51 protein-coding genes (1 of these 51 running past the window's edge) are annotated in these 57,671 nt (G+C 68.6%); 26 read left to right on the forward strand and 25 right to left on the reverse strand.

Annotated elements, in window-relative coordinates; all coding sequences use genetic code 11:
- The first annotated feature begins 110 nt into the window (after positions 1-110).
- The 8 genes from ACWDRB_RS41200 (at position 111) to ACWDRB_RS41235 (ending at position 11,801) form a co-directional block, all read left to right on the forward strand.
- Positions 111-902, forward strand: coding sequence for an ABC transporter permease (locus tag ACWDRB_RS41200; RefSeq protein ID WP_449903259.1), 792 nt, complete (start codon positions 111-113; stop codon positions 900-902).
- Positions 899-1,690 carry an ABC transporter permease gene (locus ACWDRB_RS41205; RefSeq protein WP_449903261.1) on the forward strand — a complete coding sequence of 264 codons (792 nt, stop codon included), beginning with the start codon at positions 899-901 and terminating at the stop codon, positions 1,688-1,690. The genes ACWDRB_RS41200 and ACWDRB_RS41205 overlap by 4 nt, the downstream gene beginning before the upstream one ends.
- The gene (locus tag ACWDRB_RS41210; protein WP_449903263.1) at positions 1,687-2,676 is read left to right on the forward strand and encodes an ABC transporter ATP-binding protein; all 990 of its coding nucleotides are present in this window, start codon (positions 1,687-1,689) and stop codon (positions 2,674-2,676) included. Before ACWDRB_RS41205 ends, ACWDRB_RS41210 begins: the two co-directional genes overlap by 4 nt.
- 16 nt (positions 2,677-2,692) lie before the next feature.
- Complete coding sequence (locus ACWDRB_RS41215; RefSeq protein WP_449903265.1) at positions 2,693-3,745, forward strand: polyamine ABC transporter substrate-binding protein; 1,053 nt, start codon at positions 2,693-2,695, stop codon at positions 3,743-3,745.
- On the forward strand, positions 3,742-4,815 hold the full coding sequence (locus ACWDRB_RS41220) for an adenosine deaminase family protein (RefSeq protein WP_449903267.1): 1,074 nt from the start codon (positions 3,742-3,744) through the stop codon (positions 4,813-4,815). The genes ACWDRB_RS41215 and ACWDRB_RS41220 overlap by 4 nt, the downstream gene beginning before the upstream one ends.
- 434 nt (positions 4,816-5,249) lie before the next feature.
- On the forward strand, positions 5,250-6,209 hold the full coding sequence (locus tag ACWDRB_RS41225; RefSeq protein ID WP_449903269.1) for a hypothetical protein: 960 nt from the start codon (positions 5,250-5,252) through the stop codon (positions 6,207-6,209).
- A 67-nt stretch (positions 6,210-6,276) separates the two neighbouring features.
- On the forward strand, positions 6,277-11,460 hold the full coding sequence (locus ACWDRB_RS41230; protein WP_449903271.1) for a DNRLRE domain-containing protein: 5,184 nt from the start codon (positions 6,277-6,279) through the stop codon (positions 11,458-11,460).
- Between the two features lie 188 nt (positions 11,461-11,648).
- Positions 11,649-11,801 (forward strand): hypothetical protein, encoded by a 153-nt coding sequence (locus ACWDRB_RS41235; protein WP_449903273.1) that lies wholly within the window; start codon positions 11,649-11,651, stop codon positions 11,799-11,801.
- A 53-nt stretch (positions 11,802-11,854) separates the two neighbouring features.
- Here ACWDRB_RS41235 and ACWDRB_RS41240 read toward each other — a convergent pair whose 3' ends face one another.
- Positions 11,855-12,751: an ABC transporter ATP-binding protein gene (locus ACWDRB_RS41240; protein ID WP_449903275.1), complete on the reverse strand. Its 897-nt coding sequence runs from the start codon at positions 12,749-12,751 to the stop codon at positions 11,855-11,857.
- A 270-nt stretch (positions 12,752-13,021) separates the two neighbouring features.
- Here ACWDRB_RS41240 and ACWDRB_RS41245 point away from each other — a divergent pair, with 270 nt between their 5' ends.
- Positions 13,022-13,540, forward strand: coding sequence for a hypothetical protein (locus ACWDRB_RS41245; protein WP_449903277.1), 519 nt, complete (start codon positions 13,022-13,024; stop codon positions 13,538-13,540).
- Positions 13,537-14,139 carry a response regulator transcription factor gene (locus ACWDRB_RS41250; protein ID WP_449903279.1) on the forward strand — a complete coding sequence of 201 codons (603 nt, stop codon included), beginning with the start codon at positions 13,537-13,539 and terminating at the stop codon, positions 14,137-14,139. The genes ACWDRB_RS41245 and ACWDRB_RS41250 overlap by 4 nt, the downstream gene beginning before the upstream one ends.
- Positions 14,140-14,581: 442 nt before the next feature.
- On the opposite strand, the gene ubiA is transcribed toward ACWDRB_RS41250, so the two are convergent.
- Positions 14,582-15,454, reverse strand: a complete 873-nt coding sequence (gene ubiA, locus ACWDRB_RS41255) for a 4-hydroxybenzoate octaprenyltransferase (protein WP_449903469.1) — start codon at positions 15,452-15,454, stop codon at positions 14,582-14,584.
- Between the two features lie 60 nt (positions 15,455-15,514).
- On the opposite strand from ubiA, the gene ACWDRB_RS41260 reads away from it, so the two are divergent.
- The 3 genes from ACWDRB_RS41260 (at position 15,515) to ACWDRB_RS41270 (ending at position 19,290) form a co-directional block, all read left to right on the forward strand.
- Positions 15,515-16,363: an oxygenase MpaB family protein gene (locus ACWDRB_RS41260; RefSeq protein ID WP_449903281.1), complete on the forward strand. Its 849-nt coding sequence runs from the start codon at positions 15,515-15,517 to the stop codon at positions 16,361-16,363.
- A gap of 811 nt (positions 16,364-17,174) precedes the next feature.
- On the forward strand, positions 17,175-18,089 hold the full coding sequence (locus tag ACWDRB_RS41265; protein WP_449903284.1) for an aKG-HExxH-type peptide beta-hydroxylase: 915 nt from the start codon (positions 17,175-17,177) through the stop codon (positions 18,087-18,089).
- Positions 18,079-19,290 (forward strand): MFS transporter, encoded by a 1,212-nt coding sequence (locus ACWDRB_RS41270; RefSeq protein WP_449903471.1) that lies wholly within the window; start codon positions 18,079-18,081, stop codon positions 19,288-19,290. Before ACWDRB_RS41265 ends, ACWDRB_RS41270 begins: the two co-directional genes overlap by 11 nt.
- 134 nt (positions 19,291-19,424) lie before the next feature.
- Here the strand turns inward: ACWDRB_RS41270 and ACWDRB_RS41275 are convergent, their stop codons facing one another.
- The 7 genes from ACWDRB_RS41275 to ACWDRB_RS41305 are packed head-to-tail and all read right to left on the reverse strand — an operon-like array spanning position 19,425 to position 26,912.
- Positions 19,425-21,233 carry a glycoside hydrolase family 15 protein gene (locus ACWDRB_RS41275; RefSeq protein ID WP_449903286.1) on the reverse strand — a complete coding sequence of 603 codons (1,809 nt, stop codon included), beginning with the start codon at positions 21,231-21,233 and terminating at the stop codon, positions 19,425-19,427.
- Positions 21,230-21,742, reverse strand: a complete 513-nt coding sequence (locus ACWDRB_RS41280; RefSeq protein ID WP_449903288.1) for a hypothetical protein — start codon at positions 21,740-21,742, stop codon at positions 21,230-21,232. The genes ACWDRB_RS41275 and ACWDRB_RS41280 overlap by 4 nt, the downstream gene beginning before the upstream one ends.
- Positions 21,739-23,106 (reverse strand): molybdopterin-dependent oxidoreductase, encoded by a 1,368-nt coding sequence (locus tag ACWDRB_RS41285; RefSeq protein ID WP_449903290.1) that lies wholly within the window; start codon positions 23,104-23,106, stop codon positions 21,739-21,741. The genes ACWDRB_RS41280 and ACWDRB_RS41285 overlap by 4 nt, the downstream gene beginning before the upstream one ends.
- An 18-nt stretch (positions 23,107-23,124) precedes the next feature.
- On the reverse strand, positions 23,125-24,591 hold the full coding sequence (locus ACWDRB_RS41290; protein ID WP_449903293.1) for a glycosyltransferase 87 family protein: 1,467 nt from the start codon (positions 24,589-24,591) through the stop codon (positions 23,125-23,127).
- Positions 24,588-25,601, reverse strand: a complete 1,014-nt coding sequence (locus tag ACWDRB_RS41295; protein WP_449903296.1) for an NAD-dependent epimerase/dehydratase family protein — start codon at positions 25,599-25,601, stop codon at positions 24,588-24,590. The genes ACWDRB_RS41290 and ACWDRB_RS41295 overlap by 4 nt, the downstream gene beginning before the upstream one ends.
- Positions 25,601-26,251: a TIGR04282 family arsenosugar biosynthesis glycosyltransferase gene (locus ACWDRB_RS41300; protein WP_449903299.1), complete on the reverse strand. Its 651-nt coding sequence runs from the start codon at positions 26,249-26,251 to the stop codon at positions 25,601-25,603. The genes ACWDRB_RS41295 and ACWDRB_RS41300 overlap by 1 nt, the downstream gene beginning before the upstream one ends.
- Position 26,252: 1 nt before the next feature.
- Entirely contained in the window at positions 26,253-26,912 is a 660-nt protein-coding gene (locus tag ACWDRB_RS41305; RefSeq protein ID WP_449903302.1) for a glycosyltransferase family 2 protein, read from the reverse strand.
- Between the two features lie 426 nt (positions 26,913-27,338).
- Between ACWDRB_RS41305 and ACWDRB_RS41310 the strand changes: the two genes are divergently transcribed.
- The gene (locus ACWDRB_RS41310; RefSeq protein ID WP_449903305.1) at positions 27,339-27,881 is read left to right on the forward strand and encodes a methyltransferase domain-containing protein; all 543 of its coding nucleotides are present in this window, start codon (positions 27,339-27,341) and stop codon (positions 27,879-27,881) included.
- A 551-nt stretch (positions 27,882-28,432) separates the two neighbouring features.
- Positions 28,433-28,903 carry a signal peptidase II gene (locus ACWDRB_RS41315; RefSeq protein ID WP_449903307.1) on the forward strand — a complete coding sequence of 157 codons (471 nt, stop codon included), beginning with the start codon at positions 28,433-28,435 and terminating at the stop codon, positions 28,901-28,903.
- 24 nt (positions 28,904-28,927) lie between these two features.
- Here the strand turns inward: ACWDRB_RS41315 and ACWDRB_RS41320 are convergent, their stop codons facing one another.
- The 3 genes from ACWDRB_RS41320 to ACWDRB_RS41330 form a co-directional block, all read right to left on the reverse strand.
- Positions 28,928-29,212 carry a tyrosine-type recombinase/integrase gene (locus ACWDRB_RS41320; RefSeq protein ID WP_449903473.1) on the reverse strand — a complete coding sequence of 95 codons (285 nt, stop codon included), beginning with the start codon at positions 29,210-29,212 and terminating at the stop codon, positions 28,928-28,930.
- Complete coding sequence (locus tag ACWDRB_RS41325) at positions 29,209-29,862, reverse strand: hypothetical protein (protein ID WP_449903310.1); 654 nt, start codon at positions 29,860-29,862, stop codon at positions 29,209-29,211. The genes ACWDRB_RS41320 and ACWDRB_RS41325 overlap by 4 nt, the downstream gene beginning before the upstream one ends.
- 397 nt (positions 29,863-30,259) lie before the next feature.
- Entirely contained in the window at positions 30,260-31,390 is a 1,131-nt protein-coding gene (locus ACWDRB_RS41330; protein ID WP_449903312.1) for a mandelate racemase/muconate lactonizing enzyme family protein, read from the reverse strand.
- 122 nt (positions 31,391-31,512) lie between these two features.
- Here ACWDRB_RS41330 and ACWDRB_RS41335 point away from each other — a divergent pair, with 122 nt between their 5' ends.
- The 7 genes from ACWDRB_RS41335 (at position 31,513) to ACWDRB_RS41365 (ending at position 39,776) form a co-directional block, all read left to right on the forward strand.
- Positions 31,513-32,529 carry a LacI family DNA-binding transcriptional regulator gene (locus ACWDRB_RS41335; protein ID WP_449903315.1) on the forward strand — a complete coding sequence of 339 codons (1,017 nt, stop codon included), beginning with the start codon at positions 31,513-31,515 and terminating at the stop codon, positions 32,527-32,529.
- A 210-nt stretch (positions 32,530-32,739) separates the two neighbouring features.
- On the forward strand, positions 32,740-34,296 hold the full coding sequence (locus tag ACWDRB_RS41340) for a hypothetical protein (RefSeq protein WP_449903318.1): 1,557 nt from the start codon (positions 32,740-32,742) through the stop codon (positions 34,294-34,296).
- Complete coding sequence (locus tag ACWDRB_RS41345) at positions 34,293-35,576, forward strand: ABC transporter substrate-binding protein (RefSeq protein ID WP_449903321.1); 1,284 nt, start codon at positions 34,293-34,295, stop codon at positions 35,574-35,576. Before ACWDRB_RS41340 ends, ACWDRB_RS41345 begins: the two co-directional genes overlap by 4 nt.
- A gap of 240 nt (positions 35,577-35,816) precedes the next feature.
- Positions 35,817-36,785 carry a carbohydrate ABC transporter permease gene (locus ACWDRB_RS41350; RefSeq protein ID WP_449903323.1) on the forward strand — a complete coding sequence of 323 codons (969 nt, stop codon included), beginning with the start codon at positions 35,817-35,819 and terminating at the stop codon, positions 36,783-36,785.
- Positions 36,786-36,816: 31 nt separating this feature from the next.
- Positions 36,817-37,638 carry a carbohydrate ABC transporter permease gene (locus tag ACWDRB_RS41355; RefSeq protein WP_449903326.1) on the forward strand — a complete coding sequence of 274 codons (822 nt, stop codon included), beginning with the start codon at positions 36,817-36,819 and terminating at the stop codon, positions 37,636-37,638.
- On the forward strand, positions 37,635-38,312 hold the full coding sequence (locus tag ACWDRB_RS41360) for a PIG-L deacetylase family protein (RefSeq protein ID WP_449903328.1): 678 nt from the start codon (positions 37,635-37,637) through the stop codon (positions 38,310-38,312). The genes ACWDRB_RS41355 and ACWDRB_RS41360 overlap by 4 nt, the downstream gene beginning before the upstream one ends.
- Positions 38,313-38,462: 150 nt before the next feature.
- Positions 38,463-39,776, forward strand: a complete 1,314-nt coding sequence (locus tag ACWDRB_RS41365) for a serine/threonine-protein kinase (RefSeq protein WP_449903330.1) — start codon at positions 38,463-38,465, stop codon at positions 39,774-39,776.
- 28 nt (positions 39,777-39,804) lie between these two features.
- Here ACWDRB_RS41365 and ACWDRB_RS41370 read toward each other — a convergent pair whose 3' ends face one another.
- The gene (locus ACWDRB_RS41370; RefSeq protein WP_449903332.1) at positions 39,805-40,140 is read right to left on the reverse strand and encodes a hypothetical protein; all 336 of its coding nucleotides are present in this window, start codon (positions 40,138-40,140) and stop codon (positions 39,805-39,807) included.
- Positions 40,137-40,475 (reverse strand): hypothetical protein, encoded by a 339-nt coding sequence (locus ACWDRB_RS41375; protein WP_449903335.1) that lies wholly within the window; start codon positions 40,473-40,475, stop codon positions 40,137-40,139. Before ACWDRB_RS41375 ends, ACWDRB_RS41370 begins: the two co-directional genes overlap by 4 nt.
- 177 nt (positions 40,476-40,652) lie before the next feature.
- Between ACWDRB_RS41375 and ACWDRB_RS41380 the strand changes: the two genes are divergently transcribed.
- From ACWDRB_RS41380 to ACWDRB_RS41390, 3 genes are read left to right on the forward strand one after another with little or no spacing between them, the layout of a single operon-like run.
- Positions 40,653-41,351: an NAD-dependent epimerase/dehydratase family protein gene (locus tag ACWDRB_RS41380; protein ID WP_449903336.1), complete on the forward strand. Its 699-nt coding sequence runs from the start codon at positions 40,653-40,655 to the stop codon at positions 41,349-41,351.
- Positions 41,348-41,863 (forward strand): GNAT family N-acetyltransferase, encoded by a 516-nt coding sequence (locus tag ACWDRB_RS41385; RefSeq protein ID WP_449903338.1) that lies wholly within the window; start codon positions 41,348-41,350, stop codon positions 41,861-41,863. Before ACWDRB_RS41380 ends, ACWDRB_RS41385 begins: the two co-directional genes overlap by 4 nt.
- A complete protein-coding gene (locus ACWDRB_RS41390; RefSeq protein ID WP_449903340.1) occupies positions 41,860-43,902 on the forward strand; it encodes an alpha-N-acetylglucosaminidase in 2,043 nt (680 codons plus the stop codon). Before ACWDRB_RS41385 ends, ACWDRB_RS41390 begins: the two co-directional genes overlap by 4 nt.
- Positions 43,903-44,699: 797 nt before the next feature.
- Here ACWDRB_RS41390 and ACWDRB_RS41395 read toward each other — a convergent pair.
- From ACWDRB_RS41395 to ACWDRB_RS41440, 10 genes are all read right to left on the reverse strand, one after another.
- Positions 44,700-45,875, reverse strand: a complete 1,176-nt coding sequence (locus tag ACWDRB_RS41395; protein WP_449903342.1) for an aminotransferase class V-fold PLP-dependent enzyme — start codon at positions 45,873-45,875, stop codon at positions 44,700-44,702.
- Positions 45,872-46,717, reverse strand: a complete 846-nt coding sequence (locus ACWDRB_RS41400; RefSeq protein ID WP_449903344.1) for an acetylxylan esterase — start codon at positions 46,715-46,717, stop codon at positions 45,872-45,874. The genes ACWDRB_RS41395 and ACWDRB_RS41400 overlap by 4 nt, the downstream gene beginning before the upstream one ends.
- A 4-nt stretch (positions 46,718-46,721) precedes the next feature.
- A complete protein-coding gene (locus tag ACWDRB_RS41405) occupies positions 46,722-47,660 on the reverse strand; it encodes an acetylxylan esterase (protein WP_449903346.1) in 939 nt (312 codons plus the stop codon).
- 27 nt (positions 47,661-47,687) lie between these two features.
- Positions 47,688-48,779, reverse strand: coding sequence for an ABC transporter ATP-binding protein (locus ACWDRB_RS41410; RefSeq protein ID WP_449903348.1), 1,092 nt, complete (start codon positions 48,777-48,779; stop codon positions 47,688-47,690).
- 3 nt (positions 48,780-48,782) lie between these two features.
- Positions 48,783-49,676 (reverse strand): carbohydrate ABC transporter permease, encoded by an 894-nt coding sequence (locus ACWDRB_RS41415; protein ID WP_449903350.1) that lies wholly within the window; start codon positions 49,674-49,676, stop codon positions 48,783-48,785.
- Entirely contained in the window at positions 49,673-50,578 is a 906-nt protein-coding gene (locus ACWDRB_RS41420) for a carbohydrate ABC transporter permease (RefSeq protein WP_449903353.1), read from the reverse strand. Before ACWDRB_RS41420 ends, ACWDRB_RS41415 begins: the two co-directional genes overlap by 4 nt.
- Positions 50,579-50,580: 2 nt before the next feature.
- On the reverse strand, positions 50,581-51,909 hold the full coding sequence (locus ACWDRB_RS41425; RefSeq protein WP_449903355.1) for an extracellular solute-binding protein: 1,329 nt from the start codon (positions 51,907-51,909) through the stop codon (positions 50,581-50,583).
- Between the two features lie 10 nt (positions 51,910-51,919).
- Positions 51,920-53,224, reverse strand: a complete 1,305-nt coding sequence (locus ACWDRB_RS41430) for a hypothetical protein (protein ID WP_449903357.1) — start codon at positions 53,222-53,224, stop codon at positions 51,920-51,922.
- Between the two features lie 749 nt (positions 53,225-53,973).
- Positions 53,974-54,663 carry an alpha/beta fold hydrolase gene (locus ACWDRB_RS41435; protein ID WP_449903359.1) on the reverse strand — a complete coding sequence of 230 codons (690 nt, stop codon included), beginning with the start codon at positions 54,661-54,663 and terminating at the stop codon, positions 53,974-53,976.
- Between the two features lie 219 nt (positions 54,664-54,882).
- Positions 54,883-55,506: a LysE family translocator gene (locus tag ACWDRB_RS41440; protein WP_449903361.1), complete on the reverse strand. Its 624-nt coding sequence runs from the start codon at positions 55,504-55,506 to the stop codon at positions 54,883-54,885.
- Positions 55,507-55,616: 110 nt separating this feature from the next.
- Here ACWDRB_RS41440 and ACWDRB_RS41445 point away from each other — a divergent pair, with 110 nt between their 5' ends.
- The gene (locus ACWDRB_RS41445; protein ID WP_449903363.1) at positions 55,617-56,591 is read left to right on the forward strand and encodes a LysR family transcriptional regulator; all 975 of its coding nucleotides are present in this window, start codon (positions 55,617-55,619) and stop codon (positions 56,589-56,591) included.
- Positions 56,592-56,697: 106 nt separating this feature from the next.
- On the opposite strand, the gene ACWDRB_RS41450 is transcribed toward ACWDRB_RS41445, so the two are convergent.
- Positions 56,698-57,671, reverse strand: the 3' portion of a protein-coding gene (locus ACWDRB_RS41450; RefSeq protein WP_449903365.1) for an RNA polymerase subunit sigma-70. The gene runs 22 nt beyond the window's last position; the window shows 974 of its 996 coding nt (coding positions 23-996); its start codon lies off the right edge, out of view — the gene reads right to left on this strand; its stop codon occupies positions 56,698-56,700.

Raw genomic sequence — 57,671 nt, forward strand, 5'->3', positions numbered from 1 at the left:
CTCATAATCTATGGTCAGGCTCATGCAACCGGTTCCGTAACCGGTTCCACCCAAAGCGTACGCCACGGAGAAAGGACGCCGACATCTCCCCCAAATCGGCCCTTCTGCTGGTGCCTGGTCTCGTCCTTCTCGTCGCGGGGTTCCTCATCCCCTCCGCGGCGATGCTCTTCGCGCCCCCGGACGTGCCGACCAGCGAGATCTTCACGCGTCTGGGCAGGATGCTGACGGATCCGTACGACCTGGAGGTGATCGGGCGCACGGTCGGGCTGGCCCTGGCTGTCACGATCATCTGCGTCGTCCTCGGCTTCCCCATCGCCTACTGGCTCGCCCGCTCGCCGTCACGCTGGAGCGGGGTCTTCCTGGCAGTGGCGATCTTCCCATTGATGCTGAGCAACGTGGTAAGGACGTTCGGCTGGCTGGTGATCCTCGGCTCCAAGGGGGCGCTCGGCCGGCTGCTCGTCCAGCTCGGCATCGTCGACGTGGCGCCGCAGCTGCTCTACACCAAGCTGGCGATCGTCCTCGGCCTCACCCAGCTGTTCCTGCCGCTGGCGATCATCTCCTGCTACTCGGCCGTCGCGCAGGTCGATCCCGGCCTGGACGACGCCTCGCGCGGGCTCGGCGCGAGCCGGATCCGGACGATGTGGAACGTCGTCATCCCGCTGACCATGCCGGGCATCGTGGTGGCCGCCACCCTGGTCTTCGCCGGGTCCGTCACCGCGTACACCACGCCCTACCTGCTCGGCGGGTCCAGCCAGCGGATGCTGTCCACGCAGCTGTTCAACTACGCGAGCACCACGGTCGACTGGGCCTCCGCCTCGGCGACGGCGCTCATCATGACGGTCCTGGTCTTCCTGGTCTCCGGGCTGTCCTCGCTGATCGGGCGGAAGGGGGCCACCTCATGAAGCGGCCGATCACGGCGGCGCTCGCGGTCATCGGCTACGTCATCATGATCGTGCCGATCATCTTCGTGGTCGCCACGGCCTTCACCGCCGGAAGCACCCTGAGGTTCCCGCCCGACGGGATCTCGCTGCGCTGGTTCGACGAGGCGCTCGGCTACGAGCCGTTCATCGAGGCCGCGGTCTCCAGCCTGGAGCTCGCCGTGCTCGCCACCGCGCTCGCGCTGGTGCTCGGCGTGCCCGTCACGCTCGCCGTCCACCGTGGCAAGCTGCCCGGCAAGGGCCTGGTCGAGGGGTTGTTCCTGTCGCCGCTCATCGTCCCGGAGCTGGTCGTCGGCCTCGCGCTGTTCCAGCAGCTGATGGTCGGCCTGGACCTGGACAACTTCAGCACCCTGCTGGTCGGGCACACGGCGCTGATGCTGCCGTATGCGGTGCGCGTGACCGGCGCCTCGCTCGCGCTGGCCGACCCCGCGCTGGAGGAGGCCGCCCGGGGTCTCGGCGCCTCGCCGCTGCGCGCGTTCTTCAACGTGACGCTGCCCGTCCTGCGTCCGGGCATCTTCTCCGCCGGGCTGCTCAGCATGGTGACGTCGTTCAACAACGTGCCGCTGTCGCTGCTGCTGCAGGGCCGCGACTTCCGGACGCTGCCGGTGACGATGCTCGACTACGTGCAGCAGTCGTACGACCCGATGGTGGCCGCCGCCTCCACCCTCATCCTGGCCGCCACCGTGGTCATCGCGGTGATCGCCGAGCGCACGGTCGGATTCGCCAAGATCTTCGGAGGGATCAACCAATGACCGCCGCCGCCGAGCTGATCAAAGTCACCCAGAGGTTCGGCTCCTTCACCGCCGTCGACGAGATCGACCTCGCCGTGCCGGCGGGGAGGCTGACGACGCTGCTGGGCCCGAGCGGCTGCGGCAAGACCACCACGCTCAGGATGATCGCGGGCTACTCCGCCCCGACGTCGGGGACGATCCGCATCGACGGGGTCGACAGCACGCGCACGCCGCCGGAGAAGCGCGATCTCGGGATGGTCTTCCAGTCGTACGCGCTGTTCCCGCACATGACGGTGGCCGACAACGTCGGGTACGGGCTCAGGCTGCGCAAGGTGCCGGCCGCGGAGAGACGTACGCGGGTCATGGAGACGCTCGACCTCGTCGGGCTCGCGCACCTGGCCGACCGCAAGCCGAAGAAGCTCTCCGGCGGGCAGCAGCAGCGGGTGGCACTGGCCAGGGCGATCGCGATCAGGCCCAAGCTCCTGCTGCTCGACGAGCCGCTGTCCAACCTCGACGCCCGCCTGCGCGTCCAGATGCGGGCCGAGATCAGGCGCATCCAGGCGGAGACGAAGCTGACCGTCATCCTCGTCACCCACGACCAGGACGAGGCGCTGGAGATGTCCGACGAGATGGTCATCATGAACGAGGGCCGGATCGTGCAGCAGGGCACTCCCCAGCAGGTCTTCCCCCGTCCCGCCGACCGTTTCGTGGCCGAGTTCCTCGGCTACGAGAACTTCCTCACCGCGGCCGACGGCACGCCGTTGACCATCCGGCCCGAGCATCTGCGCATCGCGGAGAAGGGCGCCGGCCTTGGTCACAGCCTCGACGGCACGGTGGTCGACGTGGCCTTCCGCGGCGTCGACCTCCTGGTCTCGCTCGACGTGGTCGACCCGTCGGGCGCGACCGTCAGGCTGCTCGCCGACGTACGCAGCGGCGCTGCCCTGACGCCCGGATCGGCCGTCACGGTGATCGCGCCCGAAGACCATCTGGTTCCACTCCCCCGCTGAAAGAAGGAACGACCCCATGCCCACGCGCCGCGCCGTACTGGCCGCTGCTCTGACGGTGCTCGCCGCAGCCGGATGTTCCGGCTCCGGCTCCGCCGAGAAGCAGGCCGATCAGAACACCATCGTCGTCAGCACCTTCCCCTTCGGGGTGAAGGAGTTCGAGCAGGCGGTCGTCGCTCCGTTCAGCAAGCAGACCGGGATCAAGGTCGAGCTGGACACCGGGTCCAACTCCGACCGGCTGTCGAAGCTGAAGCTCGCCAAGGGTGAGCCGGAGGCGGACGTGGTGCTGATCTCCGACTACTTCGCCGCGCTCGGGCAGAAGGACGGCCTCTTCCAGAAGGTCGACGTGCCCAACATGAAGCAGCTCGCGCCGTTCGCGACCGAGGGCTCCTACGAGGGGCCGGCCTACACGCACCAGCTCAACGGGATCATCTACAACACCGGCAAGCTCAGCCAGAAGCAGGCCGCCGACTGGGAGCTGTTCGCGAACGCGGCGAACAAGGGAAAGGTCGCGCTTCCCGATATTTCGGTGACCGCCGGACAACTCATGATTTCGGGGGTGGGTGAGTCGTACGGCAAGGGCCCCTACGACATCGACACCTCGCTGAAGACCCTGTCCGGCTGGGCGCCGAACGTCCTGCAGTTCTACACCTCCTCGACCGAGGTCACGAACCTGCTGACCCAGGGCGAGATCGTCGCCGCCGACGCGCTGAGCGGCTTCGCCACCAAGCTCGTCACCTCGGGCGAGCCGATCGCCTGGACGGCGCCCGCCAAGGGTCGCTACATGGCCACCAACCGGGCGATGATCCCCAAGGGCGCGCGCAACGCGCAGGGCGCGGCGAAGTTCATCGACTACATGCTGTCGGCCGAGGCGCAGAGCGCCATGGCGAAGGCCGCCGGTGACCTGCCCACGAACCCGAAGGCCGAGGTCCCGGCCGACATCGCCAAGGTGACGGGCGAGGCGGCGAAGGACCCGGTGGCCGCCGGGTTCAAGACCCTCGACCCCGCCCAGCTCGTCGACACCCGCACCACCTGGGTCGACCGCTTCACCCGCGAGGTGGCCGGCAAGTGAACCTTGACCTGATGCCCAAGGTCGATCTGCACTGCCACCTCATCGGCACCGTACGCGCCTCGACCTTCGCCGCGCTGGCCCGGCGGGAGGGGCTCGACCTGCCCGACACGCCCGAGCGGATCTACGCGGACGTGAACTCGCTGCCGCCGGACCCTGCGCTCTACCTGGACACCCGGATCCCGGTCCCGCAGGGCAGGAGCGCGGACGAGCCCGAGGTCTCCTACTCGCTGTTCCAGGTGTCCTCGTGGGTTCTGCAGGTCCTGCGCGACGCCGACGATCTCACCAGGATCACCTACGAGGCGTTCGAGGACGCCCACCAGACCAGCGCGACCAGGCATCTCGAGGTCTCCTTCGACGCGCTGACCGAGCATCAGGAGAAGCTCGGCTACGCCACGGTGGTCGAGGCGTACGCCGAGGGCATCAGGATGGCCGAACGCGACTTCGGCATGTCGGGCCGGCTCATCGCGGCCGTCGACCGGAGCAGGTCGGGAGACGAGGCGCTCTCCTGGGTGCGCACGGTCGTGGACAACCCGCACGACTACGTGGCGGGGATCGGGCTGGACAACCTGGAGACCGCCGGGCCGCCGGAGCGGTTCGAGGCCGCCTTCCGGCTCGCCGGTGCGGCCGGGCTGCGCCGTACCGCGCACTCCTCCGAGCACGCGCCCGTCGCCGTCAACACGGTCACCTGCCTCGACGTGCTCGGCTGCGACCGGATCGACCACGGCTACTTCGTGCTCCAGGACGACGAGGTCGTCGCCAGGGTGCGGGACGAGCAGATCCCGTTCACCGTCATCTCGACCACGTCGCGGCGCTCGTGGCGGCCGTGGCGGCGGGCGTCGATCGCGGCGATGCTGGAGGCCGGGCTCAACGTCATCCCCGCTTCCGACGACCCGGGGATGTTCCCGACGTCGCTGGCGAACGAGTATCGGATCCTCTCCGAGCAGCTCGCCGTACCGGATGAGCGGTTGCGGGCGATGGCGCTGGCCGGGGTGGAGGCGTGCTGGCTGCCGGAGCCCGAGAAGGACGCCCTGCGCAGGCGCTTCGAGAGCGAGCTCGCGAACGTGGAGTGATCGGGACAGGCGGCTTCACGCGGACCGTGTCCCGCTTCAGTGCTTACTTCGGTGCTCACTTCGGTGACGCCAGGGGCTGCGCCCGGTCCGTCGAGCCCGGCCGCCAGGGCGACCCGAGCATCGGTCCTCTCTTCGACACCGTCGAGGCCCGCATGCGCCAGTACCTCCGCCGGCACGTCGAACCGCTCGTTCCCGAGGAGCGGGTGGAATCGACCGTCGACCTGCTCCGCGTCTTCGCCAACGGGATCGTCGCGTCCGCGGTCGAACACCGCGACCGAGGGACTTTGAACGGACCTTCCGTACCAGGTCGAGAGGCGAAATCTGTAAGACGGGAAACGTTTACCGATCATCAATCCAAGATCACCCGATTGGACGCCGACAATCCTTACGTTTGCGGCGTTTGTGCATCCCCCTCCGCATGTGGAAGGACATTCATGCGCATTTCCGCTCGGGCGATGATCGCCGCGTTAGCCACCGCCCTGGCAATCAGCGGCGCGAGCGTGGCCGGCACCCCGGCCTTCGCGAACGACGACCCCACGCTGGCGGCCCTCACCAAGGTCGTCCCCGAGATCGTCGAGGAGGCCAAGACCGTCCCGCCGACCGTGATCCCCGAAGGCGACGTCCAGCGTCCCTTCGCCGCCGCCACCGACGCCGACCACACGCTGTCGGCGTCGGTCAGCGAGAACGAGATCGGCATCGGCATGCCGGAGGCCGACGGCGCCGGCAGCCAGCCGCTGCCTGGCCTGGTCACCTACGCCGCCAAGCAGCCCAGCGTCACCTTCGCCCACCAGCGCACCGGTCAGATCGCCCGCGCGATGACCGTCATCCACGGTGCTTCCGCGCCGACCGAGTACCGCTTCCCGATCTCCGCTCCTGAGGGCTCCATGCTGGAGGTCGAGGAGGACGACGGCACGGTCCTGATCTACAACAACGACTTCTACCTCGCCGAGATCGACCTGCCCTGGGCCAAGGACGCCAACGGCAACCCGGTGCCGACCTCGTACCGGGTGGAGGGCATGACGCTCATCCAGACGGTCGAGCACGCGGGCGCCGCCTACCCCGTGGTCGCCGACCCCGCGCTCAAGCTGCAGTGCGAGTGGTGGAAGGCGATGTGCCGGGTGATCTTCTCGAAGAAGCTCACGAGCCAGATCCACAGCTCCTGGCTGTACGCCGGGGCGGCCGGCGCGGTCAAGGTGGCCGACGCGGCCTGCGACAAGTCCAAGAACAGCAAGATCAAGCTGGCCTGCAAGGTGATGTTCGCGGCGGGCATCGCCCAGTACATCTACAAGATCCGGGAAGCCGCCAACAAGAAGCAGTGCTTCGCGCTGCGGATGCAGTGGCCGGGCCCGATCGTCTGGGGCGAGGTCCGCAAGAAGAGCTGCCAGAGCAAGTAAATCCCCCTGTGACGACCTGACGCCCCCGTCAAGCCGGCGGGGGCGTCGCTCTACCTCGGAGCTCCCCATGTCTGCCCTCCTGCCGCGGGCCCTCGCCGGTGGTCTCGCCTTCTTACTTCTTCCGCTGGCTGTGCCCCCCTCGCCGGCCGCCGCAGAACCGCCCGCGGAACCGCCCGCCGCCACCCAGGCCGTGGACGACCCCAGTGACCCGGCCCGGGTCGCCGCCGAGCCGAGCGCGCCCGACGAGGCCTCCGCCCGCCTGTCCGCCCGCCTGACGGGCCGCCGGGTCGAGGTCGCGGACGCCCGTACCGAGACCACCACCACCTACGCCAACCCGGACGGCACGCTGACGGTCGACTCCTTCGCCGGTCCGGTGCGCTACCGCGGCGACGGCGGGTGGGCCCCGGTGGACATCGCGCTCACCAGGACCGCGTCGGGCGAGATCGTGCCACGCGGCCACGGCCGCAAGCTGCGTTTCGGCGGCGGGCGCGCCGGGCTGAGCGCCCGGCAGGCCACCGCGAACACCGCGGCGACCGACCTGATCACGATCGGGGAGGGCTCCGCCAAGGTCACCTTGCAGTGGAAGGGCGCGCTGCCGGTGCCGGGCCTGTCCGGTGAGACGGCCACGTACGCGGAGGCCATGCCGGGCGCCGACCTGGTCGTCACCGCCACCCGGACCGGCGCCGAGCAGTTCCTGCTGCTCAAGTCGCGCCCGGCCGCGCCTCTGTCGTACACGCTGACGCTGAAGGCGCCGGGTCTGACGGCGCGCGAGGCCAAGGGCGGCGGGGCGGAGCTGGTCGACGCCAAGGGCAAGGTCGCCGTCACCATCCCCGCGCCGGAGATGTGGGACGCCGCCACGCACCCGATCTCCGGCGAGCACCTGCGCCGGGCTCCGGTGGGGATGAAGGTCTCCGGCCGCGACCTCGTCTTCACCCCCGACGCGGCCTTCCTGAACGACCCCGCCACGACGTATCCCGTCACCGTGGACCCCACGCTCAACCTGGGCCAGGTCTTCGACACGTTCGTGCAGGAGGGCTACGGCACCGACCAGTCGGGCGCCACCGAGCTCAAGATCGGCAACAACGGCAGCGGCCAGGTCGCCAAGTCGTTCATCACGTGGAAGACCCCCGGCATCGCGGGCAGGAAGATCATCTCGGCCACGCTGAAGCTCTGGAACTTCCACTCGTGGTCGTGCGAGGCCCGCTCGTGGGAGGTCTGGTCGGCCGACCGCGCCTCGACGTCGTCGCGCTACCCGGGCCCGCACATGGCCGCCAAGTACGCCTCCTCCAGCGAGACGAAGGGCTACGGCAGCGGCTGCGCCGACGGCTGGGTCAGCGCCAACGTCACCTCGCTGGTGCAGCACTATGCCGACCAGGGCTGGAAGGAGTCCGGCATGGGCCTGCGGGCCGCCAACGAGTCGGACAAGTACGCCTGGAAGCGGTTCAACTCGGGCAACGCCTCGTCGAAGGTGCCGGTCGTCTCGGTGACGTACAACTCCTACCCGAGCACCCCGGTCTCGACCTGGGTCTCGCCGTTCACCGACTACGACGGCACGCTCTGGACCAACACGCTCACCCCGCAGCTCCGCAACCACGTGCGCGATCCCGACGGCGGCAACGTCCGCGGCAAGTTCGACCTGTACGAGGGCTCGACGATGCTGATCGACGACCTCTACGGCGCGTACGTGGCCAGCAACGGCTTCTCCGGCGCGAACGTGCCGGCGGGCAAGCTGGCCCACGGCAAGTCGTACATGTTCCGGTCGTGGGCCCACGACGGCTCGCTGGTCTCGAAGCTCTGGCAGACGGCGTACTTCTCCGTCGACACCGTCAAACCGCCCGCCCCCAAGGCCGCCTCCACCGACTACCCGAACGACGGGACCTACCATGGCGACGCCGGCAAGGCCGGCACGTTCACCCTCACCCCGGCGAACACCGACGCCGGCTGGATCGCCTACAAGCTCGACGGCGACGCCGTGACCAAGGTGCTCACCACCGGCGCGGCCGTCGCCGCCAAGCTCACCCCGGCCACGACGGGCGCCCACACGCTCAGCGTCTACACCATCGACAAGGCCGGCAACGCCTCCCCGACGACCTCCTACACCTTCAACGTCGGGACCGGCGCGGCCGTGGCCTCGCTCACCGCGCCCGTGAACGGCCTGCGCAGCACCGCCAAGGTGCCCCTCGCCGTCACCGGCACGGCGTTCACGCAGGCCAGGTTCCAGTACCGGCGCTCCGAGACCGATGCCTGGGCGGACCTGCCCGTCGCGAACGTCACCGGCGCCGACGGCAAGCCGCTGACCGCGTGGCCCGTCGCCGCCCCCGGCAGGCTGTCCGGCCTGACCTGGGACGCGGGCACGCAGCTCGGCGACGCCGCGGTGCAGGTGCGCGCGGTCGTCACGGGCACGACCACGGCGGAGTCCCAGCCGGTCGAGGTCGTGGTGGACCGCCGCGCCACCCGGGCCGCCACGAAGGAGGTCGGGCCGGGCGTGCTCAACCTCCAGACCGGCGGCTACCGCCTCCAGACCACCGCGGGCGGACCCTTCGGCCTGACGCTCACCCGCACGGCCTCCTCCCGCGAGGCCGGCTGGTCGCTCCCGGTGCCCGTGCTCAAGGAGACCTCGGCCACCTCGGTCGAGGTGACGCGGGCCGACGGCAGGCCGGTGCAGTTCACCAAGACCGCGGACGGCTGGAAGCCGGAGCCCGGGGCCGAGAACCTGACCCTCACCGGCACGTACACGCTGACCGACGCGCGCGGCGAGGTCACCACGTTCATCAAGCAAGGCGACCTGTACGCCCCCGAGGGCTACGTCTACGACCAGGGCCGGCTGAAGTCGATCACCAGGTCGGGGCACCCGCTGGAGCTCGGCTACGACACCGCGGGACGCCTGTCCACCGTCTCTCTGCAGGGCACGGTGATCACCCAGTACGGCTACGACAGCGCGGGACGGCTCTCCGAGGCGTGGGACCCGCGGATCAGCCCGGCGCTGAAGACCGTCTACGGCTACGACTCCGCCGGCCGCGTCTCCACGCTCACCCCGCCCGGCGAGCTGCCGTGGATCTTCGCGTACGAGAGCGACGGGCGGCTGCGCACGGTCACCCGGGCCACGCTCAAGCCCGGCACCGCGGACCAGGTAGCCGGCGAGGCCAAGACCACCGTCGTGTACGGGGTGCCGCTCACCACGGCGGCCGGCGGCCCGGCCGACGTGACGGCCAAGGAGGTGACGGCGTGGGGCCAGGCCGTGGCGCCCGTGACCGCGACGTCGGTGCAGCCGCCGGGGCTGGCCGCCACGGTGACGTACCTGGACGAGTCGGGTAGGGCGGTCAACGTCCTGACGCCCGGCGGGCACCTGTCCGCAACCGGCTACGACCGGTTCGGCCACGTCGTGCGGGAGCTCACCGCCGCGAACCGGGAGCTGTCGCAGCGCGACATCACCGACTTCCGCCTCGCCGAACTCGCCATCACCGGCTACGAGCCCGAGGAGCGCGCCGAGCTGCTGTCCACCCGTTCGGTCTATGACGCGTCCGGGCGGCGCAAGCTGGAGGAGCTGAGCCCGGTCCACATCATCAACCTGGAGTCCGACGTGGACGACCTGCCCGCCGGGTACGCCATCGGCGCCAGGACCCGTACGGTCAACACCTACGACGAGGGCCGGCCGGCCGGTGCGGTGGCCCGCGACCTGCCGACCACCGTCAAGACCGGCGCGGTGGTCGTCGGGCGCGAGTCCAAGCCGGACGCGGACGTCCGCACCACCGCCATCACCTATGACTGGGCCACGGGGCGGCAGATCAAGACGGTCCGCGACCCCGCCGGCAAGGCTGTCACCACCACCGTCGCCGGCCCCGTGCTCTACACCGCGACCGGCAGCGCGCCGTGCGGCGGGCGATCCGACTGGGCGGGCCTGGTGTGCCAGGACGGCGGGCGCACGTACACCTACGACGCCTCCGGCCTGGCCTCCACCGTGACCGAGGGCGACACGGCCACCACCTTCAAGCGCGACACCGCCGGCCGCCTCACCGCCACCAAGGCGGGCGGCGAGGCCGAGATCGGCCTCGGGTACGACCCCGCGACCGGCCGGCCCGCCCAGCGCTGGCGCGGCACGGAGAAGGTCGTCACGGCCTACGACAAGCTCGGCCGGGTGATCTCCCACACCGACGCCGACGGCGGCCTGACCCGCACCGAGTACGACGACCTCGACCGCCCGGTCAAGGTCACGGACTCGTCCCCGTCCACCAGGACCTACGGCTACGACGCCAAGGTCGAGCCGCGCGGCCTGGCCACCTCGGTGACCGACTCGGTCGCGGGCACGTTCACCGCGCGCTACGACGCCGAGGGACGCCAGACCGAGGGCGACCTGCCGGGCGGCCTGCACCTGCAGGTCGGCTACGACGAGCGCGGCCAGAGCTACGCGCGGATCTACACCCGGGACGGCCTGGAGGCCCCGGTGATGATCGACCAGGTCGCCCGGAACGTCCACGGCCAGGAGTTGCTGAGCATGCGGACCGATCTCATGGCCGAGCGGCAGCTCGGCTACGACAAGGCGGGCGAGCTCGCGTCGGCGCTGGACATGGCGTTCCCGGTGTGCACCCTGCGCCGCTACGACCACGACGGGGCGGGCAACCGGACCCGGCTGGCGGTGCAGTCGTCGGACGAGGACTGCCCGGTGGCCGACGACTCGGCCGCGTCGATCACCGGCTATGGCTACGCCTCCGACGGCAGGCTGACCGGCGACGGCTACGCCTACGACGCGGCAGGCCGGACCACGTCGCTGCCCGGCGGGCGTACCATCGGCTACTTCGCCGACGGTCTGCCGGCCAAGATGACCTCCGGCGAGCAGAGCTTGACCTGGACCCGCGACCCGGCGGGCCGGATCCGCTCGGAGACGAACGAGGCGGGCGCCGTCACCGTTCACCACTACGGCTCGGACGGCGACAAGCCCTCCTGGACCGCCGCGAACGGCACGATCGTCCGCGACGTCGCCGGGATCGGCGGGGAGCTGGCCGCGCTCACCGGCGCGACCGGATCGGTGCGCCTCCAGTTGCTCACCGTCGGGGGGAGCGTCGGGACCGAGCTGGAGCTCGGCACCGGCCTGGCCACGGTGGTCGGGTACGACGAGTTCGGCGTGCCCTCCCAGCCGGTCCGTTACGGCTGGCTCGGCGGGGCGTACCGCCCGACCGTGCTGGACGGCAGGGTCCTGGTGTCGGGCCGCGTGTACGACCCGGCGCTCGGCCGCTCCCTCCAGCGTCCGTACTAGACGCACATGGCAAAGCCCGGGTGGTCCGCCACCCGGGCTTTGTCACGTTCAGGCCGCGCAGACTCCGGCCGGCTTGACCGACAAGCCCCAAGAGGATGCCGGTGTCGCCCGCCGCGGTGGAGCGCAGCCGCTTGAGGAAGAGGTTCTGCCGGCGCGAGGCCAGCGTGGTCACCGTGGTGGTGTAGAGCGTGAACGCCGCCACCGTGAACAGCACCACCGCCGCGATGTATCCGAGACTGCCCAGAGCCGCGAACACCTCGTGCCGGGAGATGAAGAACGCGCTGACCGCCACGGGCATGACGAGGCAGGTGACCAGAACCAGCCGGTTCCGGAAGATCTGAACAAGCTCGCTGAGAGCGATCGAGAGCATGGCAAAGGTCCCTTTCTTGGAAATTCAGGGAGTGGGCCGGTCGCTGCCGAGCGCGCGGAAGACGTCGTCGAGCCGGGTCGGGCCGCCCTGGAGGTCCCGCAGCTCCACCGCGTGGTCCTGGGCCCAGCGAAGCAGGGTGTGCAGGTCCTTCTGCAGGCCGAAGGTCTCGATGAGGTACTTCCCGTCACCCTCGCGCGTGGCCTGCAGCGGCAGCGCGGGTGCGGGGGCCGGCAGGGAGAAGCGGATGGCGGCGGGCAGGGTGCGCGTCAGTTCGGAGACGGTCCCTTCCCGGTGGAAGGTGCCTTTGTGCATGAGCCCGATGCGGTCGGCGCGCTGCTGAGCCTCTTCCAGGTAGTGCGTGGTGAGAACGATGGTGGATCCGTCTTCGCGCAGCCGGTCCACCGCGCACCACAGGTCGTCCCGGGACTGGATGTCCAAGCCGGTGGTGGGCTCGTCCAGGAAGATCAGCTCAGGCGCTCCGTACACGGCGGTGGCGAAGTCCAGACGCCGCTTCTCGCCGCCGGAGAGCTGGGACACCTTGGTGCCGGCCTTGCGGGTGAGGTCGACGATGCCGAGCACGCGTTCGACCGTGTCGATGCGCTGGGTGAGGTTTCCGATCAGCCGGAGCGATTCCCGCACCGTCAGATCCGGCGAGAATCCGCTCTCCTGCAGCATGATGCCCATCCGGGGCCGCACCGCCCGCCGGTCGCGCGGACTCTGCCCGAAGACCCGTACGGTGCCCGAGGTGGGCGTGCGGTGGCCTTCGATGGTCTCCAGGGTCGAGGTCTTCCCCGCCCCGTTCGTGCCGAGCAGAGCGTAGAACTCCCCGCGCCGCACCTGGAAGGACAGGTCCCGCACGGCGCGGAAGTCGCCGTAGGTGAGGTTCAGACGGTCGACGTCGATGACTGGTGTCGAGGACATACCGTCGATCTCAGCCGTCGCCGCACGTATCTCCCAGTGCGACCACGTCATGACCTCGCCATGACATCCTTGGCGTGAACGCATGACGTGGTGTCACTGGTGCCGCCACGGGACGGGAAGAATACTGGCGGACTCTGCCGTCCGATCCCGGAGAGCCCACACATGGACACCAGACCCGTGCGAATTCTGCCGACGGCCGACATGACCGCTCAGCCCCGACACACAGCACCCAACTGAGGCTCGGTGAGCCCGCCTGGTGGGGAGCCACCCGTGATGCATGAGCGCGCTGACAGGACGCGGCGGCGAATGCACCGGCTTGATGTCCGTGGCGTTCAACGCCCGGACAAGGGGGGAAGCCGCCGTCCTGAGCGCGGGTGTGCCGGCGGTGCACGTGGTGAAGCCGACGACGGCGCCGGCCAGAAGCTGGTGCGCGCCGACGCCCATCGGGCCGAGGAGGAGCTCCGGGAGATCCGCGTACGCGTCGACCGAAAGGCCGAGGTCGCCCCACACGCAGGCGAACTGCCCGGCCAGGTCCTCCGGGAGCCGACCACCAACATCCCGCGGCACGTGCAGACCGAGCAGGTACGGATCACGCTCCCCCAGCCGGGCATCGCCGTCATCGACGACGGCCCGCAGGAGGCTCCGCTTCCCGCCCTCCGGGGCCTCGCTACCCTCAGGGAACGAGTGATGGCCAACGGGGACGAGCTGACGGTGGAGCAGCAAGACGGGCGCTTCCTGACGACCGCGGCATTCCCGCACCGACGTTCCGAAGCACAGGAGAACCAATGACCACCGTGGTACTCGCCGACGACGAAGCCCTCCTCCGCAAGGCGCTGGCGTCACTGCTCCCGCTCGAGGGCGAGATCACCGTGCTCGCCGAAGCGGGAGACGGCGAGGCGGCGGTACAGGCCACACTGCTGCACCGGCCCGACGTGCTCGTCATCGATCTGGAGATGCCCGGTGTGGACGGGCTCGGCGCCGTCACGGAGATCCGTCAGGCGCGGCCAGACCAAATAATCCTCATGCTGACCCGCCATGCCAGGCCCGGCGTGCTCCGCAAGGCGCTCAAGCTCGGCGTCCAGGGCTTCGTCAGCAAGTCCGCGGAACCGGCGCACATCGTCTCGGTCATCAAGACCCTGCACGAGGGCAAGCGATGGATCGACCCGGATGTCTCCGCCCTCGCCCTCGTCGACGACTGCCCGCTCACCGACCGCGAGATCGACGTGCTGCGGGCGACCGGCGAAGGCTACTCGGTCGCCGACATCGCCGCCCAACTCCATCTGGCGGAGGGCACGGTGCGCAACTATCTCTCGAACGCGATGCAGAAAACCCAGACCCGGACCCGCCACGAGGCGGCGCGGTACGCACGCGAACACGACTGGCTGTAAGTGGGCATCTGATGATGATTTATCGTCGTTCGTCCCGCTTTCGTCGTGGCCCGAGATGTGTGAATTGATCGGACCTGTCCGATGCACGCTGGGCGTTGATCGAACCGACACTGAACGCCTGGCGAGCCGCACGCATACAGGCTCACGCGCGAGCTGGGATCACTCGCGGATCTCTTCGGAAGTTGGAGGCCGGCCCTGCCTGGCGGGTAGGTCCACTTCTTCTTGACCAGCCTGCGACGCCTGGCAAACAGCGTGCCGGGCGCCACGATGCGATGCAGTCGAAGGCGAGCGGGTAACAGCCTCACCAGCCGGCCGAACACCCTGACCACCAGCAGATACACAAGTCGAAACAGAACGAGACAAGTCTGGAAAATCATGTTCATCAGTTCTGGCATCGGACAGGGCGCACGAATAGCCGAGGTCAGGGACGACGCTCCCGCCGTCAGCTCCGGAAGAGGTACTCGAGCGCGATACCGACGAAGATCACCATGCCGACGTAGTTGTTGTTCGCAAACGCTTTCAAACATTCCGTACGACCGCGCCGGCGGATGAGGAACTGCTGGTACAACGCGAACAGGGCGGCGGCTGTCACACCCCCCACATGCCATGCTCCAAGGTGCAGTTCCCGGCCGGCCAGCAAGATGGCGATCAGCATCCCCGCCTGCATGATGCCGACGACGAGGCGATCAGCGTCGCCGAACAGGATCGCGGTCGAACGGATGCCGAGTGCGCGGTCGTCGTCGCGGTCGGCCATCGCGTACATGGTGTCGTACGCCACCGTCCACAGCAGCCCGGCGGCGAACAGGAGCCAAGCCGCCCGTGGCATTCCGCCGCCGTGAGCCGCGAAGGCCATGGGAACCGACCAGGTGAAGGCAGCGCCGAGGTACACCTGCGGTACCGGGAAGAAGCGCTTCATGAGCGGATAGGTCAGCAGCAGCACCCCGCCGGCCAGCGCCAGCACCTGCGTCTGCCGATTCAGCATGGATACGAGTCCGAGCGCAGCGACGCCCAGGACGCAACACAGCCCGACCGCCTCGGCCGGCCTCACCTCGCCGGTGACCAGGGGGCGGCCCTTGGTGCGCGCCACATACCCGTCGTACTGACGATCCGCGAAGTCGTTGATCGCACAACCCGCCGAACGCGTCAGCACCGTCCCGGCAATGAACACGAGGAACACGCGCTCGTCCGGATCGCCGTTGGACGACAGCCACAACGCCCACAGCGCCGGCCACATCAACAGCCAGATACCGATGGGCCTGTCCAGCCGGACCAAGCGCGCGTAGGCGCCGATCCGGACGATCGCTCGATGTACCATCGCCACCGAGGATGATCCCGTTGCCCACCGTGGCGCCTCGGCAAGGATTGCCTATCTCTCATGAACCGTGACATCGGCGTGTTCGGGCCCGACTCGGTGAGCTGGAAGGTCTTCGGCGAGCCGATCGTCGCGCTGGGCGGCTTGCGCAGCCTGTACCTGCAGGCGCTGCATCCGCGTGCGGTCGCGGGGGTCGCGCAGAACTCCTCGTACCGGACCGACCCGTGGCGCCGGCTCATTCGCACCTGGGTCTACCTGCGGACCATCCTGTACGGCACGAGCGCCGAGGCGGAGGCCGCCGCGAGCCGGGTCCGGCGCCTGCACGCCGGGATGCGGGCAACTGACCCGCGTACCGGCGAGGTGTTCCGTATCGACGAGCCCGACCTGCTGCGCTGGGTGCACGTGGCCGAGGCCGAGTCGTTCGTGACCACGGTTCGCCGCGCCGGTCTCCGGCTGACCGGCGCCGAGGTCGACCGTTACTACACCGAACAGCGCCGGAGCGCCGAGCTGATCGGCCTCGACCCCGCCTCGGTCCCCGGCACCGCAGCGGATGTGGCGGTCTACTACGAGGCCGTTCGTTCGCAACTGAGCCTGACTACGGAAGCAGCCGACATCGCGACCTTCCTGGCCACCTGCCCGCCCGTGCCCGCGGAATGGAACAACCGGGCTCTTCGGCGCGCACTCGCGAGCGGTCCGTCGCGCGGGGCCTACCGGGTCCTGGCCGCGACCGCTGTCGGCCTCCTACCACCGTGGGCCCGCCGGCTCTACGGCGGTCGGGGCGGTCCGGCGACCGACGTCATCGCCGGACTGTCGGCCCGGGGAACCCGGCTTCTGGTCCGGGCGGCTCTACCGCCGAAATATCGCGTCCCACCCATGCGTCGAGCGGCGCTGGAACGAGCCGGCCGCAGCTGACGGCCGCGGACACGGATTGCCCATCCTGCGATCGACTGTGCGGGCGCCGATCATTCGTCCGGCCAGGTCAAGCCGCATGGCGGTACTCCTTCAGGACACCGCCCAGTCGGTCGCGTCGGCGAATGTCGAGCGGCGCGATCGGTTGGATGAGGAAGCGCTCGCTGTGGCCGACTCCGCGGATAGGTCCACTTTCGTCGGACCACGTCCTGGTGCCAGCGCAAGAGCGTGGCCGAGGTCACCACGAACGCCGACCACCGGATCCGGGGGCAGCAGCAGGAATTGGCCGATCCGAATCGCTGCCAGGTATGACAACGAGGCCAACATGACCCGCGATCCTGCCAGTTGAATCAGTCTGATCGCGCAGCAACACCGCAGCTCACAGATCGAATCGGGGTTTTCGGGCCCGACAGGCTGAATCATATCCAGAAAACGAACCAGATGTTGCGGATTTGGGATTGTTACTGGAAGGCCAGCAGATCAGAATTGATTTGGCGCCAGAGGTTCTATAAGATGGGCGATTTGCTCACGTTTGGCCGCGATGGACCTGTCGATTGCTGCGTGAAGGCGCAGGCATCTTGTCGATGAGGCCACCCACTGGTTGACAGAAATCGATCAAGATGTCAGCTCCAGTTTTGCGGAGCCTGGTCCTTCTATCGCCATGGTACGCGCGAATCGCTCCGACCGGCGAAGTCAAGAAGCTGGAGGAACGAGAAATGAAAGACGAGCCGAAGCTGACCGTGCCGAAGCTTCCCGAAGTCCCACTGGCCGAGCAGAGACTCATGGGTAACGTTTTCGGCGGCTGAGTCGACCAATGGAGCTGCATTGGCAGCCCGACGCTGGGAGAGCACAGCTCGAGAGAGCTGCACTCTCCCAGTTCCTCGGGTCACAGCTAGCGGACATATTGAAATGCGACGCCGTCGAGCTCGAACGGGAACTCGGCGGGGATCTCTCCCACCCCGCCGCTTTCGCTCTGGCATGGGCGAAAGCGAGCGGTACTCCTCCAGCGCTTTCGAAGAACGGCTTACTCAGGACGGTTCAAGAAAGCCGCCGCCGCGCCGGTGACGTGGCGAGAAGAGCCGGATTTGCGGTTGATCTGACTCCGCTGGAAGAACCAGTGATCGCACCTACCGTTGAGCGGCACATACGCATAGCCCGGCAGGCGGGAGACGTAGAGACGCTGGTTTTCCATTCACCCGAGCAGCTGGATTGTCATGGTTGCCTGAGGCAAGCCCATGGGCTCGTCGTCGACTGCTGGCCGGCCATGGTCCAAGAAATTCGGACGACGGTTACCTGTCTGTCGTTCTTCACCGCCGGAAATGCCATCGGCTTCGCAGATATTTGCACACACGGCCTGATCTGCTTACGAGCCGACAGCTTAGCGAATGTGACCGTCCTCGCCGAGGAGATCATCCATGAGTCGTCACACGTCCGGCTCAATGGGATTCTGGCAAGCACGCCATGTCTAGAGGACGACAATGGCAGACTATATCAAACACCATTGCGCGAAGACCCCCGGCCCGCTGCAGGGCTACTGCATCAGCTTTTTGTCCTGGCACGCTTGTGCGACTGGCATGCACGGCTGGGTGCGCGTGCGGCACCTGAGAGAGCCGAGCGTGCGATGCATGACCTGGTGGCTGCGTACACAACCGTGCAGAACGAGCTGCCGTTGACGGATGCAGGACGCGAACTCGTATCAACAATCAAGCCAGCTCGTCATGCCAGGTAGTTCAAGTACGGCGTTGAAACCTGCGATCCCTTTCCGTGCCAAGGCATGGCTTTGTGCCGCAGTGGTGTCCACGACAGGAAGTGTGGCTTTCACCGTGGCTCTCACATGGGCTGCGACTGCCCACGGTGGAGCGGCTGCCGGCATCACCCTGACCGTCGGAATTTTGCCGCAGGCAACCCTACTATTGGTCGGTGGAGCTCTCGCCGATCGAGCAGGTCCCCGGCGAGTCATGGGGTTCACCCTTAGCGCCATGACGCTGAACTCTCTACTCTTGGCCGCTGCTGCCACTGTTTTCGGTACGCAGGTGTGGCTGCTGGCCGGATTCAGTCTGATCACCGGGCTGATCAATGCATTTCATCTTCCCTCGGTCACCTCAATAATGCGTCGTCTGGTGGCTCCGGAGCAACTGTCCAGAGCTCTGGCCGTCCAGCAGGCCGGTCGTCAGGTGGCAGGATTTGTCGGCGCACCGCTCGGCGGGGTGCTCACCGTCGGCTTCGGAATTTCTGGCGCGGCGATTGTGAATGCTTTCAGCTTCGTCCTGACACTTATCGTCCTGGCGTTCGTGCGCCCACCCTTTGAACCGGCCGAAAAAGGGAAGAGAGCAGGACTGTTCCATGAGGCGGGCGACGGCTTGAAGCTTGCGGCAAAGGTTCCTGCCCTACAGGTCGGATTGTCAGTGATGGCTGGCGGTGCGGCCTTTATCGCACCGATCGCCACACTCTTCGTGCCACTTCTGGCTCGAATGCGCGGTTGGAGCCCTTACGACGTCGGATGGCTGCTGGGGGTCCAGGATGTGGCATTTTTCGCGGTAGCGTTAATGACATCGCGCTACGGCACCTTCAAGAGGCCTGGTGTCGCCTCGGCTACCGGTGTTCTTATCACCGGTGTCGGGGCTGCGGTGCTTTCCCTATCGCCTGTCATGCCTCTTGCGCTTGCCTCTGCGGCTTTGGTGGGATTGGGATATGGCATCGCTGCCATGCATTTGACTCCCCTGGTCGTTCAGTCGGCACCAGAATCACATACGTCCAGGATCTCTGCGATGATGACCCTGGTGCAAAGTATGGGCGTGATATCTTCGATAAGTGGTTTTGGGGTGTTGGGAGAGATCGCGGGACCGGTAATTGCGAGCACCGCGAACGGGGTCCTGCTTGTATCGGTCGGGTTGCTGGCATTCACTTCCAGAAATTTTCGCGCCGCTTAGCGATCTTTGCTCAACGAATTATCACCACCACGGCCTTGTTCGCTCCCGGATGGTGGAGGGCATCACGCTTGGTCTCCCAACCGTGACGGTCATGCCCGTTGAGCGTGACCGTTTCGATGAGGTGCCGGGAGACCTCAACGCCGGGCGTCCCCGATGGCGCGGGCGGCGTTGATCAGGCCGATGTGGCTGAGGGCCTGAGGGTAGTTGCCGATCGCCTCTCCTGTGGTGGGGTCCACCTCTTCGCTGAGCAGGCCGACATCATTGGCGCAGGAGGCGGCGGTCTCGAACGCCCGCCTGGCCGCGGCGTCCTGACCGGTGAGGGCCAGCGCGTGCGCGAGCCAGAAGGTGCACAGCAGGAACGGGCCCTCCTGGCCGGCCAGCCCGTCGGCGGAACGGTAGCGGTAAACGAGCCCTCTCGCGTCGGTCAGCCGGGTGGCGACGGCCCGCACGGTGGAGCGGATTCTCGGGTCGTCCGGCGGCAGGAATCCGACCAGGGGCATCATCAGGGTGGCGGCGTCGACCTGGGTGCCGCCGAACGTCTGGGTGAAAGCACCCGCCTGCTCGTTCCATCCGTGGGTCAGGATCGCGGCGTGGATCTCGTCTCGGACGCGCGTCCAGTCGGCGACCCGGGAGGCGGCCCCCAGCACCGGGGCCAGGGTGATCGCCCTGTCCAGTCCCACCCAGCACATCAGCTTGGAGTGCGTGAAGTGCCGGCTGGGGCCACGGACCTCCCACAGACTCTGATCCGGTTCCTGCCAGCGGCGTGCGGCGGTCTCGGCCACTCCGATCAGCAGCGAGCGGGTGAGGGGGTCGAACGGGCCGATGTCCCGATAGGTCTGGTGGGCGGCGTCGAGCAGTTCGCCGTACACGTCGAGCTGACGCTGGCGCCAGGCGTCGTTGCCGACCCGCACGGGGGCGCTGTCCCGCCACCCCCGCAGATGCGGTAGCCGCCGTTCGCTCAGGTCGCGCTCGCCGCCGATGCCGTACATGATCTGCAGGTCCGGGTCCGCGTCGACCTGGGTCGCGCATGCGCGGGACAGGAAGGTGAAGAAGGCGGTTTCCTCCTCCTCGCAGGTGGCCGTGTTCAGGGCGTGCAGGGTGAAGCTGGCATCGCGGACCCATGTGTAGCGGTAGTCCCAGTTGCGCTCCCCGCCGATGCTTTCCGGCAGGGAGGTGGTGGCCGCGGCCACCATGGCCCCCGTCGGGGCGTAGGTCATCGCGCGCAGGACCCGGCCGCTGTGGTTGACCTGCCGGCGCCAGGGTCCCTCGTAGTCGGCGTGCCCGCGTGACCAGGAGCGCCATCCCGCGACGGTGTCGCGGATCCGGCGCGCGACGGCCCAGGAGGTACGGCGCGGCGGATCGGGCGCCCAGGCCCGGCCGGCCTGCAGGGCCAGGCCGACGTTCTGTCCCGCGCGCAGGGTGAGAGCGGCGTCCGCGACCGAGCCGCCGGTCCGGAACTCCACCGGGCTGGACAGGGTGAGCACGTCGGCGCCTCCACGGGCGATCAGGCCGCCGCGGACCGATTGCATCAGCGGGCGGACGAGCCCGAACTCGGGCCGGGGCGCATACACGATCTCCACGGACACCCGCCCTTCGGTGCAGGCGAGCCGGCGAAGGAGCAGGCCGGGGGATGACGTGCCCAGCGCGTGCCCACGTTCGCCACGGCCCAGCGCAAGAGCGTCCAGGAGCACCAAGGTGCCGTCGCGCGTCCGGAACGTGGTCTCCAGCACAAGGGTGTCCTCGACGTACCGACGGGTCACCTCGGCCGGACATGCCGGCCGGATCGCCCAGAAGCCGGCCTCTTCGTCCAGCAGCCGGGCGAAGAGCGCCGGGCTGTCGAAACGCGGCAGGCACAGCCAGTCGACAGAGCCGTCGGACGTGACCAGCGCGGCGGACCGGCAGTCCGACAACATCGCGTAGTCGCCGATCGGCCGGGCGCTCAACGGCCGGCCCGCCCCGCGGCCAGGCGTCGCAGCATGTAGAGCAGTGCTGAGGCGGCGAAGAGCACCAGGGTGACCAGAATCCATCGGTTGAGGTAAGGGATGGTGCTCAAACCGACCGCCGCCCTGTAGTTGGGCTCGGCACCGCGCAGAATGAGTGGGGACCACACCAGCAGCAGCAGACCCGAGAACGCGGTCGGCACGCGCAGGTGGTTGATCGGAGCCGGCCGCCGCCCCGTCGGCCGAGGCCGACGCCGAGCAGCCGTACGACGACGGCGGCGGGTACGGACAGTGGCGGACCGGGCGGCGAGGTCGGCGGCGGAGTAGAGAGGGAACAGCACCAGGTCGTGGAGGATGACGGCCCCCACGAACCACACCAGAAAGCCCGGCCAGATCCCCACGTCGACCACCCGGGTGGCGGCGTAACCGGCGACCAGAAAACAGAGGGCGAGTACGAGCAGGTGCCACGAAGGGGCGCCGTAGGTCCTAGCCCACCGGCTGCGGCCGTTCAAGATCGCCCTTGGGTGAAGTCGAGCTCGCGCACCCACTTCGTGTTGTGCACGCCGGGAGCGTTGGGGACGATGACCCGCGCCGGGTATCCGTGGTCGAGGGACAGGTCGGCGCCGTTGACCCGCAGCGCCAGCAGCGAGCGCGGGTCGGCGACCTGCGCGGCGCTGAGCGAGGCCTGACCGAAATAGCCCCCACGTTGCAGGGACCTGGCGGTGACGCCTGTCGAGCCGGCCCGGATGCCGGCGAGGCGGGCGAGGTCGGCCAGCCGCACGCCGGTCCAGGTCTGGACGGTCGACCAGCCTTCCACGCAGGCGATCGGCAAGGCATAGGTGTGCAGAGGCATCGCCAGCAGGTCCGCGCGGGAGAGTTCCGTCCGGTGTGGCCCGACGAGTGCCAGCCGCCAGGACTCGCCGGTCCGGGCTGGTGTGACGCCGAGGCTCGCCGCTGTCTTGTTGACCTGGAAGTCGTTGGGGCCCGTCCCGTAGAGGCGTCCATGGGGAGCGAGCAGCGCGGTACGGCGCAACGGCCCGTCGACGCACTGGCCGACGGACAGGCCGAACATGACCAGCGAGCCGCCGCCGGCGAAGGCCAGCAGGCCGCGCCTGGACATCGTGGGGGGCGCCGGGTCGACGGCGACCAGGCCATCGGGGTCCGGCGGCTCCGGACGGGTGTCCGCCACAGAGGTGCGCAGGTAGTCGCGCAGTCCGTACGTTCGCAGGGTGTGGATGACGCGGGGCAGCTTGATGACGACGTGGACGACGAAGGCGGCCAGGAAGATCCATGCGCCATAGAAGTGGGCCGGGTAGAAGGAGAACGGGAAGACGTAGAAGAGCTGGATGTTGAGGATCCCGGTCACGAACTGGAACACCGCGCCGCCGACCAGGAGCAGCAGGCTGGCCCGCTCGACGGCCTCCGCCACGGAACGGGCGGGCGGCCAGGAGAACAGCTTGGGGATGACCGACCACAGCTTGGCCAGCAGGATCGGCACCAGTGTCAGCCCGCCGACGACGTGCGCGCCCTGGGTGACCCGGTACAACCAGACCGGGTCCGTGGGCCAGTCGAACAGATAGAAGCCCAGCAGGCCCCTCCCGGGGGTGGTGTCGTTGCCCGGCAGGCGAGGCTCGTAGGCGGCGTACGACACCAGCCCGGTGATCGCGACGAGGATGATCCCGGCCAGCAGGATCAGTCCGAGCACCGAGGTCAGCCAGGGGCCGCGGAGCGGGCTGCGCCAGAACTCCGGCCGGAACGGCCCGGGCGGCCCGCTCCACCCTCTGAGGCGCGCGGCCAGGCGGCCCTTCTTGTCGGGCTTGACCTCACGATCGCGCCCCCGCGACGCATCCGGCACCGATCCCCCCGAAATCCCCATGTCGGCTGTTCGGTCTCCTTACCGGAAACGGTCTTTCCAAAGCCACGCCCCGGCACCCATTCGGCAATGTCCGGCCGCTCTTCGCAATCTCGGGACGTCGTACGCGCTGCCGGGTGAGGGACGGATCGCGCGTGCGACAAGCCCGGCGGCCACCGCCAGCGCGGCGAGGGCGTAGGCGATGGTCCCGGAACCAGTGCCCATGTACGCCGCGCCGCTCGCCAGCGGGACGCCGAGCCACTCCCACCGGCCGTCGAGGGCGACCAGCGCGACGACCAGTACGGCGTACCAGGAATAGCCGGGCGTGAACACGAGGAACCCCACCCCGGTCACCAGCAGGGCGCCCTGCCACGGCCGGTCCGCGTCACCGTGGCGGAGTACGTGGAAGATCGCGATCCCGAGGATGACGAGGGCCGCGGGGAACGCCCACGAGTCGGGGAGGACCAGTCTCAGCAACGCGTACCGCTCTCTGCTGCCGGCGTCGTCGTAACCCTCCTCGGTCAAGTAACCGAAGAAGTATCCGAGTACCGAGCCGCGCGAGGCGAGCGCGTACGGCAGGTAGGCGAGCGCCACGACGAGAGCGGCGGGGCCGAGGACGGCCAGGGTGTCGAGCATCCGGCGCGCCGGCGTCTTTCCGCCTGTCGCGAGGACTCCGGAGAGCGCTCCGGGGACGGTGACGGCGGGCAGCAGCTTGGCGGCGGTCGCCGCGCCGAGCAGCGTTCCGCCGAGGACCCTGTGCTTGTTCACCGTGGTCAGGGCGATGACGGCGAGCAAGACGCCGAGCGCGTCGACGTGGGCGTTGTTCACCAGTTCGAGCGGGACGGCGGGACACCACGCGTAGCAGGCGGTGTGCGCCGGAGCGTTGGCCCGGGTGCCGGCTCGGCGGCTGAGCGTGATCAGCAGCACTGCCGAGGTCGCGAACGCCAGGAGCGCACCGCCGATCTGCAGCGGCTTGTGCCGTGCCCCTTCGGGCGAGAGTCCGTGTACCAGGAGGAAGTACGCCTCCGCGAGGGGCGGATAGATCGTGTGCACGCCGGGGCGGTTGATCCGCGTGCACGACGTGACCGGGTCTCCGGAGTGGATCGGGTAACGATCGGGCCCTTCGCAGCCGGCGCCGCGGGGGAAGAGCCAGAGGTCGCGCAGCGGCGCCAGCGCCGCCTCGGCCGGGGCGTGATCGTAGGGCGAGACGCCCGCGGCCTGCACCCGTCCGTCCCAGGCGTAGCGGTAGGAGTCGGTGCTGGTGGCGGGCGGAGCGAGGAGGCCGGTGGCGGTCACGGCGATCCCTCCGACGATCATCAGGCACATCGCCTGGCGCGTCGGCAGCCCGCGCACAGCCCACGTCGCCGCGCAGAAGAACGCCCACGCGAGCGCGTACGGCCAGAACAGGCCGTGGCGATCCGCGGGAACGACGTCCCCGCCGATCGCCGCCGCGAGCGTGCCGACAAGGGCGGCCAGCAGGACGGCCGTTCCCGCCGCGCGGCAGGTCACGCCGGGCAAGCCAGGGGTGCGGTGGCGAACTCCTTCATCCCCTCGTCGAACCCGATCCGGGAGTGGAAGCCGAGCTCCGCACCCGCCTTGTGCGGAGCGGCCACGATGTGGCGGACGTCGCCCAGCCGGTACTCCCCCGTCGTCACCGGCTCCGGCCCGCCATGGTGCGTGGCCAGTGCCACGGCCATGTCACCGACACTGTGCGGCTCCCCGCTGGCGATGTTGTACGCGGCCAGCAGGCCCGGCCGGCCGCCGGAGAGCGCGGCGACGTTCGCACGAGCGACGTCGCGGACGTGGACGAAATCCCGCAACTGCCCGCCGTCCTCGAACACCCTGGGTGCTCGACCGGCCTCCAGCGCGGACCGGAAGATCGCCGCCACCCCGGAGTACGGCGTGTCCCGGGGCATCCTGGGCCCGTACACGTTGTGGTACCGCAACGCGACGGCCGTGCCGCCGGTCTCGCGCGCCCAGTTGGCGGCCAGGTGCTCCTGCGCCAGCTTGCTGGTGGCGTACGCGTTGCGGGGATCCGCCGGCGCGTCCTCATCGATGGTGGCGTAGACCACCTCCGAGTCGCACCGAGGGCAACGAGGTTCGAAGAGCCCGCGTTCCAAGGCGGCGGCGGAACGCGGCGCGGGCCGTACCCGGCCGTGCCTCGGACAGTCGTAGGCGCCCTCGCCGTAGACCACCATCGAGGAGGCCAGCACCAGCCGCCCGACCTCTTGCCGGGCCATCGCGGCGAGCAGCACGGCCGTGCCGTACACGTTGACCGAGGCGTAGTCCGGCAGGTCGGCCACATTCACGCCGAGCCCGACCTTGGCCGCCTGGTGCACGACGACGTCGACCCCTGCCACCAACCGGTCGAGCGTGGCGGCGTCGCGCACGTCGTCGCCGGTCCTGAGGTCGAGGCGAACCACCTCGTGTCCGGCCGCTTCCAGCGCCTCCGTCACATGGCTCCCGATGAACCCGGCCGCGCCGGTGACCAGCACCTTCGCCTCGCGAGAAGGGGTCATCACAACACCGCCGTTCCGGCGAGCGCGGCGGCGAATCGGGAGTGGGGAGCCAGCGCCGCCACCTCCACCGCGTCCTCCATGGTGTCCACATCGGTCAGGCAAGGCAGGCAGGCGACGCTCATTCCGGCCTCAATCAGTCTGTTCAGCTGGATCTCTCCTGTGGTCGGCTCGGACATCGGCACGCCGAGCAGCAGATCGGGGTCGGGGGCGCGCAGCCCGAGAAGCCAGAACCCACCGTCCGTCGCGGGGCCGAACACCGCGTCGTGGGCGCCGAGCAACGACACGGCTTCAGCCAGCAGGCCGACGGACACCTGCGGGGTATCCATGCCGATGAGCACGATCGGGGCGGGCGACAGCCGGTGGGCGTCGTCGAAGGCGGCGGCGAGCCGTTCGTCCAGGCCGTCGCCGCGCTGCGGAACGACCGTGAACCCGGCGGGCAGCCACGCCCCGGGAGCCCCGTCGAGAGCGATCACGCGGCGGGCCACCGGAACCCGGGCGACCGTCCGCAACGTGTCCTCCAGCGCGGCGCCGGCCAGTGCCGCGGCCTCGTGCGGAGTGCAGGGCGGGGTCAGGCGGGTCTTCACCTTCCCCGGTACGGGCTCCTTGGCGATCACCAGAAGTTGCGCGCCGTCGATATGGTGCGAACTCACGTCATACCGCCCTGTCGGCCATGACCCGGCGCATGTCACCGATTGTCCGGAGCGTGCCGCGCACCGTACCGGTCACCTTCGACCTCCCCGTACGGGCCAGATAGTCCACCTCGACCTCGGCGATCCGCCAGCCGGCCGCACCGGCGCGCAGCACCATCTCCAGGGGATAGCCGAACCGCCGGTCCGCCAGCTCCAAGGCCAACAGGGCGGCACGTCCGCACGCCCGCATCGGCCCCAGGTCGTGCAGGTCGGCACCGGTACGGCGGCGCAGCTCGCGAGCCAGCACGGCGTTGCCGAGCCGGGCGTGGACCGGCCAGGAGGCGCCCGGTCCAAGGACGCGGCGACCGAGAACCAGATCGGCCTCACCCGCCCGGACCGGCCCCGCGACGCGCGGCAACTGCCCGGGATCGAGGGACGCGTCAGCGTCCATGAAGCACACCACGTCCGCCGTCGCGGCCGTCAGCCCCGCGTGGCACGCGGCCCCGAATCCGGGCCGGGGCTCAGCCACCACCATCGCGCCGAACTCCGCCGCGACCCTCGCGGATCCGTCGGTCGAGCCGTTGTCGACCACGATCGGGCGGAAGCCGGGCGGCATCCGCCCGAGCACCCAGGGCAGGGCCGCCTCCTCATTCAGGCAGGGCAGAACCACGTCGATCTCCATGGGCCGACGCTAACGCGGCAACAGCGCCCCTTCTCTTACGAAAGGATGACGTCGTTCCGAGAAATGACCAGTTCGAGTCCGCGGAAATACGGCTTCATGGCCGAACCCGTGATTTGGGCCACTGGCCCCCTGCGTCCCCCGGCAGAGCATGCGACTTGCCCTGCTCTGCCATATTTTGACACTCAGCCGAGGGCATGATGGACGCGGTTTTGCCAGGCGGTCGCGGCTCCTCGTCCTTAACAGCTTCGTAAGGATCGTCACCGACCTGCCGGGGTAATGTGCCTGCATGATCACAAGTAGTCGGGTGAACATTCCGGCAGTCCTCTTTCCCAGCTTCCGCCACAATGGAAGAGTCGCGTGATCGGCGCTTTCTACGAAGAAGGTCTCAAAGGCAGAAACGTATACGTTGAATATGCCGACGGCCGAATGCGGTCGCTCTCCGCCGAGCGCTGGCTCCGATACAACGAGGGCGACGAACACATTCTGGCCCGATGCTGCGGGCCCACTCTCGATGTCGGTTCGGGACCCGGAAGACTGACCGTGGCGCTTACCCGGATGGGGGTTCCCGCCCTGGGCATCGACATCACCCCCCTGGCCGTGGAGCTGACCCGCCGCGCCGGCGGGCTGGCGCTGCGCAGGTGCGTCTTCGAACCCCTTCCAGGAACCGGGCGGTGGGCCGAGGCGCTCCTGGCCGACGGCAACATCGGCATCGGCGGCGACCCCGCAGCCCTCCTCCGGCGCCTGCGCGAACTGGTCAGGTCAGGAGGAACGGTGATCGCCGAACTCTCGCCGCCGGGTGTACAGAGCGAGGTCCACACCGTACGGCTGCGCCAGGCCGGGCGCACGGGCGACTGGTTCACCTGGGCGACCGTCTCGATCGACGATATCGCCCCCCTTGCCGGGCGATCCGGGTTCCCCACCGTCGAGCACTGGAACGCGGCGGGGCGATGGTTCGCATCCCTCTCATGACTCACCCGGCCGCGACTATAACCCGTAGGTTCGATCTGACGGGAAAGGCTGCCGGCTCAGCACTCGATCACACCACACATCGCGGATCGTGTTCGAGCACGTATATTTCGGCCCCCAAACAAAGGTGCCGCCGGCGGGCAGCTCGTGTCGCTCTCATGTGAACTGGGCACGTGCCGGCTCCACCGCCCACTAGGCCCAGGTCGAAGAACACCCACTGGGCCAGGGTGTGGCGGGACTCGCCGACGTTCAACTACGCGCCGATCATCCTGCGGTAGCACAGTCCCAGGCTGTTGACGGCGCCCCAGCCGTTGGTGGCGCGCGTCCCGGTGGTCAGCCCACCGCGCTGTCAAGGGCTGTCGCCTGCTTGCCGACCGATCGCCATCACTTCGATGCTGTTCGGTCTCATTCGACCCGAGGCATGCCTCACCGATCATGAAGCATTCGCATGGGTGCCTCATGGGGCGCCCTAGTAGTCTCAGGGAAATATTGGTTGAACAGCACGGAGGCCATGAATGATGCGGTTAGAGCGGGGTTCGAGTCGGCTGTACGGCATGATGCTCATGCTGGCCGCGGTGGTCCTTGTCGTGGACCAGCTCACCAAGCTCTGGGCGGTCTCCACGCTGTCCGACAGTGAGCGCGTCGCCGTGATCCCCCCTTTGATTCACTTCCGGCTGCTTTACAACCCCGGCGCCGCGTTCTCCGTAGGCACCGGCGCGACATGGGTGTTCGCCCTGGCAGCGGCAGCCGCAGTGGTCGGCATTCTCTACACCGCGCGTCGGCTGGCCTCCCCCGGCTGGGCGCTCGTGCTGGGCGTGCTGCTCGGCGGGGCGGTGTCTCACCTGGGCGATCGGCTCTTCCGCGAGCCCGGCTTCGCCCGCGGGCACGTCGTGGACTTCATCGACTACGGCCCGTTCGTGGGTAACGTCGCCGACATCGCACTCACCTGCGGGTGCGTTGCGATGGTACTGATCAGCCTGCGTGGTGTGCCGCTCGCCAGGGTGCCGGGCGAAGAGTCCGCCTAGCTTCTGGCCCAGGACCGTGGGCAGTCAAGTCAAACGAGACAGGACAGGTGCCCGCCTGCCAGGCTGGGGCGAGCGCCGCGCAGCGGGCGGCGTCCCGGACTTCAGCTCCTCAGCGGCGGGGCCGGGGTCGAGGACGGACTTGTAGTCACGCAGCACTTCGCGGTCGGTGACCTGGGCATGGACCAGTGCCTCGGAGACCGAGGAGTGGCCGAGGACCTTCATGATGGTGTGCAGCTTGGCGCCGCGTTCGGCGAGCTGGGTGCCGACCGTGTGCCGAAATCCGGTTGAGCGACTGTCGAAGGACGTCAGGCCGGGCCCGCCATGAAGCCCTCGTCGCGGATGCCCAGGTAGATGGCCGGGCGGTACTGGCGCATGGCGTGCTCGATGACCGGGATGTACCTGGGGTTCGAGCCCAGCGGGAGTCGGTAGCCGTTCTTGACCGTGTGGAACTCCCACAGGTGCTCCATGCCCGGGTGGCGCGCGCGGAAGCCCGGGTCGGCGGGGAAGAGGTCGATGCGGACCTTCGTCCTGCGGATCAGGTAGTCGGTCGGCCTGACCCGGCGCGGCTGCGTACGCGAGATGCTCACCCCGGACAGTTCGTTCCATGGGGCCGCCCACGGCGTGCCCTGGGGGTCGTCCCAGCGCACGCCGAAGCCGTCGAAGACGAGCCGGCGCGGCCGGCTGATCTTGCGCCAGGCGAGGACCGGCAGCAGCCCGATGAACAGGAAGATCAGCCCGAAGGTCAGCTCCATGACCGCGGTGCGCGAGCCCGGCGTGTGCCCGGTGAACGAGGCGAAGATCGAGACGAGCCCGATGAGCCCCGCGACGGAGCCGCCGATCAACGCCTTCACCTTGGCGTCACCGCCCACGTCGATCACCGCGGAAGGCGGTGCGAAGGCGGAGGGCTGCTGCTGGTTGTCGGGAGTGTTGAACTGCGGCTGTTGAGGGCCGTACGTCATGAAACGGCAGGTTAGCCGCGATCGCCGGAGATGCAACCATCTGTCCGGCCGGGCAACCAGGAGCAGATCAAGGCCTCGCCCGGTTCGCCCGATGGATGCGGACACGACAGCTCGTCGAGCAGCACTGGCGGCGGCCCCGTCGCGAGCTTGCGCCGCGACGAACTCCTCGGCCCTTCTCCCCGGTGAACGGCCGTCATGCGCGACAGTCAGCCGACGACGGTGCGGGGGCTCCTGGCGCGGGCGCAGGAGGCGGCTGGCATCCAGCCGGTGAGCGCACTGCCGGAGTGGCCGGAAAGCGCCCGTGAGGGTGTCCGCGCCCGCTGGATCCAGCGCGTCACGCTGGTCGGGCAGGCCTCGACGGCCCGGGCTCCGTTTTCCGCTGAACATACGGCTGACCTCACCAGTTCGTGAAGGCGCCGTCGAGCCGGTTCACTCGGGGGGTGCGTCCGGTGGCCGGCGCCTGCCCCGCCAGCAGCGTCGGATCGACGTCCAGGCCCAGTCCGGGCCGCTCGTCGGCGACGAGCACGCCGTCCACGGGTACGGGGGCGAAGCCGAAACCGGCCGGAACCGGCCCCGGCGGCATCTCCTGCACGCCGAAGTTCGGGCAGGTCAGGTTGAAGTGCAGGGCAGCGGCCGAGGAGACGGGCCCCAGCGGGTTGTGCGTGGCGATTTTGATGTGGTGCGTCTCGGCCAGCCCGGCGATCTTGCGTGCTTCCGTGATGCCGCCGACGATGCCCAGGTCGAGGCGGGCGTAGTCGATGAGCTCGTCCTCGATCAGCGCGCGGAACTCCCACTTGGAGCTGAGCTGCTCGCCCGCCGCGAGCGGCACTCCGGTGCGCAGCCGCAGCATGCGATAGGCGTCCAGGTTCTCGCAGCGCAGCGGATCTTCCACGAAGTACGGCCGGGCCGGCTCGATCTCCCGGCACAGGGTGACCGCCTCGGGCAGGTCGAGCCGGGTGTGGGCGTCGATGATGAGCTCGATGTCGTCGCCGACCGCCTGCCGTACGGCATGGAACTGGGCGATCGCCACCCGCATGGCCTCGCGCGGCTCCAGGACATCGCCCGAGGTCGGCACCACCAGCCGCAGGTAGCGCCAGCCCTCCTCGACCAGCCGGTGGCAGCTGTCGATCACTGCCTGGGTGTCGAACCCTTCCGGGTGCACATGGGTGTAACACGTCACGTGATCGCGCACCCGTCCGCCGATGAGCCGGTAGAGCGGAGCGTCGTGCGCCTTGCCCAGCAGGTCCCACAGCGCGATGTCGATCGCGGAGATCACGCACGTGGTCGACCGGTCAGCCGGGAAGAAGTCGCCGCGCGCCATCGTCTGCCACAGGTGCTCGATGCGGTCGGCGTCCTGGCCCACCAGCACCTCACGCAGGCGATCGAGTACGGCCCCGCTGACCTCGGGAGAGACGCGCACTCCCACCTCGCCCACGCCGGAGATGCCCGCATCGGTGTCCACCACGACGAGGAGCATGTTCTGCCCGCGGTCGGGGACGGCGTACAGCGCAACGTCAACGATCTTCAAAAGGCCTCCTCCGTTTGAGGTGATTCTGTCGTGTTGCAGCAACTTTGCCAAGAGTTTCCGAGATGTATTGACTTGTCACCGTGGCGGGTGCAGTCTCTAGCGCAAACGTTGTGGGAGGCAGCATGGCGGTGACCCTCGCGGACGTGGCGGCAGAGGCCGGCGTGTCCAAGGCGACCGTGTCGCGTGTGTTCGGCACCCCGGACCGGGTCAACGCGGTGACGCGGGCCCGTGTCCTGGAGGTGGCCGAGCGCCTCGGCTATGCGCCGGATCCGACGCCGCGCTCCAGCAGGACCGGCTCGATCGGCCTGATCGTGCCCGACATCGTCAACCCGTTCTTCCCGCCCATGATCAAGGCGGTGCAGCGACGGGCGAGATCTCGCAACTACGGCGTCTACCTGGCCGACAGCGACGCGCACCCCGGCGAGGAGGCCGAGGCCGTGGCGATGATGTCCAAACAGGTAGACGGGCTCATCTTCTGGTCATCGCGGCTGCCGGCCGAGACGTTGGCCGACGTGGCCACCCGCGTGCCGACCGTGCTGGTCAACCGGGGCGCACCCGGCGTGCCGACGGTCGTCGCCTCGAGCGAGGACGGCATGCGGCAGGCCGTCGAGCATCTGTACGCCCTCGGGCACACCAGGTGCGCCTACGTCAACGCGCCGCGTACGGTCTGGTCGAACCAGCACCGCCGCGCCGCGGTGCAGCGGGCCTGCAAGGCGCTCAGCATGGAGCTGGTCGAGCTGGGCCCGTACGCGCAGTCCATCGAGGGCGGCGTGCAGGCCGCCGACATGGTCGTCGCGCACGGCGTCACCGCGGCCATCGCCAACAACGACATGACCGCGGTCGGGCTGCTGCTCCAGCTCGCCAACCGCGGGCTGTCCGTGCCCGGCGACATCAGCGTGGTCGGCGTGGACGACACCTACCTGGCCATGGTGGCCAGGCCGGCGCTGACCACCGTACGGATACCGGTCGAGGAGATCGGGTCGATCGCGGTCGACCTGCTCATCGGCATGCTCCACTCCGGCGACCAGGGCGAGGGCGGCCCTGTCGAGGTGGACACCCAGCTCATGGTCCGTGACTCGACGGGCCCCGCCACGGAAAGGATCACCTGGCCGACCAGGCCACTGCCCACCCTGGAGTAACCACCACCCAAATCTCCGGCATCCGCTCGTCTGCGACCTGCGGCCATGCCGGCGTGCAGAAAAACGCTCGGGGGCCTTGTAAGAGGAAGGAGCTGGCAGGTGCGAAAAAGAGCACTTCTGCCGATCGCGCTCACCGCAGCCGCCGTGCTTGGACAAGCCGTACCGGCCCAGGCAGTGGATTCACCGTACCGAAACAGAACCGGGGTCGGCGTGCCCGTGCCGGCCCGTGACCAGGCAGTTTCGCCGCAGCGGATGCGGGAGCTGGCCGTCGCTTTCGTCCAGCCCTCGGCGGACAACCTGGATGCCTCGCTCGACAAGATGGCCGAGGCCGGGGTGCGCCGGGCCCAGATCGTCGCGTCGTGGACCGGGATTTGCCAGAAGCGCGATGAATGCGACTGGTCGAAGCTGGACGCGTACTTCGCCAAGGCGGCCAAACGCGGCATCTCCACCGCTGTGCACATCAACTCCACGCCCGACTGGGTGCACCCGGACCTGGTGGACACGGTGGAGAACTACGGAGAGCGGATCTGGTACCCGCCGACCAGGACGCCGGAGGAGTTAGCCGAGTTCGCGAAGTTCGTGACCACGCTGGCGAGTCGCTATCGCGGCGAGGTCGAGAGCTACGAGATCTGGAACGAGGAGAACTGGCGCGACTTCTACAAGCCCGTAGAGGACCCGGCGGACTACGCCAAGCTGCTGCGCGCCGGCTATCTGTCGGTCAAGGCCGCCGACCCGCGAGCCAAGGTGATCTTCGGTGGGACCACGCGGACGGACCCCGGGTTCGTGCGCGAGGTGTACGCCGCGGTCCGGAAATATCCGGACGCGGTGAAGAGCCGCCACTTCTTCGACCTCATGGGCGCTCACCCGTACACCGACGACCGTCACCCCGACGACCACGACCCGGGCAAGGTGCGTGAGAACGCCGCCGGCGGCGAGTTCGACGACAACTTCCTCGGCATCGACCGGCTGTATTCGGAGATGGTGCGGCAGGGGGACGCCGACAAGCAGATCTACCTGGGCGAGTTCTCCTACTCCTCGGTGCGGACGTGGATGGGCCTGGTGCCGGACGAACGGCGCGCGTTCTACCTGCGGCGGGTGATGGAGCTGGCGGCCCAGCGTCCCTACGTTTCGGGCCTGTCATGGTTCGTCTGGTCCGAGACGCGCCCGGAGGACGAATGGCGCGGCTGGACACTCCTGGAATATCCCGACAAACCCACCCGCACCTACCTCGAGCTGGCCGAGCTCACCGGCACCTCACCCACGGAGCGCGCACCGCGGCTGATGCTCGGCGACGGGACGGCTTCCGTGGACCGGCTTCCCTCGAATGTCGAGCGGGTCGAGCTCTACCTCGAAGGCGTCCGAGCCGCCTCCGGCACCTCTTTCCCACTGACCTTCACCCCGCCCGCGCGGGGGACGACCCAGCTCGCACAGGCCGTCCTCTACACCGGCGACGGGCGCACGATCCAGACCACGACCGCCTGGCTGAGCGCCGGCAGGCCGGCCGTCCAGGTTTCCCACCCCAAGGTCAAGGCCACGCGCAACGTGGACGTGACAGCCGGGCTCAAGGTCACCGGCCCGGTCCTGCTCCGCGTGATCGACGCCTCGGGTGACGTGGTCATGACCATGCCGCTCGGCGTGGGCACCGGCAGGCAGACCCGTTTCGACGCCCTGGTCGCGCTCGACGACCCCGGCACCTACCAGCTCTCCGTTCACGATCCACGCGGCCGTCGGCTGGCCGATCCCGCCCTCCTGGAGGTAGTGCAGTGAAGCTCCGTTGCGCGGCGGTCCTTGCTGCCGCAACGATCATCGTAAGCGCCTGTGGTTCCGCTGATCCTTCACAGGCGGCCAAGCCTGCCGCCGACGAGGGCCGCGGCCCGATCACCTTCGCCAACGGCAAGGACTCCAGCGGCGTGCTGCAGGGTCTGATCGACAAGTGGAACGCCTCGCACCCCACCGAGAAGGCCACGCTCGTCGAGCTGCCTCCGCAGGCCGACCAGCAGCGCCAGCAGCTCATCCAGAACGCCCAGACCAAGTCGGACGCCTTCACCGTCGTCTCCCTCGACGTCGTGTGGACCGCGGAGTTCGCCGCCAACGGCTGGGTCGACGAGCTGCCTCTCGGGGAGTTCCCGACCGACAAGATCATCCCATCGCTGGTGGAAGGCGGCACGTACTTCGGCAAGCTGTACACAGCCCCGTGGGGCGGCGGCACCGGCCTGCTGTACTCGCGTACCGACCTGCTGAAGAAGGCGGGGCTCGAGCAGCCCAAGACCTGGGCCGAGCTCATGACCGCCTGCGACAAGGTGCTGAAGATGCCCGAGGCCAAGGGCATGGACTGCTACGGCGGCCAGTTCGACAAGTACGAGGGGCTGACCGTCAACATCTCCGAGGCCGTCAACTCGGCAGGCGGCTCGGTCGTCGGCGCCGACGGCAAGCCGACCCTGACCACCCCGCAGGCCAAGCAGGGCCTGGACTTCCTCGTCGAGGGCTTCAAGAAGGGCTACATGCCCAAGGAGTCCATCACCTGGGACGAGGAGGCGGGCCGCCGCGCCTTCCAGGCGGGCAAGCTGCTGTTCCACCGCAACTGGTCCTACCAGTACACGCTGGCCAACAAGGAGGACGGCTCCAGCAAGGTCGCCGGCAAGTTCGACGTCTCTCCCATCCCCGGGCTCAACGGGCTCGGCAAGGGCACGATCGGCGCCAACAACCTGGCCATCAGCAAGTTCGCCAAGAACAAGAAGTCCGCGCTGGACTTCATCAAGTTCATGACGAGCGAGGAGACCGCCAGACATCTGATGCTCGAGTCGTCGCAGTCGCCCGCTTACGCGGCGATGTACGACGACCCGGCGCTGGTGGCGAAGTTCGGGTTCCTGCCGATGCTCAAGGAGGGGCTGCTCAACGCGGCACCGCGACCGGCGGTCGTCCGGTACGGCGACGCCACGGCGGCCATCCAGGAGGAGATCACCGCCGCCCTCAGCGGCCAGAAGCCCTCCGACCAGGCACTGACCGCCCTCCAGGACAGACTCGCCAAGATCATCGCTAACCAGTAGCGGCTCCGGCGGGGCCGGGTTCACCTGCCCGGCTCCGCCTGCGGCTCGCTCCCCATTCCCACCAAGCCGGAACGCGGACGGCTCCCCCGCTCGCGTCGATCAAGGCTCTCCCGGGGTTGACCCCCCGCCGACACCTCGATCGACGCGCCCCGCCCTACCCGATTGAGCAGATACGCCGGGACCCAGAACCGGAAAGTCTCCGGAGTTCCTCAGGCTTCGCCGTACGTGAAGGGACGAAACGTGACGATCAGCATTGCCGCCCCCGTCAAGCGGGCGGCGCGGCTCCGCCCCCGAGGCGGTGACTCATGGACGGCCGCGCTCATGCTCGGGCCCACGCTGCTCACGCTCGCCCTGGTCGCCGGGTATCCCGTGGTCGCGGCGCTGCGGCTGTCCTTCATCGAGGTCGCCAACCGCGTCAACCAGCAGACCGGCATGATCGAGGTGACCGAGTCGTTCGGGCTTGGCAACTATGCCGGTCTGTTCACGGGGGCGTCCGGCGAGGCGTTCCGCAACGCGTTCTGGAACACCACGTTGTTCACCATTGTCGGGGTGGCCGCCGAGGTCGTGCTGGGTGTGGCCATGGCGCTGGTGATGCAGCGGGCTTTCCGCGGGCGGGCGCTGGTGCGTGCCAGCGTGCTGGTGCCGTGGGCGATTCCAACGGCCATTTCAGGACTTCTGTGGAAATGGATCTTTGAAACGGACGGCGTGGCCAACGCGGTGCTCAACACGGACATCGTGTGGACCGCCGACCACGCCACCGTCTGGGGCTTCATGTCGGCGCCGTTCACGGCGGTGCTCATCGCCGACATCTGGAAGACCGCGCCGTTCATCGGTCTGCTCGTGCTGGCCGGGCTGCAGATCATCCCCAAGGACGTCTACGAGGCCGGGCGCGTCGACGGCGCCTCGGCCATGCGGACGTTCTGGCAGATCACCCTGCCGCTGGTGCGGCCGGCGCTGGTGGTGGCCGTGCTGTTCCGCATCCTGGACGCACTCAAGATGTTCGACCTGCCGTTCGTGCTCGTCGGCGCGCACAAGCACTCGGTCGAAACCCTGTCCACGCTGGCGCAGTACGAGCTTTCGAACGTCAGGTACGGCCCGGCCGCCGCCTACTCCACCGTGCTCTTCATATACGTCGCGGTGATCGCCTTCATTTTCGTCAAGGTGCTCGGCGCCGACCTCATCGGGCGCGGCCTCAAGGGCCGCGGGTAATGGCCGTTCCAAGCTCGCTGAAGGGACCCGCATGATGTCCGGGCGCACGATCTACAACATCGGCATCGGGCTGATCGTCGTTTATTGCCTGGCACCGTTCTATTGGATGATCGCCACGGCGCTGCGCCGACCGGCCGACTCCTTCGACCTGTCCCCCATTCCTTTCCCTTTGTCGTTCGACAATTTCACGGCCGCGTTCTCCGCGCAGAACGGCTTCGGCCGGGCGCTGGTCAACAGCCTCGTGGTGGCAGGAACGACGACACTGCTCACGCTGATGATCGGCATCACCGCCGCCTACGCGATCGCGCGACTGGAATTCCCCTTCAAGAACGTCATCCTGGCCATCATCATCGCCACCTCGATGTTCCCCGGCATCTCGCTGCTGATCCCGCTGCTGAAACTCTTCGTCGGCCTGGAGTGGATCAACACCTACCAGGCGTTGATCGTCCCGAGCATCAGCTTCGCGCTGCCGCTGACCGTGTTCAACCTGACCGCGTTCTTCAAGCAGATGCCGCATGAGCTGGAAGGCGCCGCCCAGGTGGACGGCTGCAGCCGCTGGCAGGCATTCCGCAAGGTGATTCTGCCGCTCGCCATGCCAGGCGTCTTCACCAGTGCGATCATCACGTTCGTCGCGGCGTGGAACGAATTCATCATCGCGCTGTCGGTGACCAACGAGAAGGACATGCGCACCGCCCCCGTCATCACCGCGCTGTTCACCGGCCAGTACAAGTTCGACCAGCCGTTCGGCACCCAGATGGCCGCCGGCGTCGCCGTCACCGTTCCCCTCGTCATCGGCGCCCTCGTCTTCCAGCGTCGCATCGTCGAGGGCCTGACCGCAGGAGCACTCAAATGACCCGCGCACTCGCCGTATTCGCCCACCCGGACGACGTCGACTTCAACGCCGCAGGCACCGTCGCCCAATGGGTGGACTCCGGAATGGAGGTTTCCTACCTGGTCGTCACCCGCGGGGAGGCGGGCGACGGCGAACCACGCGAGCGCATCCAGGAATTGCGCATGGCGGAACAACGAGCGGCAGCCTTTGCGGTGGGCGCGCGGAAGGTGTACTTCCTTTCCGGGTACGCGGACGGCCGGGTCGAGGTCTCGCTCGACCTGCGGCGGGACATCGCCCGCGTCATCCGCCAGGTGCGACCGCACCGCCTGCTGACCAGCTCTCCGACGCGGACCTGGGGCCTGCGCGACGCGGACCATCCCGACCACGCGGCCGTGGGCCAGGCGGCCTCTTGCGCGGTCTACCCCGATGCCATGAACCGCTACGTCCATCCCGACCTGTCGGACCTCGAACCGTGGCAGGTGTCGGAGGTCTGGTTCAGCGAGAGCCCCACGCCGGACCTGTACGTCGACATCACCGACACCTTCGACCGCAAACTCGCGGCACTCGCCGCCCACAAGACCCAGCCGGGGACGGGCGAAGTCGAGAACCGCGAACGCTTCGCCGCCATCGCCGCCCGCGGCGGCCTCCCGCCGGGCCGTCTGGCGGAGGCCTTCACCGTCATCAAACGCCGCTAGTACGACTGCCTGCCGTACGCCTACGCCGCAGGCCGGGCTGCCCCCGATCACGTTATGGGGTTACGGTGCTCCTGCCGGTGATCTACTCTGATCAACTGTCATACGGGGCAAGACGGGCGAGGTGGCATGACATCGGCGCAGCCTGGTTACATGGTCGGCGAACGTTACCGGTTGATCGAGGTACTGGGGGCCGGCGGCTTCGGACGCGTCTGGCGTGCCCATGACGAGGTCCTGGACGCCGAAGTGGCGATCAAAGAGCTGCAGCTGCTGCCGGGGATGTCCGAGGCGGAGCAGGACAAGCGGCTGGAGCGCACCACGCGTGAGGCCCGCAACGCCGTCCGGTTGCGGGCGCACGAGAATGTCGTGGCCATCCACGACATCGTCTCGGACGGCCTGCCCTGGATCGTGATGGAGCTGATCGACGGCCAATCGCTGCACGAGCACCTCGAAACGCGCGGACCGCTGCCGGTGGACACGGCCGCACAGCTGGCCATGGCGCTGCTGAAGGCGCTCGGCGCGGCCCACCAGACGGGCATCGTGCACCGCGACATCAAACCGGCCAACGTCATGCTGGCCGAGGACGGGAAGGTCCTGCTCACCGACTTCGGGATCGCCGTCCACACCACCGACACCACCCTGACGACCGCCGGAATGACCATCGGCTCGCCCGAGTACATGGCCCCCGAACGGTTGCGCGGGATCGACGGGCTCCCCGCCAGCGACCTGTTCTCCCTTGGCGTCACCCTCTACCAGGCCGTCGAGGGCGTCTCACCGTTCCGCCGCAACACCCAACCGGCGGCACTGACCGCGGTCCTGCTGGAGGAGCCCCCGGCGCCGCGACGAGCGGGCCGGCTCGCGCCGCTCATCACGCGGCTGCTCGACAAGGACCCCGGCAACAGGCCGACCGTCGAGGGCGCGCTGGCCATGCTCGGTGAACGGCAGCCGGGCCGGGACCACGGACGGGACGGCACCAGGATCCTCCCGCCCGGGCAGGTCCCCCAGCAGGGGTGGCAGCACAAAGGTGTCGCGGTGATGATGGCGATCATCTTCGCCCTCGCTCTCCTCGGCCTCACTCACCTCGGCATCACCTGGGACGAACTCGAGGATGAGTTCGACCGTGATGACATGATCCCCCTGGTGGTCGCCGTCCTCGCCGACATCGGTCTGGCCGGCCTACTGTGCGCGCAGATCGCCCGCTTCGTGCCGCCGATCGCCGGGAAGACCGTTGCCGTCGTCGTGGGTGTCGTCGGGTTCCTCGCAGGCAGCGGCGCCGCGTTTCTCGCCTTCGACGGCATGGGCCTGATTCTCCTGCGCCTCATCCCGTCTTTGGGCGACGACGAGGTCATAGTGATCGCGCCGCTCGTGATCACCGTCGTCATGCTCATCGCGGCGGGCTGGACCTGGGAGTCGAGGAAGCTCCGGCGCTCCAGGCCCGGCGGCAACAGCCCATCGGCGACACACTGACCGGCGGACTTGGCCCGTGGCCTCCGGGTTACCTCTGCCAGACGCGGACGTAGTCGACGGCCTTCTGGGCCGGGACCGTGGCAGCCCCCGGCTGGTAGCCGGAGCGGGAGTAGACGTACAGGTCCTCGATGAGGTTGGTGTTCTCCGAGGCGGTGCCCGCCACACTGCAGACCTGCCTGCCGTCGATGGAGAACTTCGTGCCCGACGCTGAGATGTCGGCGCCGTAGGTGTGGGAGTCGGCGCCCGGGTCGGAGTCGAGGTCGACCTGGCAGCCGCCGCCGGCGTTGGCGTGCGAGGTCAGGTAGAGCTTGCGCGGGTTGTCGCTGTACTGCTCGTAGACGTCGCTCTCCTGCCAGGTGTTCACGCCGTCGGCCTGCCAGGTCCAGAAGGCGGCCAGAAGCCGCGCTTGTCGGCGACGGGGTTGCCGCCCGCGTCGACGACGTCGAAGTCGGCGTCGCCGGCGTCGCGGATGACGAAGACCAGCTCGTCCAAGTTCTTCGCCGAGTCGGCCACGGGCTTGGCGCCGAAGGTGATGGTCTGGTCGGCGGTCGGGGACTGGATGTCACGGCCTGACGCCTGAAGGGTCACCGCGTTCGTCACCGTGTAGTCGACCACGCCCGCGGGTGTCGCGGCCGCGTCCCCTGGATGGCGAGCACCACGATTGCCGCGGGCGCGATGGCTGCTCGCAAGATCTGGCACATCTACGGCCCTCCTTGTGAGGCGGATGATGTTGCCGCCCCCATTGATCCGGGCTGCACTAAGCGTCAAGACATTTCCGGAAACCTCATGAAACTATATGGAAACTCCTCTGCAACCGTTGCCGTATGAATCGGGCTATGCCAGCATGTGGGACGACCTTTCAGGAGGTGGAGGACGATGCGGGTACTTGTCACAGGTGCCAGTGGTTTGGTGGCCGGCCAGGTCATCCCCGCCCTGGAACAGCACCACGAGCTGCGTCTCACCGATCTCGCGGACGGCGATCTGGCCGACGCGGACTTCGCCCGCCAGGTGGCCGACGGCGTCGACGCGATCCTGCATCTGGCCGCCAACCCCAACCCCGACGCCTCCTGGGACGACCTCGCCGGGCCCAACATGCGCGCCGTGACCAACGTCCTGGACGCGGCCGGTGCCAGGCGGGTGGTGCTGGCGAGCTCGGTCCACGTGATGGGGCAGTACCGGGCCGGCCCCGTCGAACCCGACTGGCCACCCAGCCCGTGCTGCAGGTACGGCGCGGCCAAGGCCTTCGCCGAGGCCGCGGGGCGCATGCACAGTCATCGGTACGGCGGAGCCGTCATCTGCCTGCGTCTCGGTGCGACCGTCCCCAAGCCGCCGGCCAAGCAAGCGCTGCCCGCCTGGCTCGCCCCTGACGACCTGCGCCGGCTCGTGCTCCTGGCCCTGGAGGCCCCCGTCCGCTTCGAGGTCTGCCACGGCGTCTCGGCCAACACCAGCAGCGTCTGGTCGACACGCAACAACCTCGGCTACACGCCGACCTGCGACTCCGAGCCTTACCGCGACCAGACCCCCGACGTGGACGGATGGGGTCCGTGCCCCAGTTACGAGGAGGCAACCCGTTGATCGCTACCTTCGTCACCGAGACCCACCTCACCGAGGAGCAGGACGCCGCGTTGCGGCCGCTGCTCGCCGCCGCGTTCCCCGACAGGGCCGGCCACTTCGCGCTCCAGTCCTGGTGGCTCGCCCGCCCGCAGTGGCGGCTGTGGTTGAGCGATGGCGATCGCCCAATTGCCCATCTTGGTGTGGAACGCCGCCGCATCGGCGTCGGTGACCAGGATGTCTACGTCGCCGGGATCGGCCACGTCTGCACCGACCCGGCGATGCGCGGCAAAGGTCTCGGCGTCGCGCTGATGAACGAGCTGCGCGAGGTTCTCACCGAGCGCTTCGGCTTCCTCACCTGCCTCCCACACGTGCAGGGCTTCTACGAGGCCGCCGGATGGGTTCAGGTGCACGCGCCGGTCGTGATGAGCAACGTCTACACAGGAGAGCGCATGACCTCCTCGATCCCCGCCATGGTGCTGGGCGAAGGTTTCCCCGAGGGCGGCCCGATCGACCTGCGCGGGCTGCCCTGGTGAGCGCCGTCGTGAGCGCCGTGGCGGGAGCCGTACGCCGCCTGCTTCCCGATCACCACGATCAGCTGACGCTCGTCGAGCAGCGGGGGGAGGGCGACCGGTTCCGCATCGAGGGTACGACCATCACCGGCACATCGGCGTCAGCCCTGCTCACAGGCGTGCACTGGTATCTGACACGGGTCGCGGGCGTGAGCGCCGGGTGGCCGGGAGACAGCCTGTCACGCCTTCCCGACAAGCTGCCCCAAGCGCCATATATCGCGAAAGAGGCCGTCGTTCAGCACCGGTTCGCGTTGAACGACACCGACGACGGCTATTCGGGGCCGTATCGGGACTGGGCCACCTGGGAGCGGCAGATCGACCTGATGGCCCTGCACGGCATCAACGAGGTGCTCGTCACGGTCGGCATGGAAGAGGTCTATCGCCGGACATTCGCCGAATTCGGGTACACCGACGAGCAGCTCCGCGCCTGGATCCCCTCGCCGGGTCACCAGCCCTGGTGGCTGCTGCAGAACATGGCCGCCTTCACCGGGCCGGTCTCGGAGCAGCTCTTCGACCAGCGGGTACGGCTGGCCCAGCAGATCGTCACCCGGCTGCGCGAGCTCGACCTCACCCCCGTCATGCCCGGATATTTCGGGACAGTGCCGCCCGGCTTCCCCGGGCGCGTGATCCCGCAGGGCGGCTGGGTCGGCTTCGAGCGGCCCGACTGGCTCGACCCGCGCGACCCGATGTTCGCCCAGGTCGCGGAGGCGTTCTATCGCCACCAGGCGGAGCTGTACCGCGAGACCTCCATGGTCAAGATGGACCTCCTGCACGAGGGCGGCACGCCCGGCGACGTCCCGGTCGGGGAAGCGGTCAAAGCGGTCCAGGAAGCGCTGCGCAAGGCCAGGCCGGGAGCCACCTGGGTGGTGCTCGGCTGGCTCGACAACCCCGTGCGCGAGCTGATCGAAGCCGCCGATGGCCTGCTCATCCTCGACGGCGTCGCCGACCGCCACCCCGATCTCGACCGCGAAACCGGGTGGCTCGGCACGCCGTACTGCTTCGGAACCATCCCCAACTTCGGCGGCCACACCACGATCGGGGCGAACACCGGCGTTTGGGTCAGCCGCTTCGCGGAGTGGCGTCGCGGGCCGTCGCTGCGCGGCATCGCGTACATGCCCGAAGGCACCGGCACGAACCCCGCGTCCTTCACCCTGTTCGCCGAGCTCGCCTGGCACGACGAGCCCATCGATCACGCCGGGTGGTTCACGGACTTCTCTCGCCGGCGGTACGGCGGAGCCGACCCGCACGCGGCGCGCGCCTGGGAGATCCTGCGCACGACGGCCTATTCGCTGCCGGCTGACGGGTGGAGCGAACCGCAGGACAGCCCGTTCCTCGCGCGGCCGTCGCTGACCGCGGCCAACGCGGCCACCTGGTCACCGCGTGCGCCGCGCTACGACCTCGAGCGCTTCGCCGCGGCGCTCGATCAGCTCCTCCAGGTGGATCCGGCGTTGCGCGGCACCTCGGCATACCAGTTCGACCTGGTCGACGTCGCCCGCCAGGCGCTCACCAACCGGTCGTGGGTGCTGCTGCCCGCGTTGCGAGCCGCGTTCGAGTCCGGGGCCTTGGAGCGGTTCCGCCGGCTTACCGTGACCTGGCTGGAGGACATGGAGCTGCTGGACCGGGTGGTGTCCGCTTCGCCGTACTTCCTCCTCGGACCCTGGCTGGCGGCCGCCCGCGCCGCGGCGGCGGACGAGGAGGAGGCGGCGCGGCTGGAGTACGACGCCAGGTGCCTGCTCACGACCTGGGGTCCCCGTGGCGCGGACGTGCACCTGAAGGATTACGCCAACCGGGAGTCGGCCGGGCTGGTCCGCGACTTCCACGCGATGCGCTGGCGCCTGTTCTTCGACACGCTGCTCGGCGGCGGCGACCCCGAGGGGATCGACTGGTTCGCGGTGGAGGACGCCTGGTCACGTGACCGTACTCCGTACCCGGAATATCCAACAGCAGACCCCTACCGGGTGGCCCTCGACCTTTACGCCCGCTTGCGTCAAGCGGTTGAGTAGCGCCACAACACGTGCCTGCGCAGAGGTCATGGCCGGCGGGCGTCCCAGGCGCTGGGCCGCGAGCGCGGGCGGCGGCCAGGCCCTGGTAGGTGCCTTCCACGATGAGCTCTCGGATGAACTCCGCCGGCGCGGCGAAGACATGGAAGACCAGATCACCGAGATGGCCAACCACATCCGCACCTGCGAGGTGTGCAGCGCGGGCGATCCGGACATCGTCGCCGGCACCTACGCCGAGGGCCTGCCGTCTGAGGGGCAACATCGACAGCGCCCATCGGTATGCGGCCAGATACGGGTGAGTCAGCCGCCAGGGAGCCCCCGGCCCCCTTGATTCCCTCCCTTCTGGCGGTCGTCGCAACACCCCAGCTTGGGGAGTGCGATGGACTTCGAGATCAGGGCAAGTCGGGAGCGCTGCCTCGGTTCTACCGGCCTGAGCGGGCGGTGGCCACCGATGAGTCTGCGTCATGGGTGGTGGTGATGAGGACCTCGGGTTATATGTCGAGGCGTGCGCACACCTGACGGGGCTGCGTGCGCCGGGCCGCGCGTTCAACACCGAGAAGACCTGCGCCGGCCGGATCGCCTTGCACTTGTCGTAGTGCCTGCGTCACGGCGTGGACTGGTCGAGCCCGAGTCTGCCGCGGTTGATGGCGATGATGCGGTTCCCCCGCGTACTGCGCAGCCACCGGATCGTCTCTCCACGCACCCTCCTTGCCCGGCACCGGCGGCTCAACAAGAAGAAGTGGACACAACCGCCGTCCGCGGGACGCCCTCCAGTTCCACAGGTTGGTCAGCGCTACCCGTCACGCGTCTCGTCCGACTCTTTCGCCATCTCCAGAGCTCAGGTGCCGAACCAGTGCATCGAGAACCACCAGGTCCTCCCCCGGCTCGATCGTCTGCGGGTTCAGCGCGATCGCGTCGTCGGGTACGCCGGACACCCCGACCGCGATCCGCGGGTCCCCGTCCCACAAAGCCTGCACCAGCCCGTCCCGGGTCCAGCCGCTGGTTGTCAGCAATCGGACAACGGCTCGCCCGTGCGGCTGGCCCGCCTCACTCGGGTACCCGCGCTCGGCGACGACACCCGGCAGTTCGCGCAAGCCGGCAATCCACCGGTCGACAATCTGCTCATAGCCCGCGAGCAGTGCCTCCTCGTCCTGCTCCAGCGTCCACTCGACCGCGGCGTACAGCCCGAGCAGTTCCTCCTTCCCGACCTTCATCCCGCGCCCGATCTGCTGATTCGGCGACGCATGCGCCCGGCACCTGTCGACGATCCACCGCTTCCCCAGCACCAGCCCACTGGACTGCGGTCCGCGCAGCCCTTTCCCGCCGCTGAAGATCACGGCATCCGCACCGAGCTCCGTGGTGAATCGCCACAGCGAGGAGACCGGTGGAATCTGGGCCGCCGCATCCACGATCACCGGCACAGCCGGTGGACCGGCGGGGCCAGGGGATCCGGTGAGGCCCGGGGTGCCGGCGGGGGTCGGGTCGGCCGAGGGGAGCTCCCGGGCGGCTCGGATCACGTCCTCGATCGGCAAGGCATCCGCTGCGTAGTGGGCGCCGGCGAACCACAGTACGCAGGCGGGGCGTCGTACCAGGGCGGCTCGGAGCTCCTCGATCGACGGGCCGACTTCCACGATGCGGGCGCCGGTCAGGCGGGCCGCGTAGTCGTAGCCGTTGCGTTGGCCGGCGAACATGACGACCTCGGCATCGGCCGGGAACGCCTGCGCGGGCTCACCGACACACGACGCGACCGTGAGGGTGATCGCCGCCGCGGCACCGGACGTCACGCAGGCCGCCTCGTTGCGGGTGAGCGCGGCCAGGCGCTCACCGACGTGGTCGTGGAGTTCGGGCAGGTCGACGAAGTGGGCCGCCCCTTCCGCCATCGCCTTCAGCACCGAAGGCGGCATCAGCGAGCCGCCCAGTGCGGTGAGCGTCGCGGAGGCGTTGATGACGGGCCGGACCCCGAACGGATTGGTCATAGGAGGAACTTCGACATCGGTGGCACGCCGGAGAGTTCGGCCAGCCAGGCATCCAGGAAGTCGTTGTCGGTGCCATCGAGGTGGGTCAGCTTGTAGACGCTCGCGGCAGGCAGGGCCTCGATCAGTGCGGCACACCAGTCGGGATCGTCGACGGCAAGCAACGTCCGAGCGGTCACCGCGGACGCATGCCGGACCGGATCGAAGTAGGCGAGAGTGTTGTCGACGATCTGCGCCGACGAGCCGGCACGCAGGTGGTCGTTGAGCTCCTCGAGCGGATAGCGGCTCGACTTCAGCCGTGCCTCGGTCGCCCGGTAGAACAGCAACTCCGAGACCCGGACCGCGCTGAACCCAGGCCGCCGCGCAGCCGTCAGCACCGCCAGGTCGTTCCCACGCACGGCCACCCGCGCGGGATCGACCTCGTCCAGGCTCATCAGGAACTCCGCGGCCCGCAGGCAGTCCGCCGCGATCCCGCGATAGATGTACGACGCCGGGTCGTCGATGCCCATCGTCAACAATCCCGGGTACGCCGCCGAGAATCCTTCGTCGGCCAGCCGTTGACCACGGTGCACCAGGCCGAGCACGACGTACCGGCTCCGATCGTTCGGGTGCGGCGTCTCGTTGACGCTCCCATAGCGTGGCGTCTGCAGGAGCGCGGGGAACGGCCCGTCACCGGCCGGGATGCTGAGATGACCGAAGACGCGGTACGGCCCGGTGCTGGTGAGCCGCACGGTGTAGCTGGTCGCCTCGTCCGTCGTCCGCGCCGGCACCAGGTCGAGCACGGGCCGAGCGGGGATCGCGGCCAACTCTTCGTCGACGGCGGACCAGTAGCTGTCGAAGTTCATCGGTTCACGACCCCGGGGTGAGGTGTTCGGCAAGGAAGTCCTCCACGATCCGCAGCACGCCCGGCAGCCCGGCGTGATGCGCGCAGTGCGGGTAGGTGTGCAAGGTGGTCTCACACGTCAGCACCCGCCGCAGCGCGAACCCGGTCTCCGGCGGGCACACGTCGTCCTCGAGCCCGAGGTACAGCAGCGTCGGCGCCCGCACCTTCGGCGCGAAGTTGAGCCCGTCGTAGTAAGCGACCGTCTCCCGCACCCGGTCGACGTCCTTCGGGTGCATCCGCAAGTACTCGTTGATCTCCTCGTACGGATACGACCGGGTCAGTGTCGGCGCGGTCATGATCCCGCACAGGTACGGCGCTCCCGCCGCGACGCACCGGATCACGTCCGGCATGAGCGCGGCTGTCGAGATCCCGAGGCCACCGCCCTGACTCGACCCCTGCAGTCCGATCCGCAGATCGTCGACCTCCGGACGATCGAGCAACACCTCGACCGCCCGCACCACGTCGAGATAGAACCCGCGATACCCGTACGTGTTGTGGTCGACGATGTTGTGCGTCAGCAATCCCGGGTAGCCCGGGTTGAACACGTCGTTCGACCGCAGCTTTCCGCGCGGCGCCACCGCGAGCGCGGCGTACCCGAGCTCGGACCATTCCTTCGGGATCGTCGGCTCGGACATGTAGCCGGGGATCGTCACCAACGCCGGATACCGAGCCGTATGCGGGGCCGGCCGATCGCGCGGGACGGTGTACCAGCCGGCGATTCGCAGACCGCCGTAGCTGGTGTAGCGCAGATCGTAGACGATCACCTTGTCCGTGGACAGCGATGGCATTTCGGTGAGGACCGGGTCCAGCGGGTACGACGCGCAGTCCGCCAGGCTGGCCGCCCAGAAGTCGTCGAAGTCGTCCGGCATCTCGACCTCGACGATCGCGTTCTCGGGGTCTCTCAAAAGCGTTCTCCTCGATGGGGGCGGTGCCTACACTCGCGGCGGCGCGTGCAGCGCGGTGCCGTCGGAGGCCTTGAACAAGTGCAGGCGGTCCTGGTTGAAGCCGACGTACACCGTGCTGTCATGACCCAGCCGGAACGGCACCGGGACGCGGGCCTTCAGCAGCTCGCCGCCGATCCGGACCGTGACGAGCACATCCGGACCGAGCGGCTCGGACACGAACACCTTCCCGGGCTGGTAGCCCGCGACCGGAGTCGGCGACAACGTCACGTCCTCCGGCCGGACGCCCAGGACGACGGCCGGGTCGTCCGGCGAAACGTCGTACCGGCCCAGCTCCTGGCTCAACGCGCCGCTGCGGAAGGTCCGGACGCCGTCGACGTCGGCCAGCTCACCGGTGACGAAGTTCATCGGCGGCGAGCCCATGAACGACGCGACGAAACGGTTCGCCGGGCGTTCGTAGATCTCCGCCGGCGTCGCGCACTGCTGGACGACGCCGTCGCGCATCACCGCGATCCGGTCCGACATCGTCATCGCCTCGACCTGGTCGTGGGTGACGTAGATGAACGTACGGGCGACGTCCACGTGCAGCCGCTTGATCTCCGCGCGCATCAGCACCCGGAGCTGCGCGTCCAGGTTGGACAACGGCTCGTCGAGCAGATACGCACCGGCGTCCCGCACGATCGCGCGACCGAGCGCGACTCGTTGCCGTTGGCCACCGGACAGCTCGCGCGGCTTGCGATCCAGCAGGTCCTCGATGTCCAGCGTCCGGGCCGCCTGCAGCACCTGCTCGGCGATCGTCGCCTTGGGCACCCGCATCATCTTCAGCGCGAACCCGATGTTCTGCCGGACCGTCTTGTGCGGGTAGAGCGCGTAGCTCTGGAACACCATCGCGACGTCGCGCTTGTTGGCCGGCAGCCAGCTGACCGGCTTGCCGTCGAAGAAGATGTTGCCCTCGGAGGCCCGTTCCAGGCCGCAGATCATTCGCAGGGTTGTCGACTTTCCACAACCGGACGGGCCGACCAGGGTGAGGAACTCCCGATCCTCGATGGTCAGATTCAGGTCCTTCACCGCGATCTTGCCGCCGAACGACTTGGTGACGCCTTCGAGTCGAACCTCTGCCATCTGTCAGCCCTTCACGGATCCGGCGGCCATGCCCTGGACCAGCTTGCGCTGGAAGAGCAGGGCCAGTACCAGGGGTGGGACGACCGCGAGCACGCCGGCCGCGGCCATCACGGTGAACTGGGTGTTGAAGTCGGTGGCGAAGTTCGCCGCCACCACCGGGATCGTCTTCGCCGCCTTCGTGCTGGTCAGGAACAACGCGAACATGAACTCGTTCCACGCGGTCATGAACGCGAACACCGCGGCCGCGACCAGCCCCGGCGCCGCGACCGGAAGGAACACCGACCACATGGCCCGGAACCAGCCGCACCGATCCACCCGGGCCGCCTCCTCGAGCTCACGCGGCACCGAGCGGAAGAAGTCCTTCAGGATCCAGATCGTGATCGGCAGTGCGAACGTCGTGTACGAAAGGATCAGCGCCAGGTAGGTGTCCAGCAGCCCGAACGTCCGCATCAGCAGGTAGAACGGGATGATGATCGCGATCCCCGGCACCATCCGGGTGAGCAGGTAGAGCACCAGCAGCACCTGACTGCCGCGGAACTTCAGCCGCGAGAACGAGTACGCCGCGAACGTGGCCAGCACGAGATTCAGGATCGCCGTCGAGGTGGCGACGATCAGACTGTTGCGCAAGGAGTACGGCGTCTCGTCGATCGCCCGGCCGCCGACGAGTTGCTGGGCCTCACTCGGATGAACGAAACCGAGATAGTTCTCCAATGTCGGGTTGACCGGAATCCAGTGCGGAGGAACGGAGATCGCATCCACCTCGTGCATGAAGCTCATCGCGACGATCCAGTAGAACGGCAACACCAGATACAGCGCGAACGCGACCGCCAGCACGTACAGGACGATCTTCTTCCAGGGGATCCGGTAGCGCAGGGGAACCTTCACCATGGTGCTCATACCTCGAAGTTCCCCTTCCGGTAGAGCAGGCCGATGTAGCCGACGGAGATCAGGAGGGTGATCGCGGTGATCACCCAGGCGTAGGCGCTGCCCAGGCCGAAGTCGGTGAAGGTCAGGACGGTCTGCACGTCGAGCAGGGCGATGGTGGTGGTCGCGTCACCCGGTCCGCCACCGGTCAGTACGTAGATGGTGTCGAAGGCGCGGAACGCGTTCATCGTCTCGAGAATCAGCACGATCAGCAGCGGGTGCAGCAACCACGGCAACGTCACCTGGACGAACCGCTGCACCGCACCCGCTCGGTCGACGGTGGCGGCGTCGTACAGCTCCGAGGGGATTGTTGACAATCCGGCGAGCAGGATGATGACCGAGAACGGGAGCGTGTTCCACACCTGGGCCAGTGCGGTGAACAGGAACGCGCCGGTCCCGGACGTCAGCCAGGCGTGATAGCCGTCGATCAGTCCGAGCTGCGTCAGCAGACCGTTCAGGGCTCCGGTCTTCGCGTCGAAGATGGTCCGCCACATCAGGCCGTTCACCACCCCCGGCATCGCCCAGGGCAGCAAAGCCAGGCTGAGCAACAGTCCGCGGCCGCGGAACCGCTCGTTCAGCACCAGCGCCAGGATCAGCGCGAGTACGACGGTCAGCCCGAGCACCACGAGGACGAACAGGGCCGACACCTTCAGCGCGGACAGGAAGGCCTGGTCGCTGAGCAGGGCCTCGTAGTTGTCGAAGCCGATGAACTGCTTCGCCCGCGGGCGCTTCAGGTTGTTCCGTTGCAGGCTGACCCAGAACGAGTACGCGATCGGGTAGGCGACCAGCAGGGCGATCACGATCATGGCCGGCGCGTTCAGCGCCCAGGCCTTGGCGTTGTCGCCCAGCGGCCGGCGTTCGGCGAGGCCGGCCATCCTCAGTTGTACTTCTTCTTCAGCGTGTCAACCGTCTGCGCCAAGCTCGCCACCGCCGCGGACGGCTGCGTCTGGTTGCTCAGCACACCCTGCACGACCTTGTGCAGCTCGATTTCGAACTCGGTGTACCACGGCACGCCGAGCACGTTGCGCGGCTTGGCGATCTCGCCCAGGTGGGCGTAGATCGCCGGGTCGGCGAACTTCTTCAGCGATGCGGTGACCTCCGGGTCGGTCGCCATCGACTTGTAGGCGAACCCGAGGCCACGCTGCAGGAACCAGAACTTCGCGGTGTGCGGCTGCTTGTCCGCGTCGAGTCCGCCCAGGTAGGTGAGCAGCTTGAACGCGTTGTCCTTCACCTCGGTGTCCTTGGCCAGCGCATAGAGCCGGGTGTTGCTGACCGTCCCGTGCACCTGACCATCGAGGCTCGGTATCAGCGCCATCCGGATCTTGCCCGCGGCCTTGGACTTGGTCGCGTCGTTGTAGTCGCGGCTCGCGTACCGCGCGCCGATCGTGTAGGCGTACCGGTTCGCCTTCATCGCGTTGTCGATCGGGACCGCCAGCAGTTGCAGGCAAGCCGGGTCGATCACCTTCGACTTGTTCGCCGCCTGCTGCAGCCAGGCGAAGACGTCCTTCACCACGGTGTCGGTGGTGTTCATGATCGGCGCCTGCTGGTCGTCGAACATGTTGCCGCCGCTGCCGAAGACCAGCGCCCACACCCAGGACCACCAGGTGTCGGACAGTTGCGCCGGTACACCGATGGGGTACTGCAGGAGGCCGGCGTTCTTGATCTTGATCGCCTGCGCCTCCAGTTCCTCCAAGCTGGCAGGGGGTTTCGTGATTCCGGCCTTGGCGAGGATGTCGGTGTTGTAGGTCAGGCAGTTGGAGTCCGTGTAGTACGGCAGGCCGTAGCGCTTGCCCTGGTACGTCATCGCGGCCGCGTTGCCCGGGTAGATCGCGTTGTACACCTCGTCGACGCCGGCCATGCCGTCGAGCGGCTGCAGGTAGTCCCCCTCGACCCAGGCCGCGAGGGAATCGTCGTACACGTAAAGGGCGTCGGGGCCGCCGCCGCCGGTGAACTCGGCGACTACCTTCTGCACGTACTGCGCACTCGTGATGGGGGTGTAGTTGACCTTGATGTTGCTGGTCTTGGTGAAGTTGTCGAGGTTCTGCTGGACGAGTGCGGCCTCGTAGTCCCAGCCCTCGAACTTCACGCTGCCGTCGCCGGAGCCTCCGGACTTGTCGTTGGAGCAGGCGGACAGCAGGGGCGATGCGGCGGGCAGGGCCAGGCCGAGGCCTGCGTACTTCAGGATCTGGCGGCGGTTGAACTCCATGGCTGTCCCTTCAACGCGGGGGGCGCAGTAGTGCTTGGGCGATGCGTAGGCGGTACAGACGCGTCGGGCGTCCTTTCGGATGGTGCTGAGCTGTGCCTTCGACGCTCACCAGGCCCCCAGCGTCGAGTGTCCGGATCAGTCGGCGCCCGCTCTGATCCGTGATGCCGAGATGGTCGGCGAGCTCACCGGGCGAGATCGCGCGACCTTCCAGTTCGTGGTCCAGTGCCGCCAACCGGGAGACGGTCGCGGCACTGAGGCCGACGGACTTCGCGAGCTGTTCGATGTCGTCGCCGTGCTCGCGGTACGAGTAGCTGAGCGCCGCCCGGACCGGACCCATCGGGCCGATGATCACGCCGCTGTCCTCGATCAGGTAGCCGCATGGCCCGCTCTCCCGCTCGGCCCGGGCGGCCGCTTCTTCGGCCAGGGCCACACAGTTGCGGGCGGACGCGCCGACGCCGAACCCGGCCGAGACCTGCGCACCGAGCGCCGCGGCCGCCTCGGCGAGCGCGGGCACGGCGACCCAGTTGCGGGTGATGCGCTCGAACAAGGACTTGTGGGCGAAGACGATGACACCGCGCCGGCCGCGGTCCTCGATCCACGCGCCGGCGAACTCGGGGGTGTTGAGCAACAGATTCATCAGGCCGATCCGGGCCCGTTCCTCGTCCTGCGAATGCGAGATCAGGAAGACTCCGGCGGCGAAGCGTTGTGCGCTGGCTCGCTCGGACTCGATCCGGAGCGCGAGCTCGTGCAGCTCGGTCCGGATCGTCGCCGGCACCGGCATGCCGCTCATGATCGGGATCTCGCCGGACAGTTGCTCGCGGACGTCGGCGCGGACGCTGATCACGTAGCTGCGGTCGCCGAACCGGTGGTACGCGGAACGGTGGAACTCGACGATGTCCTCCACGGATTGCGTGGGGGCATACGGCAGGCAGTCGATGGCGTCGGCGTCGAGTTCGAGCGCGGTGGCGACCGCCTCGACCGCCTCGGCGGGAAAGGTGTCGATGCTGACCGGGGTGCGACCCCAGCCACGATCCTGGGCGCGATAGAGCGCGAGGGTCAGGTCGAGCGCCGACGAGCGGATCACACCGACCGGGAGGCCGGGTGGGAGGAGTTCGCGGCTGGCCGTGTACGGGACCGGGCCGGCCAGGAAGCCGTCGAGCCGGGTCGTGCTCAGGAACTCGGCGACCTTGGCGCGGATCTCGTCCTCGTGGTCGTAGCTGACCCACTCCAGGTCGACCCCACCGAGCGTGTTCGCGGCTTCCCAGAACAACACCCTGTGCGTCGAGTGGGTCACCACTCCGATCACAATCGCCACGACGCCCCTTTGCGAACTAGGTTCGGAAATGACTCGTAAGTCCGATGCCGACCAAACTCCCCCGTCCCGGGGTCCAGGTCAAGGGGTCAGCCCAAAGAAATTCCCCGGTAACAAGCCGGCCGCCGAGGGCCAGTGGTGTACCGAAGGACGGGTGGTGGCCGGGTCAACGGGGACCGTTGGGAGACTTCAGGCGGCGAGCGGGGTCCTGAGTCCTCCCGCCGGGCGGGGTCGGTGGCGGCGTAGGCGGCAGCGGCCAGGATCCGCAGCGGTCCGCGCTCGTGGTCGAGCAGGTCGGAGGCGACGGCGGCGCGGCGGGCCTCGGGATCGACGGCGGAGATGATCCGATCGGGTGGGGTGCAGCGGGCGATCCGCCACCGTCCAGCGGTGCCATCGGAGCCGTCGGCCACTTCGACGTCCTGGCCGGCGATCAGGGCCGGCAGGCCGACCGCGTGCTCGGCCGGCTCGTCCAGGTCCTGGCCGGTCAGGCGGTCCAGCAGGGTGAGCGTCGGCGACCAGCCCGCTCACCGGGGTGGCCTTGGCCTCCTCATCGTCCCAGGCGGTCTTCGGCTTGCCGGGGTCGGCGGTCGTGGGCATGCCAGTGCGCCGCGACGAGCCGAGTCCGCCGGCCGCTCGTGGGAACGGTGGCGACCGATCGCAACAAGGGGGCACGGCCGCGACGCAGGTGAGCACAAAAACCCCGACAGCCGGTGGACACGGGCGGGGTGTCCACCGGCTGTCGGGCCGTTCGCTCAGCTGCCGGCGGCCGCCTTCTTGATCAGTTCGGCGACGGCGTCCGGCCGGGAGATGTAGATGGCGTGGCTGCCGTCGACTTCGATCACCGTGGCACCCGCACGCTCGGCCATCGCCCGCTGAGCCGGCGGCGGGATCGTCTGGTCACCGGTGGCCACCAGGTACCAGCTGGGCTTGGAGCGCCAGGCAGGTTCGGTGACGGCGCCGCCGACCGCACCGACGCCCCACGGCACCTGCGAGTCGGCCATGAACGCAGCCTGCTCCGCGGGCAGGTCACCCGCGAAGGCGCCGTGGAACTTGTCCCGGTCGAGAACGAGGAACCCGTCGCCCAGGGGCACGATCGGCGGCGCCGGCGCGCCCGGCGGCGGGTCGGCGATGAGCGTCTGCACGGATTCCCCCTTGTCGGGCGCGAACGCGGCGACATAGACAAGTGCCGAAACTCGCGAGTGGGTACCGGCCTCACTGATGACCGAGCCGCCGTAGGAATGCCCGACGAGCACGGTCGGGCCGTCCTGACGGTCCAAGATCTGCCGGACGGCCTCGGCGTCGCCCTCCAGCGTCAGCGTGGGGTTCTGGACAACGCTGACCCGGTAGCCGTCCCGCTTGAGCAGGTCGTACACCGCCTGCCAGCCCGATCCATCGACGAAAGCGCCGTGCACGAGCACGACGTTGACCGCGGTGGGCGTCATGACGCATCCTCCTTGCTTACCTGTTCGATGCAGACGTGACTGGACTTCGACATCCACCCGTGCGCTCTGACGGGTGCATCGCCTCGTCACTCACGTCCGAAGCGTATGAGTGCGTACTGCATAGGCACTGACCAGAAACTGACCCCAGCGCATGGCCCCTTTCCTTACACCCGCGTGGCCTCGGGCGGTCGGGCGCTGGAAGAAGTACCGGCCCGGCCCTCAGAGACCTGCTACCACCGCGGCGCCCAGCCCCAACAGGACGACGCCGGTGGTCACGCTGAGTCCCCGCAGGACGGTCGGCTGCGATACCAGGGCGCGCCCACGGCTGACGACCCAGGTGAGCACCATGTACCAGGAGGCGCTGACGAGCGCCCACAGGGCTCCCAGTGCGACGGTTGACAGGAACACCGGGCCTTCCGCGGTCACGAACTGGGGCAGCACCGAGACGGCGAACACGCCCGCCTTGGGGTTGCCGAGGTTGGTGATCAGGCCGGTGAGATATCCGCCCGCGAAGCCGGTGCTGCGCCCGCCCTCGCGGGGCGGGCGGGCGGAGACGGTGGTGAGCGCGGTCCGCAGCGTCTTCACGCCGAGGATCATCAGCACGATGCCGCCTGCGATCCGGAGCACCGCGTACGCGGTGGGGCTGGCCAGCAGGACGGCGGACAGCCCGGCCGCGGCGGCCGTGGACCACAGCAGGAAGCCGCTGGCATTGCCCGCGAGCGTGCCTCGGAGCGTACGTTGGCCGCCTTCCAGAACCTGCCGGATCATCAGGGCTTGACTCGCGCCTGGCAGCATCGCCAGCAGCAAGGTGGTGGCGATGAACACGGGCACATGCGTGGGCATGGGAAAAGAACCCCTTCCGGGGATTGCGACCGATGGGTGTACCACCAGGCTTCCTGCCTCACGCCCCTAAGAGAAGTTAAAAGAGAAGGGTGCAGCGTTAGGATTAGTGAATGCTGGTGGATCCGGGACAGCTGCGGCTTCTCGCGTTGATCGAGCGGCACGGCTCCCTGACGGCGGCGGCGCACGCACTCCGCCTCACGCCCGCGGCGGTCACCCAGCAGGTGGCCAAGGCCGAGCGTGACTGGCAGGTGCCCCTGGTCATCCGTGGTCCTCGGGGAGCAACGCTCAGCGCGGCCGGTGCGCTGCTCGCCTCCCACGGCCGAACGGTGGAGGAGGCATCGGACAGGGCCGAGACGGAACTGGCCGCACTGCTCGGCCACCTCTCGCTCCGTCTGCGGATCGGGACGTTCCAGGCGGCTGCCCTGCACCTGCTGCCACCCGCCCTGACGGCCCTGCGGCACCGCCATCCGGACGCCGACGTCTCGGTCGTGGACGTGGCGTCCGGACGCGGAGCGGACGAGATCAGCGCGGGGCGCCTGGACCTCGCCATCGTCGCGTCCTGGGGCACACCGCTCACGCCGCCCCCACACCTACGGGCCCACTCGCTCCTGTTGGACCCGATGGTCGTGGTTCTCCCCGATGACCACCCGCTGGCCACCGGGCAGCCCGCGGACACCGAACTTCACCTGGAACAACTGCGCGACGAATCGTGGGTTTCCATCCTGGCCGGCCATGCCGCCCGCGAACAGTTCCACGACGCTGCCCGCGAGGCCGGCTTCACTCCCACCGTGCGGTTCGAGACCGAGTCCTACGACGTCGCCCAGGCCCTCGTCGGCACAGGCATCGCAGTGGCCCTGGTCTCGCGCCTGGCCCTGACCCGTGCGCCTGGCACCACCCATCGCGAACTGGCCCACCCCAGGCCCTACCGCCAGCTCTATGCCGTGACCAAAACCGACGCCAGCCTGACACCACTCGCAGACATGCTCATCGACCTCCTCCGTGATGTCGCCCGCGACATCACCGCCACCTGGGAGGCTCCCCTGCAAGAAAGGCAACGCTCATCGAACTCACCGCACGGAGCCTGAAAAGCCCCCGGTTCTGAATCGACACCGCCTGGTCGGTCGGAGCGGCCGGCCCCGCTCCGACCGACCATCGACGCCGGCGGCCGGCTCGGCTGTACCCGTTGGCGGGTCAGTGCGCGAGCACGTCCGGGAAGCCGAACGTCGCGGCCAGCGCGGGATCGTGGAACTTGATCACGCGGGAGACGCCGGTGGCGGTGGGGGCCAGCACCACGACGCCGTCGGCTCGGAGAACGCCGTCCGCATCCCGGTGGTACACGACGGCGGCGGGTTGGCCGTTGGCGGTGGTCGCGATCATCCGCCAGTCGCCCGGTGTGCCCAGCACGTACGCGTCGAGCATGTGGATGCACCTCGCCCGGCCCGCCTGCCATTCGCGGAATGGCGTCGCCTCCAGCGTGGTGTCCGTGCGCAGCACCTGTTCCAGCAGGCCGGCATCGGAGCGCTCGAAGGCCGCGATGTAGCCGTCGAGCAGCGCGCGTGCCCGCGGGTCGGTCGGTTCGAGCAGGTCCGCGGGCTCCGGCTTCAATTCGTCCAGCCGGGCACGGGCGCGCTGCAGCCCGCTCTTGACCGCCGCCGTGGTGGTGTCGAGGATCTCCGCGGTCTCGGCCGCCGAGAATGCCAGCACCTCGCGCAGGATGAGGATCGCACGTTGGCGGGCGGGCAGGTACTGCAGGCTCACGATGAGCGCCAGCCGCAGCGACTCGCGTTCGACCACCACCGCAGCCGGATCGTCGGCGGGCGGGGCGATCCATGCGTCCGGCAGCGGTTCCAGCCACGAGACCTCGCCCGGCGCAAGGGGACTCGGCGGGCGATCGGGTCCGTCGTACGAGCCTGTCAGGCCTGAGGGCAGCACCCGGATCGGGCGCGGCTTCAACGCTGTCAGGCAGACGTTGGTGGCGATCTTGTAGAGCCAGGACCGAATCGACGCCCGGCCCTCGAATCCGGAGTAGGACCGCCACGCCCGCAGATAGCTCTCCTGCACCAGGTCCTCGGCGTCGTGTGCCGAGCCGACCATGCGGTAGCAGTGCGCCAACAGCTCCCGGCGGAACCGCTCGGTCTCGGTGGTGAACCGGTCTCGATTCGGTG

It is taken from the genome of Nonomuraea sp. NPDC003707, assembly GCF_053587055.1.

Excerpts from the sequence above, each read along its gene's own strand:
- ACWDRB_RS41205 (WP_449903261.1), top strand. The coding sequence starts at position 899 with ATGAAGCGGCCGATCACGGCGGCGCTCGCGGTCATCGGCTACGTCATC.
- ACWDRB_RS41210 (WP_449903263.1), top strand. The coding sequence starts at position 1,687 with ATGACCGCCGCCGCCGAGCTGATCAAAGTCACCCAGAGGTTCGGCTCC.
- ACWDRB_RS41215 (WP_449903265.1), top strand. The coding sequence starts at position 2,693 with ATGCCCACGCGCCGCGCCGTACTGGCCGCTGCTCTGACGGTGCTCGCC.
- ACWDRB_RS41225 (WP_449903269.1), top strand. The coding sequence starts at position 5,250 with ATGCGCATTTCCGCTCGGGCGATGATCGCCGCGTTAGCCACCGCCCTG.
- ACWDRB_RS41230 (WP_449903271.1), top strand. The coding sequence starts at position 6,277 with ATGTCTGCCCTCCTGCCGCGGGCCCTCGCCGGTGGTCTCGCCTTCTTA.
- ACWDRB_RS41240 (WP_449903275.1), bottom strand. The coding sequence starts at position 12,751 with ATGTCCTCGACACCAGTCATCGACGTCGACCGTCTGAACCTCACCTAC.
- ACWDRB_RS41250 (WP_449903279.1), top strand. The coding sequence starts at position 13,537 with ATGACCACCGTGGTACTCGCCGACGACGAAGCCCTCCTCCGCAAGGCG.
- ubiA (WP_449903469.1), bottom strand. The coding sequence starts at position 15,454 with ATGGTACATCGAGCGATCGTCCGGATCGGCGCCTACGCGCGCTTGGTC.
- ACWDRB_RS41260 (WP_449903281.1), top strand. The coding sequence starts at position 15,515 with ATGAACCGTGACATCGGCGTGTTCGGGCCCGACTCGGTGAGCTGGAAG.
- ACWDRB_RS41265 (WP_449903284.1), top strand. The coding sequence starts at position 17,175 with ATGGAGCTGCATTGGCAGCCCGACGCTGGGAGAGCACAGCTCGAGAGA.
- ACWDRB_RS41270 (WP_449903471.1), top strand. The coding sequence starts at position 18,079 with ATGCCAGGTAGTTCAAGTACGGCGTTGAAACCTGCGATCCCTTTCCGT.
- ACWDRB_RS41285 (WP_449903290.1), bottom strand. The coding sequence starts at position 23,106 with ATGGGGATTTCGGGGGGATCGGTGCCGGATGCGTCGCGGGGGCGCGAT.
- ACWDRB_RS41295 (WP_449903296.1), bottom strand. The coding sequence starts at position 25,601 with ATGACCCCTTCTCGCGAGGCGAAGGTGCTGGTCACCGGCGCGGCCGGG.
- ACWDRB_RS41305 (WP_449903302.1), bottom strand. The coding sequence starts at position 26,912 with ATGGAGATCGACGTGGTTCTGCCCTGCCTGAATGAGGAGGCGGCCCTG.
- ACWDRB_RS41310 (WP_449903305.1), top strand. The coding sequence starts at position 27,339 with ATGCGGTCGCTCTCCGCCGAGCGCTGGCTCCGATACAACGAGGGCGAC.
- ACWDRB_RS41315 (WP_449903307.1), top strand. The coding sequence starts at position 28,433 with ATGATGCTCATGCTGGCCGCGGTGGTCCTTGTCGTGGACCAGCTCACC.
- ACWDRB_RS41325 (WP_449903310.1), bottom strand. The coding sequence starts at position 29,862 with ATGACGTACGGCCCTCAACAGCCGCAGTTCAACACTCCCGACAACCAG.
- ACWDRB_RS41335 (WP_449903315.1), top strand. The coding sequence starts at position 31,513 with ATGGCGGTGACCCTCGCGGACGTGGCGGCAGAGGCCGGCGTGTCCAAG.
- ACWDRB_RS41355 (WP_449903326.1), top strand. The coding sequence starts at position 36,817 with ATGATGTCCGGGCGCACGATCTACAACATCGGCATCGGGCTGATCGTC.
- ACWDRB_RS41360 (WP_449903328.1), top strand. The coding sequence starts at position 37,635 with ATGACCCGCGCACTCGCCGTATTCGCCCACCCGGACGACGTCGACTTC.
- ACWDRB_RS41365 (WP_449903330.1), top strand. The coding sequence starts at position 38,463 with ATGGTCGGCGAACGTTACCGGTTGATCGAGGTACTGGGGGCCGGCGGC.
- ACWDRB_RS41380 (WP_449903336.1), top strand. The coding sequence starts at position 40,653 with ATGCGGGTACTTGTCACAGGTGCCAGTGGTTTGGTGGCCGGCCAGGTC.
- ACWDRB_RS41395 (WP_449903342.1), bottom strand. The coding sequence starts at position 45,875 with ATGACCAATCCGTTCGGGGTCCGGCCCGTCATCAACGCCTCCGCGACG.
- ACWDRB_RS41400 (WP_449903344.1), bottom strand. The coding sequence starts at position 46,717 with ATGAACTTCGACAGCTACTGGTCCGCCGTCGACGAAGAGTTGGCCGCG.
- ACWDRB_RS41410 (WP_449903348.1), bottom strand. The coding sequence starts at position 48,779 with ATGGCAGAGGTTCGACTCGAAGGCGTCACCAAGTCGTTCGGCGGCAAG.
- ACWDRB_RS41415 (WP_449903350.1), bottom strand. The coding sequence starts at position 49,676 with ATGAGCACCATGGTGAAGGTTCCCCTGCGCTACCGGATCCCCTGGAAG.
- ACWDRB_RS41420 (WP_449903353.1), bottom strand. The coding sequence starts at position 50,578 with ATGGCCGGCCTCGCCGAACGCCGGCCGCTGGGCGACAACGCCAAGGCC.
- ACWDRB_RS41425 (WP_449903355.1), bottom strand. The coding sequence starts at position 51,909 with ATGGAGTTCAACCGCCGCCAGATCCTGAAGTACGCAGGCCTCGGCCTG.
- ACWDRB_RS41435 (WP_449903359.1), bottom strand. The coding sequence starts at position 54,663 with ATGACGCCCACCGCGGTCAACGTCGTGCTCGTGCACGGCGCTTTCGTC.
- ACWDRB_RS41440 (WP_449903361.1), bottom strand. The coding sequence starts at position 55,506 with ATGCCCACGCATGTGCCCGTGTTCATCGCCACCACCTTGCTGCTGGCG.
- ACWDRB_RS41445 (WP_449903363.1), top strand. The coding sequence starts at position 55,617 with ATGCTGGTGGATCCGGGACAGCTGCGGCTTCTCGCGTTGATCGAGCGG.